Source organism: Vibrio intestinalis (assembly GCF_025195085.2).
Taxonomy (GTDB): Bacteria; Pseudomonadota; Gammaproteobacteria; order Enterobacterales; family Vibrionaceae; genus Vibrio; species Vibrio intestinalis.
Map to the genome: position 1 here is coordinate 57213 of NZ_JANAVY020000005.1, position 44019 is coordinate 101231.

Sequence of the window (44019 nt, forward strand, 5' to 3'; positions counted from 1 at the left end):
ACGTCATTAAAAAATCTAAATCTGAGAATTTGGCTTTACGTAACGAGATTTCCATACCTAGCTCCGACGATCAAATTTAGTCATAAATTGAGTGTAACAGTCAAAATCAGCCAAGAGTTTCCTTTCCTTAAGTTTCTTTATGAGTGTGACCAAGAGCACCACATCGACCTAACCAAGAGGTTCAACACTTAATTAAGCCGCCGTGATAGTGCAAGTCGTAAACCTTCTCCTGTTCCAGCTCAATCCATTCGTATCCAGTGAACGAATGAACATCCCCTTTATTGGTGTCGTGATATCGCCCCCAATTTGTATCAATCACCGAATCACCAAGAAACTCACCTGACTGATAGATTTCAGTTAATGCTGTTATTACCGCATTGCCAGACTTCTCTCCGTTATAAATATCAGGCCTTAAAATTTTCCCGTAATAGTTCATAGCCCAAACAGGTTCACCTTCAAAATACACCACTTCTTGTCCTAGAAAATCGGTGCCTCCGAAGTAACTGTCGAGGTATTGAAATGAGCCTCTTTGGTATTGAATATCACTAGCGCCTTTGCGTGAAGGCAAAGATTTAGGAGCGCGCCCGATATATGAATTAGCTTTCGCTTCAACAATAAAGCGGTAAAGTTCTTGTTTAGTATAGGATGACATATAACCTCCCGATTAAAGAAGTCATAATAACTGTATATAAACACAGTAACGTCGAGTCATTTCACTTAAATGGAAAAACGCTTATTTGATGAGTCGTAAGTCAAACTGGAAATCGAGACGAGTTGCTGATTGCACTATGGTATGAGCATCAGGGTGTTGAATGTTGAGTAGGTAGTTTCGTTCACGGGGGACAATAGTAGAAGGTACAGATAAAATAGGGCTTGCTAAGCTTTGAAGCCATTGATCGCCGAGTTCTGCCGTCTCAATTGGTGCGGGGTTCTCTTGCCAATTTAAAGGTAAATCTGCGTCATCGATGGCTAGACCACTCTGCTGACTAAAAGCGACTTGATACAATTCGTAACTCGCTAGCAATTCACTATTTTGTAAATGAACCAACATCTCTAACATGGCTAGCGATTCAGAGCCTGCAAGATAGACACAACCTTTGCCTTTACTGTTCCACCTGCCGCCATACAAACGAGCGCCTTCGCCATCAAATGCGTTGGCCGCCCATTTTTTACTGACAATCCGGTAGCCATAAAGCATTAAGAGAAGACCCCATGCTCTAGTCGGCCAATCAAATCAAGCACCGCTTCTGTTTCTGCCGAAGTCGATAACATAGCAATTGGCTTATTATTGCCCAACCCAACTACCGAAGTCGTTAACCATTGACGCGCTTTTGCGGCATCTAACTCGAACAAATCGAGACTCACACGATACACTTCCGCAAAACGATACAGCCTATCGCTTTCTTCTTTATTAAAGCGACCTGACTTAGCCCGACGTTGCAGCGTCGCTCTTGGAATTGCTGTTGCATTTGCCACGTCTTGCTTATCAAAACCTGAGATGCTTGCAAGTTTGCCAAACACCTCAAACGGCAGCCCTTCATGCAATGCTTGATGCAACTTAATGCCGCGAGCAGGCAAGCCTACTTGCTGCCAAAACGAAGCTTTAGCCGGCGTTGGTTTATAACTTTGGAATGTTTGCATCGCCACCTCCATCATTTGATATATTCATTATGTATCAAATGAGCAAAAGCACCAAGCAATATTGTTTGTTTTCTATACACAGACTAAAAACGGCCACATTGTAAATTTGGGCGTCACGCCAATAATCTCGATACCATCAGCACGAACAATCCTACCTAAGTCACTGACACAACGTTGTTATTCACGATAATCTAGTTTGTAACAATCAAAAGCCGCCTTGTACAACAAGGGAACAAACCATTGCCGCGCTAAAGTGCAAATTGTACCTGCGGCAATCTATGCTAAACACTGAGGTAAAGGATTTGGTACAGGGAGCGTATCTATGACACAACGACGCCTCACCTTAAATTGCGACATGGGTGAAAGTTTTGGTAGTTGGACTAAAGGGCAAGATGACAAAGTGATGCCACTCATCGACATGGCAAACATTGCCTGTGGGTTTCATGCATCGGATCCCGTCACGATGGCGAACACAGTTAAGCTCGCAGTTCGGCATCAAGTCAGTGTTGGCGCGCATCCTAGCTACCCTGATCTCGTTGGCTTTGGTCGGCGCAGTATGACCCTTTCCGCCGAGGAAATCACTTACTCTGTTATCTACCAGGTGGGCGCTCTTAAGGCGGTTTGCGAAAGCTTCAATCATAGCGTTGACTACATCAAACCCCATGGCGCGCTCTATAACGATATGATGCGCGATATTGCTGTTTTTGAATCGATTGTCGATGCAGCTGCAAGTTTTAACCTACCTATCATGATGCTCGCGCAACAAAACAACAGTGACTATTTCGATATTGCCGAGCGCTACGATGTCCCACTGTTATTCGAAGCCTTTGCCGATCGCGCTTATTTGGTTGATGGCAGCCTTGCCCCTAGAGAACAAGCAGGCTCAGTATTAACACGCCAAGAAGACATCATTGGCCAAGTGCTGCAAATCGTCAATTATGGCAAGGTACGCACCATAGACGGTTACACCTTAGATATTGAAGCAGACACTATTTGCGTGCATGGCGACAACCCCGCGGCGCTTCAAACGCTAATTGAGCTCAAACAACAATTAGGCAGAGGTTAATATGGACGACTTCCGCTATCGTATTGAACCTATCTCCGAAACCGCGTTGATGGTTCGATTTGTTCACCCTTCGAGCAAATCGCTATCAATGGCGATCGGCTACATTGCCAATGAAATCTATCGTCAGCATGCGCACTTTATAATGAATGCGACACCAGCTTACGACTCTATCTTGGTCGATTATTTACCTAATCGAATTAGCCCCAGCGCGCTTACCAAAGCCATTGAAGCAATCATTGACCACTACCAGCCTACGCAAATAGCGACCAAGCGCGAAGTGATACCACTACCAGTCTATTATGATAGTCAAGTGGGCCCTGATTTAGCCTTGTATAAAGATAGAGGCTTATCCCTTGATGACGTTATCGCCCTACACACTGAGCGCACCTATTTCGTGAGTGCCATTGGTTTTTCGGCAGGTTTCGCCTTTTTGAGTGATGTTCCACCCGAACTAGAACACCCACGCCAATCCACACCAAGGCTGAATGTACCAAAAGGCAGCGTGGCTATTGCTGGCAGTAAAACCGCCATCTATCCGAGTGCTTCACCAGGTGGTTGGAACATTATAGGTAATTGCCCAATTGATCTTTATGACCCTAACCAGACACCGGTAACACCGTTTTCTATAGGTGCGGAAGTGAAGTTCTATTCGATTGATAAAGCGACATTTATTGAATTTGGTGGCCAAATACATGAGGGTTGGAAATGAGTCGAGACTATATTGAGATCATCAAACCCGGCGCTTTAAGCCTACTGCAAGACCTCGGGCGTTTTGGGCAAAGCCAAATGGGCATCACTCAAGGTGGTGCCTTGGATGATTACGCATACAGTTGGGCAAATAAGTTACTTAGCAACCCCGCTGGCGCCGCCTGTATTGAAATTACTCTGGGCCAAAGCAGTTACCGAATTAATGCTGATTGCCAACTGGCGATCACTGGCGCTGAAATGAATGCCAAACTGGATGACCAACCCATTGCTAACTGGGCAAGCTTTAATGCGCGAAAAGGCCAAACCCTGAGTTTCGCTATCGCCCAATCAGGGTTACGCAGTTATCTAGCCGTCAAACATGGTTTTCAAGTAGAGCCTCAATTAGGCAGCACTTCTACGGTTGCACGAGACAAACTCGGTGGTCTAACCCAAGGCTTGGCGCTACAACCAGGTGATAAGTTACCCGTTATCGCAACTCAAGCAAGTAAGCAAAACCAGCTAAGTTTTCGCTTCACGCCAGATTATTCCTTACCTATAAAACTGAGAGTAATTGAAGGTTTCCAAACCCAACTGTTTAGCGATGAAGCGCTGAACCACTTTTATCAAACCTCGTTTACGGTAAGCCAAAACATCAATCGCATGGGGTATCGACTCACCGGAGCCAAAGTCGACGCACCCACTGACACCTTATTAAGTGAAGGTATTGCCCTTGGCGCGATTCAAGTTCCACCTGATGGCGAGCCAATCATTTTGCTCAATGATCGCCAAACCTTAGGCGGCTACCCAAAACTAGGCTGTGTGGCGCGTGTTGATTTGCCGCGCTTAGCACAAGCCAAACCGGGGCAAACTGTCTCATTCGTGAAAGGGGATTTAAGCGAACTACAATCGATTTGGTGTCGCTGGGCAGACTACTTCGGTTACTAAAACTGCTGCTGAGAGTATTAGGGCGATCAAACCCTAATATTCTCCATATATCTCTGCTAACTCAACAGGATAATTACGTTGAAAGGCAAGCGCTTTCGCACGCTCAACAACCATTTGCTCTGTCAAGGCCATGGTCACTGGATGCGCTTGTTCGATAGAATCTGTTGCGTTTTTCGCTAAGCCCCACTGCTGTGCAATTTTCATTGCCGCTTCAATCGCTGAAGAACCTTTGACGATTTCTAACCGCGCATAATTGTCACCATCAAAGCTAACATCTGCCGCACGTAACGTATCGTCATCACCCGGAATTTGCTGAGCGCCAAACAATGGCGTACCAAACTCTGTTGCTGACGCATAATCTGGTACGAAACGGCTCATGTGCTCAATGGCGCGCATGCTGCGCGAGACTTGCACTTGCTCAGGCCAACCGTGCTCAATTTTGTTCTCTAGCCTTACTGGTAACATCGGCTGTGAGGATTCGCCATTGCTGGTTACAAGGCCATCTTCAAACAGCGTTATATCTTTGGTCATACCATGCAATTGGAACACATTATTGGCGTATGGCGTTAACTGCGCCATGCCGTTTTTGCTGCCACGCGGCCCATGGAAGATCACTTCAGGCCATTTGTATTGGTTGTGCTGCCAGTGAGTCACGTAAGCGGCTTTAAACTCCACCAAGCGTGTGCGTTTCTTGGCAACCAAATCATCAATAGATCCGGTTTTAAAACCACAAGCATTAATCACATAATCGTAGTTTTGCGTATGCAACCCTTCGGCGGATTCAACCGTTACACTCCAGCCTTGCTCGTTTTCAGTCACATCGACGACTTTGCTAGCAACACTTAATTGGCAGTTGTCGAGCTGTTCAAGAACTAAAGAGGCCGTTGCCGCAATGCGGAAAACGCTCCAACCGTGTTCTTGCACCGCGACAATCGGGTATGTCATCCCATCGAGATCGGCCTGCTCTGCAAAAGGAATCAACCATTCATCAAAGCCCTGTGGATCTTTGGGTTGTGGCTGGCCTTTTAACGCCTCTAAGTCATCGCGATAATAGAGTTGGTAATAATCTTGTGGCTCGCCCAACACTTTGTTAGCAATGTCTTGCTCTACTAACTTTTGGTATACAGATTGAATCTGAGTTAAGCGAGGCAACAAAGCATTTGGGTCACCGCCATCGCTTTTAGGTACCACAATCAAAGTCGGACGACGATTAAGAGTATGAGGATAAAGACGAACAGAATTGATCGACTGGGTAAGCAGCTCAAGACATTGCTCAAGCGAGATCTCTCGGTATAAATTACCACCAGCATGCAAATGACAAATTGGCGGGCCACTGACCAAGCTTGGGCTCTTCTCAATCAAATGGACATTCACGCCCTGCTCTGCAAGATGCATTGCAGCCGTTGAGCCCGCGATGCCAGCTCCGATTATTGCGACTTTAGGTGCCGACTTTCGATCATTAGTTGAGTTCATTTCGATCAGTAATTCATTCTTTCTGATGGTATTTTAAAGACTTTAGCTTGCTATGAAAATCACATTTTTTAGATGGGTTTGAACACATATTTTCATTGTAAAAAAAACGAAAAAAAGCTTGACGTATTTTTTGTGAAAAGCCAATTCCCGCTCTGTGTGAATAACAAATTTGCGCTACACATCGTGGTCATTGGCTTTGTGAGCTAACACGTATTATTCGCCAGTTAAGTTATCCCGAACTTTATCCACAGCTTCTGTGGGTAACTAGCGATTATAACGTACAGAGTGTCAGCTAAAGTCTTTATTTATCGGGACTAACAGCTGCTTTATCAGACTGTTAACAACTAGTGCAAGTGTGCAAAAAGCAAGCACTGGCAAAGCGATCCAAAGTGGATAATGAAGGGAAAATGCCATATCAAATCCGATCTCTATGATCCCAGCAACCACCAACTCCGCACCTGCGACGGCCACAATACCAGCTACAAGCGCCATCAATCCATATTCAGCCCAAATAGTGCGAACCACTCGCTTTTTACTCGCGCCTAATGTTCGATAAAGTTGAATTTCACTTTGTCTTTGCCCCAAGCTCAATCGCAACAAGGTAAATATCAGCAATAGTCCCGCAATCACGCTCAGCGCCGCTAGCAGCGTCACAGCCCAAACAATTTGCTCGACCAATTGCTGGATTTTTGCACCCATGACGCGGATATCCATCAAACTGACGGTAGGATGCTCACGAGAGAGTGTATTGAGCAAAGTATCGTGCTGATCTTCCACTCGAAAGCTGACCAAATATGTAGCCGGAATCGACTTTAAAACATCAGGGCTAAAGATGAAGTAGAAATTGGGCTTCATATCGCGCCATTCTACCGCACGAATGCTATCAACCCGTGCGGCTATTGGTTGGCTGTTGATAACAAAGCCAAGCTCATCACCAATCTCCAAACCAAGATCGTTAGCCACATCAGATTCAACCGATACACTGCCCGCTTGCTGCCATTCACCGTCCACCAGTGTGTTATGACTTGGCATTTGATCGGCAAAGGTAAAGTTGATTTCTCTGCGAAGCGCGTCGCTGGCTTCTTCACCTTGCGCTCGTTGCTTAGCATCTTGATCATTTACCGTAGTCAAACGGCCGCGAATAATAGGATAAGCGTCAGAACGAATCAGCTCTGCACTGTCCAACTTGGCAACGTAATTTTCAATTTCATACGGAGCAATATTCAGCGCAAACGCGTTTGGTGCGTCATCCGGTAGCGTTCGCTGCCAATCTGCAAGAAGATCGGTTCGAACCAACCACATCACCGCTAGCAACATTAGCGAGAGCGCCAAAGCACCAAATTGAATACCAGTGGCAAGACTTGAGCGGTTAATTCGACTTAAGGCCAGTTTATAAGTTGGCGACAGTGGTAACTTTGCGAGTGTACGGGTTATGCCCACACTGAGTAGTGCTAACACAACAAACAACGCGACAATACCGCCTAGCACCATCCAAACTAATTGGTTGCTGTGATAAACCACCAGCATCGGCACTATTGGAACCAGTAGCAACCAGTATTCTTTGCCACGCTTACCCTGCTGAGCTTGAGGCTGCATCACATTGACCGCACTGATATTAATCAGTTTCATAAATGGAATGCCTAATGCTGGAATCGCAATTAATAAGCTAGTCGCAATCGCAATAATAGCTGGATTTGCGCCATAACCCGGTAATGGATTAGGCAAGAGATCGGCCAAAGGAATGCGCAATAAGTATTCCAATCCAATCCCAATCACTACGCCAAAGACAGAAGCACTAATCAACAAAATAACCAACTGAATCGATAGCCAACGCTTTAACCACGCTCGACTTGCGCCCAAGCTTTTGAGCATCGCCAAGGTTTTTAAACGCGTGGTAACGTAATGCTGACAAGTTAACACTAGTGTCGTAGCGGCCATGATCACCACAATTGCAACAGTCAGTGACAGATATTGCTCGGTGCGTTGGAACATCTCATTGGTGCGGCTAGCGCTATTTTGGTCGCGCCATTGATCACTCGGTGAAAGTTCGACCGTCTGTTTAATCGATTCTATTTGCTGCTCTGTACCATTGAGGTAAAGGTTATAGCGGACTCGACTGCCTAATTGAATCGCGCCGGTTTTTTCTAAATCATCACTATGAATATAGGCAGAAGGCATTTGCTGAAATGGGTTAAAACTTAAACCCGGCTCTTCAACTACCCGGCCTGTGATGGCAAATTCAGCATCGCCTATCGCGATAACTTGCCCTTCTTCAACATCAAGCTGACTAAACAAACGCTCATCAAGCCACAATTGTCCCGGCGTAACATGGCTTGCCTCTTTACCCGCTTGGCTAAGCCTTAAATCGCCCTGTAATGGATATGCAGAATCGACCGCTTTAACGGTGATCAGCTTCATTTCTTGATCGCTAAACGCCATCGTGCCAAAACGCACTTGGGTCGCTTTAGGCAAGTTTTGCGCGTCAGCCGCTGCAATCAGCGTATCAGGTAACGGATTGGCCGAGGTATACACGCTATCTGCGGTAAGTGCTTGTTTGCCTTGCTTGACGATTACTTGCTCCATTCGCTCTGCTAAAGCTGTCAAGGCAAAAATAGAAGCGATGATCAATGTAAGAGCAATAGTCACTGGCCATAGTTGGCCATGACGTATTTCGCTCATACTCCATCGAAACAAGCGTCGATTTAATCCATGTGCTTGGCTCATGGCTACGCCTCCTCGATTTGGCCGCCAGCGATCTTCACAATACGATCACACTGATTCGCAAGCTTCATATCGTGAGTAACCAACACCAAGGTTGTGCCGTGTTGACGATTTAGCTCAAACAACAACTCAACCACTTTGCTTGCTGTCTGTTGGTCCAAGTTTCCGGTTGGTTCGTCAGCAAACAGAATTTCAGGATTAATCATAAAGGCTCGCGCTAATGCCACTCGTTGCTGCTCGCCGCCAGACAATTGCGCAGGTGAATGGTGCATACGATGACCAAGCCCTACAGACTCAAGCAAGCTTTTTGCGCGCTGTTGATCTTCCTCTTCGCCTTTTAATAGGCACGGAAGAGTAACGTTATCGATAGCAGAAAGGCTTGGGATTAGAAGAAAGCTCTGAAACACAAAACCCACAGATTCACTGCGTATCGCGGCTCTTGCTTCATCATCAAGGGATGATAACGGTTTACCTAACAATGAAACCTCACCACTGGTTGGTACATCAAGGCCAGCCAGTAGGGTCATTAGGGTTGATTTACCCGCACCAGATGTACCAACAATCGCGACGGTTTCGCCCGATTTAATATCAAGGTTTATGCCATCAAGGATTGTTAATTGCTCTTGATTGGTGGAAACTGTTTTGGATAGAGATGTTGCTTTAATGACGGATGTTTGCATGCTACGACTATTATCCTTTCTACTCGCGTTACTTTTCATCAATCCAGTAAGCGCTAAAACGCTTCTGATATTAGGTGACAGCCTAAGTGCAGGCTACCAAATGCCAATCGAAAATGCTTGGCCTAGTTTATTGCCAAATGTAATGGCCGAACAAGGTAAAGCGGTCAAAGTGGTTAACGGCAGTATCTCTGGTGACACCACTGGTAACGGTTTAGCCCGTTTGCCTAACTTGCTGAGCCAGCATAAACCTCAATATGTACTCATCGAACTGGGTGCAAATGATGGTCTGCGCGGATTTCCACCAGCGCTTATTAAAGACAACCTCACCACCATGATTAGCATGATAAGAGAGAGCAACGCTACCCCACTTTTGATGCAAATTCATGTGCTACCCAATTACGGAAAACGTTACACCAACGCCTTTACCCAAGTGTATCCAAATGTGGCTGAGCAATCGGATGTACCGTTACTGCCCTTCTTCTTAGACCCTGTCATTCGTGATTACCCACAATGGATGATGAGTGATGGATTACACCCAAAACCCGATGCGCAACCATGGATTGCCGAATTTGTTTCTAAGCAGTTAATAAACCATCTCTAATTGCCATAGCTCAATAAACTTTACTTAGTTTTACGCTATGTTGAACCTTATAGGTACAACCCCTACATAAATAAACTTGGCGTAGGAGAGCAAAATGATAATAAAGCCAGAAATCCACGGCGTTGTTGCACGCAGCGCCCATCCCCTAGGTTGTGAGCAAGCCGTTCTCAAACAAATTGAGTACGTAAAATCTGCAGAACCCATTAAAAATGGTCCTAAACGCGTACTGATTATCGGTGCTTCCTCCGGATTTGGCTTAGCTGCACGTATTGCACTGGCATTTGGTGGCGCGAATGCCGACACCATTGGCGTCTCGTTTGAAAGAGGGCCATCAGAAAAGGGGGTTGGCAGCGCGGGCTTTTACAATAACCTCTACTTTAAAAAGCACGCAGAAATTGAAGGCCGTATCGCGGTGAACATTCAAGGCGATGCCTTTTCCAAACAAGTCAAAGAAGAAGTAATCGAGGCCATTGAAACCTATTTTGAAGGTGAAGTTGACCTAATCATCTACAGTGTCGCGAGCGGTGTAAGACCCAACTACCAAACGGGTGAAATGTGGCGCTCTGCTATTAAGCCTATTGGTGAAGCGGTATCCGGTGCATCTGTGATGCTCGACAGTGAGCAATGGATTGAATCATCGCTTGAAGCTGCAAGCGACGCTGAAATTGAAGGTACGCTCAAAGTAATGGGTGGCGAAGATTGGGAAGCGTGGATTGATACACTGATCAACGCGGAATCAGTCGCGCAAGGCTGCCAAACCGTCGCTTTCTCCTACATTGGCCCAGAGTTCACCCACCCTATCTACCTTGATGGCACATTAGGCCGAGCTAAAGTCGATTTACATCAAACTAGCCACTCTTTGAATTTAAAACTGGCTAACTTTGACGGTGGCGCATACGCCAGTGTGTGTAAAGCTTTAGTCACTAAAGCGAGTGTATTCATCCCAGGGCTTACCCCGTATTTATTGGCTCTGTACCAAGTGATGAAGCAAAAAGGCACTCATGAAGGATGCATCGAGCAGATGCAACGCCTATTCAATAGCAAACTTTACGGCCAAGCTAATGTCCCAGTAGACGGTGAACGTTTGATCCGTATTGATGACTTGGAATTAGATCCAGACACCCAGCAAAAAGTGACGGCATTACTGGCTCAAATGAACCAAAGTAACTTCGTTGAATTGGGCGATTATGCCGGGTTTAAGCAAGAGTTTATGCAGCTAAATGGCTTTGAATTTGACCAAGTTGACTATACGCAACCAGTTGATTTAGAAAAAATTATCAAACCTTATCTCGACTAAACTTCTCGTCTCAATAATGAGAAAGCCGAAATTCGACAAAACCCTGCATCCATTGCAGGGTTTTTCTTTGATACAGTTAACAATCGTGAGCACCGTTTGCTTTCAATGCCATTGTTAACCAAATAATTAAGTCTATTATTAGTAAGAGCACGGAATGCTCTCGTTTGCCATAGGCATGAAGGACTATTCAAATATGTCGAAAATCGTAACAGAGAATTTATCTATTCCCGATGAAATGTCGCAAAGTTGGCAAAATATCGTCAACTTGCTTGCTACTATTGTTTCCGTTCCTGCGGCATTAATCATGCGGATTCATCCAAAGACCATCGAAGTGGTGTCCAATAATGACAACACACCACATCCTTATCACAACGGTGACAGCGAATCGTTAGGCCAAGGCCTTTACTGCGAACATGTCATCAATACCCAACAAGCGCTTCATGTACCCAATGCACTTCACGATAAAGATTGGGACGCTAACCCTGACATTAAACTCGGCATGATCGCCTATTGTGGCCTGCCGATTAATTGGCCCAACGGGGACCCGTTTGGCACCATTTGTATTTTAGACTCTGACACCAATCAGTTTTCTAACACCTATAAATCATTGCTCGAAAGCTTTCGTGACACCGTACAAGCGCAGTTAGCCACCTTGTATCAAAACGAGAAGCTGCAACAGCTCAATCAAGAGCTCAAGTCTCGCGTCAGCACCCGCACCCAAGATTTGGTGGATCTAAACTACTCACTGAATAAAGAGATCAATAAGCGCCGCGCAGCCGAGCAAAAAATCATTTATCACCAAAGACACGATTTGGGCACAGGCTTTCTAAACCGCACTTCGCTAGAATTTGAAACCGAGCAAATGCTGCTGGAGTGCAGTAAACACGCTAACCATCAAGCGGCCGCCCTACATATTGGGTTTACTAACGGTAAGTTGATTCAAGCCAAATATGGTTACGATGTGTGGGAAGGTATATTGGTTCAGTTCCATCAACGTCTGAATCAAATTGCTAACGTGGATTTGCTCGTAGCTCGCCCAACTTCCACCGATTTAGTCCTACTGACTCACTCAGCCAATTTGGCGGAAACGCTTAATCATTTGTGCGCACAAGTGCTCGAAGCAAGCCATTCCGAGTTTGATGTAGAAGGCGATCGCCTGCATTTGCACTCCTACATTGGTGTCAGCACAACTAATGAATCGAAAACTAGCTTAGGGCTTTTAAAGCATGCCGCCGAAGCGATGCGCGCTTGTAAAGATTCTGGGCGAAAATATAGCTTCTATTCGCAAGATATTTCTGACGTTCAGACCAATATCAACCAACTAGAAAGCTATCTGTTGCAAGCCGTACGAAGCGATGACTTGCTGCTCTACTTCCAACCAAAGGTATCACCAACGTCGCACCAATGGACGGGCGCAGAAGCTCTACTTCGTTGGCGACACCCAATATTGGGCGACATCTCCAATGAAACACTGATTCACATGGCCGAGCAAAATGGGCTTATCTTCGAAGTCGGTACGTTTGTATTGCGCTCTGCGATTCAAAAAGCGGCCGAATGGGCCACGCAAGTAAGCAACTTTAAAATTGCGGTCAACATTTCTGCCGTGCAGCTTAAAAACCCTCACTTTGCCGAGCAGATACAAGACCTTCTCGAAGCTTACCAACTGCCTGTTGAGTATCTAGAACTGGAAGTGACCGAGAGTGGCCTCATCGCTGATGAGAGCACCGCAAGCAATACCTTAGCGGCGCTGCATAAATTAGGCGTTACCTTGTCACTTGATGATTTCGGAACTGGCTATTCATCATTCAACTATCTGAAAAAATTCCCGTTCGATGCCATCAAAGTGGACAAGAGTTTTATTCAACAACTCGACAACTGCGAAGAAGACAAAGAAATTGTCCGCTCTATCATCAGTGTGGCTAAAAAACTCAACCTGCAAGTCACGGTTGAAGGCATTGAAAACATCAGCCACGAAGAATTTATCATTAAGGAAGGCTGTGAATTTGGCCAAGGTTTCTTCTACGGAAAACCCATGCCATGCGAAGAATTCGAGGTCAATTTACTCAATCAGCAAACCGGTGACGAAATTAAGCCCTCTTTACAATAATTAAATGCGTTTATCTTCGTGTGTTTCTTTACTCTATGGCGAGCGGTTTCTATAATCCTCGCCTTTATTATTTGAAGTGAATTCATTATGGACCAGCTAATCGCGACCCTAAAGAAAATCGAAAAACAAAATTACCGCGCGTATCAACAAATCAAAGGTCAATATGACTTCACTGATTTCACTCTCCATGTTGATTACATTCAAGCTGATCCATACGCCTCTGCTTCACGCCTACGCGCAGTTCGCCCTTGGTCTGTAACTGGCCTTGATTGGTTAAAAGAGCAGTCTCACGCTTATCAAGTTGCCGCTCGTGACTTTATCGCCAGACAATTTGCTGCATTTGCAAAGCAAGAGTCGCACATCGATATCTCGCTGTCGGGTCAAACCGTGTTGGACTCAACAGCGGTTCTATTTACCGAGCAAGGCATTGAAATTCGTTTTCGCGCTAACCTTCCAGCGGAAGGCCGTTCGGTGCTAGGTAAAAAGGCGACCAATATTCTGACCTTCCATCTGCCTAAATTTATTCGCCGTGCGACGCTAGAGCGTGAAATAGACAAAAAAGCACTGATTGAGCACTGCCAAATTGTTGAAGACCAACATGCATTGCGCGCTCAACTTGATGAGCACAACCTTGTGGCTTTTGTCGCTAACGGCTCTGTACTACCCCGTATCGCTGGTAACTGTGATTTACCGATGAAAGACGCAGTGGCTTTCACTGCGCCAAGCTCACTAGAAGTAACGCTTAACACGCCAAACCAAGGCGAGATCACTGGCTTAGGTGTTCCAAAAGGCATTACTTTGATTGTTGGTGGTGGTTTCCATGGTAAATCAACACTACTGACTGCAATCGAACGTTCTATTTACGATCACATCCCAGGTGATGGCCGTGAGCGCATCGTTACCAATGCAGCAGCAATGAAGATCCGCGCCGAAGATGGCCGTTGTGTGCACAATTTAAACCTATCTAACTACATTAACCATTTGCCTATGGGCAAAGATACTGCTGATTTTTCTACGCAAGATGCGTCTGGCTCAACTTCTCAAGCGGCATGGTTGCAGGAGTCAATTGAAGCAGGTGCGACGAGCCTATTGATTGATGAAGATACCTCAGCTACTAACTTCATGATCCGTGATGAACGTATGCAAGCCTTGGTAGCGAAAGGTGATGAGCCGATTACTCCGCTGGTTGACCGTATTGGCCAATTGCGCGATGAACTTGAGATCTCAACGCTTGTGGTTATGGGTGGCTCTGGTGATTACCTTGATGTCGCTGACACCGTGATTCAAATGCACGACTACCAAGCAATCGATGTAACCGAAAAGGCTAAGCTGGTGATTGAGCAGCACCCTACTCAACGTCACAACGAGAGTGAAAATGCGCTAACCACCTTCCGCCCTCGAAGCCTAAACCGTGCTGCGCTGCAAACCATCTTGGCTGATGGCAAGTTCCGCGTATCGGCCAAAGGAACAGATTCACTTCGCTTTGGTAAAGAGTTTGCCGACCTGTCAGCGCTAGAACAGCTTGAATCAAGCTCTGAAATCAATGCCATTGGTTGGCTGTGGTTCCAGTTAGCGCAGTTGCCTGGTTGGTCAAACAACCCAGCAAAAGAAGTGGCGGAGATGTTGAACCATTCTTGGCATGCCATGATGCCAAATCAAGGTGATTTAGCGAAGCCGCGCGTACTAGATGTAATGGCCGCGCTAAACCGAATGAGAAAATCTCAGTTCAAACCATCTAAGTAAGTTTGATAGTAAAAAAGCGCCCAAAGGCGCTTTTTTACTTTTATAGCTTTGCTTATGCTCGCAGTACATTCCACGCTTCACACAGCACACGAAAACGCTCAGAGTTACCGTTTTCTCTATCTGGGTGCCACTTCAAGGCCAGTTTACGCCAGCGCTTACGAATCTCTCCATCACTCGCGTCACTATCAAGTTCGAACAAAGAGAGCGCTTTGTTTCTGTCGAGCTGATTAGCGGCACTGCCACCAACAAAGTCTCGGTAGCGCGTCCAGAACTCATTCAGTAAGCGTTTAATCTCACCCTCTTCGGCTTCATAGTTAGACCACTGAGTGTAGTATTCTCTTAGTGGGTCTTGCATATCAATCACATGAGCTACATGGCTACCACGACATCCATGCAAAGAAATCGACATAGCTTCAACCTGAACCCAACTGTCAGGGTAAAGTGTCTCTTGTAACTGATAAAGCGCATTCATAATTAAAAAGTTACGTTTGAACAAATCTTTTTCAGGCCGTTCGTCCAATACCGGCATCAGATGCAAATCAATCAGATGCGCAGCTAAGACGTGTACTTTCCACCCGCTAGGTTGTTTACGTAAGATCTCTAGAATTGGCCACAGTAGCGGATTCTCCATCTCACTGTATCTAGCCAAGTGACTCTGTTGTTCCATAACGCCTTAATTAGAATGATGTATTTTTATGAAGTGTAGCTTACCTTCCTAGTTGCTGCTGCTTCAATACTAAAGTACTAGTTTTAATTCACAGTTTGAAGCAGTCACGCATCTTGCTCAAAATACTATTGGGTCCATACAAAATGGCATAGCTCAAGAATTAACTTAATTTTACAATTGAACACTGTTTTATTATCTGTCATGATAACTGCAGCTTATAAATACGGACATCCGAAATGAACAACGCTAACTTAAAACTGCTTAAAATTCTTACCGCTCTTTACTCACTGGTGTTTATTTTCTCGGCCATTGAACCTGCATCTCGCGCAGTATGGATTGCAGAGATCATTCCAGTGGTTGCTGCCGTGGCGATCATTTGGTGGATGTCTCGCTCATTCGTATTTTCAAAAACAGCCTATGTATTGATGTTTGTTTGGATTATATTGCACACCATCGGCTCCAAATACACGTTTGCAGAAGTACCATTTGATTGGTTCAATAACTTGATTGGCTCAGACGACCGCAACCATTTTGACCGTGTCGCACATTTCTCAATCGGATTTTATGCCTACCCAATTGCCGAGTATCTGATTCGTAAAAACCTAATGAAGCCTACCTTGGCGTGTCTCTTTGCCCTATTCTCAATTATGTCGCTTGCAGCCGCTTATGAAGTGATTGAATGGTGGTATGCAGAATTAGCAGGTGGTGATGAAGGTATTGCCTTCCTTGGTTCGCAAGGTGACATTTGGGATGCCCAAAAAGACATTTTAATGGACACCATAGGCGCAATCAGTTCATTGCTATTAATGAAGTTTCAAGGTCGAGTATTTCAAGGTCGAGTGGTTGCTTCTAACCAACTTAGATAAGGGTTATAGCCGTCAACAAACGGAATTTGAACAACCTGCGGCACTTCATAACTGTGGTTGGCAACAATCACTTTCTCTAGCTCTGGATAATTCTTCTGAGTGGTTTTTATCACTAAAAGCCACTCATTATCGCAGCACAGCTCATCTTTCCAAACGTAATGGCTTTCAATTGGCATGGTTTGAATGCAAGCCGCCAACTGTTGATTAAGTATCTGTTCAATCAGAGCCTGTTTATTTTCTTCACTATTGGTTGTGGTCAGCGCAATACAATAGGCCATTATTCTTTCCCTCAAACGTAAAAAAGCCAGTGAACATCACTGGCTTTAGTTTACGTGTAAACCTTTTAGCGTACTAGGCTTGGGTTAATTCAGGCTCTGCTTCTACCGCTTTATCTCTAAAGAACAAGCTGTACAACACAGGCACAACACCGAGAGTTAATACCGTACCAACGGCCATACCAAAGATCATCACTATTGCCATCGAATACCAGAACTCACCACCAGAAATGGCCAGTGGGATAAGGCCTAATATCGTCGTCAATGTCGTCATTACAATTGGTCTAAATCGCTCTACGCACGCTTCGATGATTGACTGTTTAACCGTTAATCCGCTTTCGCGTTGCTGCTCTATACAGTCAATCAATACGATGCCGTTATTGATAATAATCCCCGCCAAACTAAAGATACCTAGCATCGCTGGGAACGTGAAGTAAGCATCCATCACCAGCAAACCAGACACCGCACCAATCAGTGATAATGGAATGGTCATCAGAATTATGGCTGGGCGACGTATGGAGTTAAACTGGAGCAATAGCAGCAATACCATCACAGCAAAACAGTGCGGCAGGTAACCAAATAATGCGCCATTGGCTTTGCTCGCACCTTTCAATTCGCCGCCCAGTAAGATTTCATAACCCGGCGGTAAATCTAGCTCGGCTAGCTTTGGCTGCACGATGGCATTCAACTCACTGGCTTGTAGCGAATCATGCTTCACGCTTACGGTAATCGTTCGTTCAAGGTTGAATCGACGAATCACCGATGGCTCATTCTTGGTTTCGATATGAGCAAATTGTACAAGTGGTAGCGAAGCACCTGAGCCTGTCGCAACAATTTGCGCAGATGTCAGCTTCTCAATTTGCTTATCTGAATCAGAGCCACTGAGCATCACAGGAATCACATCATCGTTGTCTCTAAAGCTGGTGATTTCTCGGCCACGCAAGTAACTGTCTAAACTGTTGGCAATGTCTTTGCTCGTTGCGCCCGCTCGAAGTGCTTGGCCTTGATCGATATTTACAATCAGCTTGGCTACATTGTTCTCCCAGTCGTTACGAATACCGACAGCACCCGGTACTTGCCGCAATGCGTTTTCAATTTGCTTAGCAAAGGTTTGTAGAGTGCGAATATCGCTACCCACCACTTGGTATTCGACTAAGCCAAGCTCTGTACCGCCAAGCCACATGCGTTTCGCTTGTCCACTTGCCTCTGGCAAATCGGTCGCAAAGAAGCGATTGGTTTTCTCAACCATCGCCAACGCACCTTCAACGTCTTTGGTATTAACCACTAAGAAGGCACGGTTAGTCGCGCGATCGATAGGTGATAAAGCCAAGAAGAAACGCGGGCCGCCATCACCGATGTACGCGACAGTATTTACCACATCTGGATTTTCTTCTTTGTCCAATAGCCAATCGTTCAAGCGCTTGGTAACTTTGGTCGTCTCTTCTACTTTTGTTCCCGCTGGTAGGTCAACAAATACGAGATATTGGTTACGCTCTGAGCCAGGCATGAACTGCACTGTAATGTAGTTGAATCCATACAATGACAGCGCAAAGATACCAATCACGCCAGCAAGAAATACCCAACGGAAGCGAATGATGTTGGTGATAGCACTGCGATAGCCTTGATGGAAACGGCTCTCTTTTTGCTGTTTGGCTTGTTTTGGTTTGCTACTCATAAACCAAACACACAGTACTGGAGTGGCAAATAAACACAAGAACCAAGATGACAACAACGCCAAAGAGATCACTTGCGATAATGAACGTAAATATTCACCGGTTACATCTTGCGCCAACAGCAGTGGCATAAAGGCTAAGATCGTGGTTAACGACGATGTAAGCAGTGGCACAGCCATAGTTTTAGAGGCTTCAATTGCCGCTTCGACTTTATCGACACCTTGGCCAATTTTGCTTTTAATGAATTCAGCAATCACGATGCCGTTATCCACAAGCAGGCCAAGGGCGATAATGATCGCCGCAATCGACATACGTTGCAGTTCAACGCCCCAGATGCTCATGCCAATAACGGTCATTAGAATCGTCAGTGGAACAATGCTACCGACAATCAAACCCATTCTCAGTCCAAGGAACAGCATCACAACCGCCAGTACTACCGCAACGGTTTGCATCAAGTTACTGGTGGCTGAGCTGACAGCAACTTCCACTTTTTCCGGTTGGAAGGTCGCGATTTCTAATGACATACCGACAGGAAGTTGAGTCGCATATTCAGCCAAAAAGGCTTGAATATCTGCGCCGAATTCATCACTTTGCGCGCCATCAACCATTGCCGCTGCTATCGTAATAGCGCGCTCACCGTTGAAGAATACTGGCGTGTTGAACGGCTCTTGATAACCTCGGTAAACATCCGCTAAATCACGTAAAAAGACTGAATGGCCTAGTTCACGGATATACAAATCAACGTTGAGAATATCATCAACCGTTTTAAAGCTGCCTGTCGGTTCAATTTCAATCTCTAGCGTGTCGGTTTCAATCAAGCCGCCCGGCAAAACAACGTTTCGCTCTTTTAATGCTTGGCCAACTTGCTTGAACTGGAACTTGTCGTTTTCTAGCGCATCCGCTTTAGCTTTAATCCATACTCGCTCTTGATTAACACCATAGAGTTCAACTTGCGACACGCTCGCAACACTGTTCAAACGGTCTTGCAGCCATTCAGCGGTTTTGTTTAGCTCACGCTGAGAAAAGTCCTCTCCAGTCAACGCGAGTGTCGCCGAATATACTTGGCCGAATTCATCGTTAACAAATGGCCCTTGCGTTCCTTCTGGCAATTCACTCACCATCGCATTCATGCGATTACGTAAATTGTCCCAAATAGGTTGAAGGTCAAAGTAGCGATCGTGCACCGCCACCGTGATCTGCGAAAATCCGGTCTGTGACATTGATTTAATGTCTGTCACTTCCGGAATTTGTTTGATTTCACGTTCGAGTGGTTTAGTAATGAATTTTTCTACACGCTCTGGCGACATCCCCGGGAATTGGGCGACGACTACCGCGTTACGAATCAGTATTTCTGGATCTTCTTTACTCGGCGCATTCAAAAATGTTTGGTAACCAATCACCAATAACATCAACAGAAATACTTGAGTAAATCGCTTATAGTCCAGCGCTAATTGAGTCAACTTATGCATGACGACTCCTTAGATACCTTTCCATAAAGAGACTTTTTGCCCTTCATACAAATACGGAACACCCGCCACGACGACCTTCTCACCTTCCACAAGGTTATTTACCACCACAACGCGCGTGTTTACGGTACGTAGAATATCCACATAACGTTTCTCTAGAGTCATTTCAGGAGTGATGACAAAAATAGGAGCTTGGGTTTTGGTGTGTTTGCCATCAGGGGCGCTTAAATCGAAGGCTTCAAGTGGTAGGCGAACGACATTTTGCTTTTTGTCACCAATACGAAAATCAATATTGGCTGACATGCCGTTTCTCAGTAACTTGGCATTTTCTGCCAACTTGGCGTCAGTCATAATCAAAGTAACACTGTAAGCGTTACCCTTTTCAACCACCGCACCAATTTCGCTCACTTCACCCACAAAAGGAAGGTTATGCAGTGCAGGAATCGTCACATTGAGTTTGTCGCCAAAGTTAACTTCACCAATCAAACTTTCTGGTACAAGGAAATCAACTTGGTAGGCATTGTAGCTAATAAGCTCGACAACCGTCGTACCTGAGTTGATTTTAGTGAATTCATCAAGGTACACCGCGCTGACTTGGCCAGCGAACGGCGCATACAGTTTGGTGCGTTTTAAGCTAAGCTGGGCGTTGTTCACATCCGTTTGTGCGACGTGCGTTTGCTGAGTTTTCGCATCTAAATCCGCTTTAATCGAAAGCAGCTCTGAATCGGATACGAAACCTTTATCTTGCAGCTTCACTGCGCGTTGATATTGATCTTCAACTTGGCGTTTTGCCGCAATCGCCGAGCCTAACGATGCTTTCGCTTTTTGCAGTGCGATAACAAACTCTTCTTGCTCTAGCTCTGCAATCAACTGGCCTTTAGTGACTACCTCACCCTTTTTAACCGCGATATTGGCCGTTGTACCATTCACTTTAAAGCTAAGTGGAGAGGTCGTCGCACTTTTTACTGCGCCGGCAAACTGTCGACTTTGCTCATAATCTTCAAAGGTAATTTCAGTATATTTAACTGAACGAACTTCAGTTTGCTGATCTTGAGTATCAGCCGTGTTGTCGCCGCAACCAGATAACAATGCGACAAGGGGAATGAACCAGTAGATTTTCACAACGATTTCTCATTTATGGTATTTCATACCATTATATATAAAACGTCGTATTTTTAGAAGAAACAACCGCGTTTTTATGAAACTCATCCCAGAGTCTGGTGCAATAAATTCGTAACAAACTTAATTTACGATTTGTTGACTAAAATTGAATTGCGTATAGACAAATTACCCATTAGTCTAGCGATCGATAATTAATAAAACTAACAAAAGGCAAATAGCACAATATATTGCCTTCATTATTTGCTTCGCTGTAGGAGAAACAATGAAAGATAAGAAAGCGCTCAGCCCAAGCGTTCAACAGTGCCCGTTATGCGGCAATGATGAATACCTAGTTTCAAATTCTGGTTCGATGCTATGTGCAGGATGTGGTTCGTTTTTTGAAAACGTTCATCAAATGGTTGCCACAGAGCCAATGCAGATCAAAGCAGCAACCCCTATCCATTTCAACGCCAGTACATTGATGAATTAATCGATTGATTTCATCAATTACAGATAAAGAAAAAGCCCACATATGGGCTTTTTCCTTTTATACGATTTCTACTAACTGACTGAGCTTATCTATGGTTTGATACGTGCCGGGGAATGTCCCATCACTGACGCCCGATAAACGAATCGATTTCATTCCCGCTCGAACGCCAGCCTCAATACCTTTCGGTGTGTCGTCGATATACATACATTGATCGACACTATATCCCATGTTCATCGCACTATAGAGAATCAAGTCAGGCTCAGGTTTCCAGCTGTTGGTCTCAAAGGCAGAAAATACCTTACCTTTAAAATGAGGCAACAAACCGGTGAGTTCAAGAGCGTGCTCAATTTTATCTCTTGGGCCGTTAGACGCTACGCAGTAGTCGATGTTTTTACTTTCTAGGTCTTTGAGTACATCAAACACCCCTTCCATCGGCTGGAGCTGACTATCAAACAGCCCTTTCAATGTCTCACGGTAAAGCGGCTCTAAGGTATCAATTGAAACAGAGACATTTAAGCGCCTGCGGGTTTCTTCCAAAATATCAGCAAGCTTGCCACCTTCAAAATGGCTCATGGCTTGTTCGGTTGTTAAATGGGCACCAAATTGACTAAAGACGATCGACAAGGCTTGGCAGCATAGTGTTTCACTGTCTACCAGAGTACCTTCACAATCAAAAATTACACATTGGGTTTTGTTCACGGTTGGCCACCTTTACTTTTTCTTTTTATTAGTCTGATAGTAAAAGGGATTGAGCAAACTGCAGCAACCGAGTTAACAGTTTCGAATCACGCCATAAGGTGATGTATCAAAACATAGACTCGATCACTTTCCCGCAGTTTGCTGCTAGAGTGTTTTATCGGTTGGCTTATCTGGATAGGTGTTACGAATCACCACAAACGCGTCAAGATTGTCTAATAATAACTGTGTTAAATGCGGATCAAACTGCTCGCCTTTTTCGCGTTCAAACAAGGCGATGACCTCGTCTAACGGCCATGCTTTCTTATAGCAACGAACGCTAAGTAGCGCATCGAACACATCGGCGATTGCGGTGATACGAGCAAAGATATGAATCTCTTCACCAGCAAGGCCATGAGGGTAACCCTTGCCGTTCCAATGCTCATGGTGCTCATTGGCAATTGTTGCCGCTAAGCTGAACACATCGCCTTTACTGGCACTTAATAAGTTGTAGCCGTGGGTCGTGTGGGTTTTCATGATCTCCCACTCTTGCGGATCTAACTTACCCGGCTTATCGAGAATAGACTCTGGAATCGCTATTTTCCCGACATCATGCATAGGGCTAACAATTTCAAGCAACTCAATTTCTCGGTGAGTTGAGCCATATAGCTTGGCCAAGGCCGATGAGAGTTTAGCTACGCGTTTTACGTGGTTGCCTGTTTCACCAGAGCGGGTTTCAATCGCCTCACCCAATACAACAATGACGTCTTTCTGAGTCTGTAAGGTTCGCCCCTGCAACTGAACAATGCGCTTGTTCTTGAGGTTAAGCTCGCGCTTGTGCCTAATCACAATCGCCTGTGTGACAATCACCAAACTTAAACAGACGATGATGATTAACGCGACAGAGATAACTTGCCAATTCTGCTTAATAAAGTTACTTGGCTCATTGAGCACTAACGTCTCGGGTGGCAATAGTGCATCCGACATACCAAAACGCACCATCACATTATGATCAACCACAGGTCGAGCGGCGTTACCTACCGTAATTTCAGAAGTAAGATCGAGCGGTAAGAAGTTATCCAACGCCAATACCATCTGACGTCCAATTTGTTCAGAGCGGTTTACGTGTCCACCTAAAACGCCTTCTCTAATGTAGAACTCCCAGAAGACAAAGACAGGTGCGGCACTGCTGCTCGCCACTTGCTCAGCCATATGTTGGTAACTATGGTAAACCCCTTCATCGAGGTCGGTATTAAAGTGCGTCAATAGCACCGCGTCATTTGGATCTACATTGCCAAGTACCTGTTCAAGCTCATCAAGAGGCGTGTCTCTTACCTCAACAATTTCCAAATCAGGTTGTTGAGAAAAAAATACCTGAGCTTTTTCACGAATCAATTCCGAAGTGACGCTGCGATCAGCAAGGTAATAAAGCTTTTTAAGTTTGGGTCTTAGGTTTTTGATCAAACGAATGGTTTTTTCGATTTCATCTTGTTCATAGATGATATGTGTTCGGTCAGAAACATCAGATAACGTGGCTTGATGGTTGTTAATGCCCGCGGCAATAATAGGCAAATCACGCAGTGGGTTATTTGGCCACTGCTTAAGTAAGTTGAGTGCGTTGTCATCGGTGACTAACACGGCATCAAATTCGTAACCTCGATACTTAGCATCAAAGTATTGAACAAACTCATCAAAATACTGCTCATGGAAGATACGTTTGGTATCTAAATACTCGATAGAGAGTTTGAACTGATAGTTGGATTTTTTAATCGCTTGATCAATGCCCTTTTGAAAATCAGCGGTCCATTGATAAGAAGGAGAATAGGAATGCAACACGAGCACATTTCTTGTTTGCCAATCTTTGGCTTGAACAAAAAATGAACTCGATAGTATTAAAGCTATAAGCAGTATGGTTGAACGCACAAGAACCAATCGAGAGTGAAATCGTGGTTTAAAAATAACATACTGATTAAAATATGAGTAAGTTATGCATTAGATTTCGAGATAAACGTCACTATTATCAATTTTATCACCATCAACCAGAGCAAGAAGGCTAGCAACAAACGGCTCTTTAACACTCTCTTCCACAAAGAAATCCGACAGCAAAAGTTGGCCTTCCAAATGAGTGACAATTGACGCAGCAACCGGATTGCCATCAACAAAGCCTAAATACAATTCACAAGGCTCTGAATAAATAATCTGTGTAAGAAACTCAACGATCAGATCTTGCTCTGCCTGCTGCGGCCAATGTTTCGCCTGCATTAACGCAAACATAACCGTAAGACGGTGAAAATCCACCTTATGAATCTCTAATGACGGATGCGTCTCTGAAGATTGCCAATTCAACTCGGCCAGTGTTTTGTAGGACATGTTCGCGATGCGCTGCTTATATAGCTTACGCCCTTCTAAGCACTCTTTGGTTGGGTACTTAACGTCAATATGTTGGTAAAGCCACTGGTTTTTCGCGCTAGCGATTGCTGGAACTGGGGTTGTCATAACGGCGGAACACTCGTAATCAATGAGCTATCAGCTTAACAGTACCTAGATACAATACAAGTGATTGATAAAGCATATGACTATTTTCGCGTTTGAGATGCGCTACTTAGCCAAAAACCTGATAAGCTGACAAGATAGAAACCACACAGCAAGGAATTGATAATGTTTAAGAAGTGGATTGCAGCAACAATAATGGCCGCTTCACTCACCGCCTGTGACAGCAGCGAAGTGGGCGACGTCAGCTTAGGCCTTTTTACTCTTAAAGATATTAAAATCTCATCGATTGATGACCCGCTTGTTGCGGGTGTAACGTGTCATATCGCTTCAGTAGAGGCTGACCTTAGCCTTGCAGACCCAAGTGACAGTTCGATTTCATGCCGTCAGACTGGTGATATTACTCCAGAGATGATCGCCAAAATTGATAAAAGCGATTCAGGTGAAGTGGTATTCAAGAAGTCGAAAAGCATCTTCTTCAAAACAATGAAAGTTCGCCGTATCTACGACGCCGAAAACCAGACACTACTTTACTTGTCATACACCACCAAAGAGACCAGCGGCAGCTTCAAACATAGCTTGTCGACCGTGCCATTGTGGGGAACCAAAGCCTACATGACGACACCACCATCAGCGGAATAAACTCAACAAAGCGCGGTCAATAAACACCGCGCTTTTTTATCTCTCTATTAATTGCACAAAAACAGACCAAACTCGTTTAACCAAACAGTTTTGATGTAATAAAGATGAAACGAAACTGGACGTCGTGTGATATGATGCGGGAAAATTCTCAATCCCGATGAAAAGATGAAGTTTCCTGGCCAGCGCAAATCTAAGCACTATTTTCCAACTCATGCTCGCGATCCATTGATCAATCAAGCGACACAGTCACCTAAGCTGTACCGACCAATTGTTGTCGGTGTTGGTCAAACCATCGTTGATATTGAAGCAAGAGTGGACGATGAGTTCTTAGAAAAGTATGAGCTTAGTAAAGGCCACTCTTTGGTTCTTGAAGAAAGCAAAGCCGATGCCCTTTATGACGAGTTGGTTGAACGCGGCCTAATCACCCATCAATACCCTGGTGATACCATTGGTAACACGCTGCACAACTACTCTGTACTGGCAGACAGCAAATCTGTCCTGCTGGGCGTTATGTCACGCAACATTGAAGTAGGCTCGTTTGCGTATCGCTACCTATGCCGAACTTCATCTCGAATGAATCTAAACCACCTTCAAACTGTTGAAGGGCCAATTGGCCGTTGTTACACACTGATCTCTAACGATGGTGAGCGCACATTTGCGATCAACGAAGGCCACATGAACAAGCTGCGCCCTGATAGCATTCCTGAAAGTGTGTTCGACAAAGCTTCTGCCCTTGTTGTGTCCTCTTACCTAATGCGTGGTAAGCCTGAAGACCCAATGCCTCAAGCGGTTGCGCGTGCGATTGATATTGCTAAGCAGAAAAATGTTCCTGTCGTTCTGACTCTAGGCACTAAATGGGTTATCGAAGGTAACGCAGAATGGTGGCAAGAGTATCTACGTGAAAACGTATCAGTGGTAGCAATGAACGAAGAAGAAGGTGAAGCACTGACTGGCTTTAGCGACCCACTACAAGCAGCTGACCGCGCGTTAGAATGGGTGGATCTTGTTCTTTGTACTGCCGGACCTAATGGCCTTTACATGGCTGGTTACACCGATGAAAACGTCAAACGTGAAACTGAACTACCAATTCAGCATGGCACCATTACTGAATTCAACCAATATGAGTTCAGCCGTGCAATGCGCAAAGCTGACTGTGACCAAGCAGAGAAGGTGTACTCCCACATTGGCCCTTACCTTGGCGGCCCAGTAGAGATCAAGAACACCAATGGTGCTGGCGATGCGGCGCTCTCTGCGTTACTGCACGATATGGCGGCAAACAGCTTCCATGAAGTGACAGTGCCAAATTCGACTAAGCACGATAAGCCATACTTAACTTACTCGTCACTATCGCAAATCTGTAAGTACGCCAACCGTGTAAGCTACGAAGTGTTGACCCAACACTCTCCTCGCCTATCACGTGCACTTCCTGAACGCGAAGACAGCTTGGAAGAAGCATACTGGGATAGATAACATCCCTGTTGTGAGATATAGAAAAAGCCGCTAATCGTAGCGGCTTTTTTGTTCTCAGCGAATATCTCGACCTTAGCGTTATTCTGGCATTGGTCCAAATTGTACTGATTGTTCGAATTCGACTTTCGGCTCACGACGTTGTATTAACTTCACGCTCGCAATGTTGCCCCAAGCTTTAACATAAGGCACAGAGTAGTCCGCTTTGTCACCCGGAGTTACCCACTGAATAACTTCGCCTTTATCGTTGTAAGCCTGCAGTTCTTTCATCACTTGTTGCCATGTGAAATGACTGTATTTACCAGTAAGTTCAATCATCCAAGGATTAGGTTGGCGGTAATCCGTCTCTTTTTCTAATACAGATAACGTCGCTTCACTACACATTAGCTTGGCGTCAACATGAGCATCGTAAAAATGCCATACAGACTGATTAAACGCCGATAAAAAGTACTGATATGGCTTATCTAAATAACGACTTGGTTGTTCTCGCCATTGATATGCAGAGCCGCGATAGTCCCCTTTAGGTTGATTGTCCATTTCACATAGTGCAACCATGTAACGAGGCATACTTGCCACCAATTGATGCTTCAAAATCTCTACAACAGGTTTCTCATATTGTTCAGTTACCGCTCGATTATTAAAGAAGTCATGCGTTGGCGCCTGTGCTTTTAGATTCTCGACTGCATACCAAAGTGGGATTCTAGTGCTTTGCTGCTTAGGCTGTTCATACCATGCAAATGCGATATGACCGCTCGGCACCTCGTCGTAGCTTACTTGTATCTGATAGGTGTTTTTGTCTGCTAGCGCGATACTCCAACCTTTTGGGTAACGATGCGCTTCGGGTTCATCAAACATCTCATCTAAGTTATACACGTGTGCGTCGTTATCCTTATCGAACAACGAATAAAAACCAATGTCCGCGCCTTTTTGCTCAGTCAAAGTAAACTCCCAACCTCGCTTGCGCGCCATTTGGCTTCCTTCAAGCGTAAATTGAGGATGAGAAAACGACACTTTACCCTCTTTTATTGGTAACGACTCAAGGTGTTTGGTGTAATTTTCCGGCACGTAATCTACCTCTATAAAAGCAGGTCTTGGCGCGTCAGGCGAAATTAAACCACTGTACTGATGCTCGGTACTGTCTTCCGGATACTTGTCACCAAAGATGCCGGAATCTGAATAGTGATACACCATAAACTGCTTATCCATTGGCTTACCATTGAGGTCAAGCAACGCATAGTTTTTCAACATAGGCGCCACTGCGCCTTGCTGGATAGCAGATATTTCTAACGCATCTGGACGCTCATTTTCTTTAGATAAAAACACAGTAGGTTTACTAGAAAGCCGTGCTTGAGTTGAAAGTTGTTCAACCATCAAGCGGTGCTGCTTATCTGTTTGGCCACGGCCATACGAGTATGCATTAATATCTTCGATTGGCTGGCTCAGCGGATTGTCGGACACCAATACCATCGCCTTAACGCTGCTCTCTTTACCAATAGGCAGACTCACAGCGGCTTTAAGTTGAATCAGTTCACCGGTATCTGGGTGATAATCTGCCCACCCTTGAATCGATTCTTTCACCTCAATCTCATCAAGATAACGCTCTTCCTCTGTCATCTCTTGCGTAGATTGCGGCTTTGGCACACTGCCGTTCATTTGAACACGCACTCGGTGCTCGCTGACTAAGGTGACTGAGTAGTGAGTGACAAAACCGTTCGCATAAGTCTTGGACGTTTCAGCCCCCACTTGCTTAAGCAGTTGAGGAGGAAATACCGCGAGAGAATGGATAGCAGCAGAATCTTGCAGCGAAGCCAAAGCCGCAAAATCGGCAAACAGCTCTTTGTTATTAGCTAACGCTTTTTGCTCTGCACTGAATCCAAACGAAAAGTCTGCTGTCTCGGCTTTACTCAGCTCTACGCCACCTTCAACTAACTCATGGATGGCGTCATACTGGCGAAAATCTAACGTGGTAAAATCTATCTCATGAGCTTTTACAGATAGAGTGGTTCCCAACTCATTGTTGCTTTTTATGCGAATAGAAATGGGTGTATGAAAACTTATTTCGCCCATTGGCAGCTCTTCTTGATAAGAAGAAAACGTATCAAACTCAACTTCAAACTGAGCATAATAGTTTACGGTTTTGCCAACCTGAGTTTGAAGCGCTAATGGTTCAGGCTCAGAACAGCCAAACAGAAACGCCAGACTGGCTAATGATCCCACTTTAAACCAACTCATCGTTACGACGGTTTTATTGTAAGTGCCAGTTTTCATTTGTATTCCACCGTGAAGTAATTTTCGATATTGATGTAACAGTCGCTTGGGATATCCACTTGGTTTTCTCGATTCCAACGGTTGCCGATGCTATCTTCATGGCTAGTTTCGATTGCAATTTCGCCCGCAGACAAAGTGCGCTCCCATGTTGCTTCACCTTTGTGGTTGAAGTGTTTCCACTCACCTTCTGGTTGCCCTTGCTGATAGTTCATACTGCACAGCAGCCGCTCGTCAGAAGAAAAGGTTTTCCACTCACCAACAGCCAATCCATTTTCAAATTCGCCTTGGATGAGTACTCTTCCTTGCTCATCACGCGCTCGCCACTCACCCACTCGCAAGCCATGCTGATATTTCCCTTTCATGGTCACGCTATAGCGGAAATCTGTATCAACCCAATCACCATGGGGCTTACCGTTTTCATAGTGGTTTTGCATTAACACATCACCGTTAGCGCTGCGCTTAATTAACCAATCACCTACAGGTTTACCTTGTTGCAACAAGCCATCAATCAGCACTCCACCTTTGTGATCTGTAAAACGATACTTGCCATGTAACTGACCATCGCGGTATTCGCGTATCAATCGACTCGCTTGGCCATTTTCGTCTATCGGGTAATGGATTCTAGAACGAAATGTCTCTGGTACCGGTAAATTGTCAAAACCGATCTGCTGCCATACCCCGCTCTTATTACCTTCAACATATTGGCCTGCGGCGATGAACTCACCATCAAAACTGCGTTTTTTGTAGGGCCCATGCGGCTTGTTATTCTTATAGTGAGTAAACTCTTTGTAGTTTTCTGAAGGGCTAGAGGTAATTTGTTCACCATTTTTATCGAACTTGATGCGTTCTTCTCTCGCAATCAGTACCCCTTCGCGATTAAAACGATTACGAATAGCGATACGCTCTGTTCGTAAGTCTAAAGATTCTTGTTCAATCGTGCCGTTATCGTAATAGCGATAGCTTTTTACCCATTGTGCTCTGTCAGCAGGTTCAATTGATTCGCTCGTTAATATACCGTCGGTGTTCCAGCTCCTATCGTGCTTGTCCCTATTCTTAGAGATCGTATACTCACGCTTAACCACACCATTACGGTGATATTCTTTTGAATGTCGTTGCTCGGTAGATTCAACTGAACGATATCTCTCATACAGATAACCACCTTTACCGAAGACAAGTTTTTCACTCCAGTCGGTGTCTGATTTAGGTTTAAATCGCACCAAGGTAACTTCGCCGTTAACCCCAAAACGAGTCGTAGTTTGGTTCAAGTTCTCATCACTACGCATGGTTTCACGCAGCGTTCCATCTTGATCATAACTATCATGAGAGATCGGCTTGCCCTGCTCTCCATAAAGGTATTTTTTCTTAACGCCACCGTCAGGGTAATAGATAATGGTTTCGCCAAACTGTACGTCATGACGATAGTTGCTCTCAGCGATAACCGTTCCATCTTCTTGGTAGCTTTTGCTGATACCATGTCGCTCACCATGCTGGTAGTTTTCGGTTACCAGCAGTTCTCCTTCAACGAACACCTTTTGTAAACCATGCATCTTACCCGCTAGGTAGTGAAGCTCTTGCCTACGTTTAGTGCGCTCGTCATACGACTCTTGCAATCCTTCTTGTAGACCATTCACAAAGCGGTTTACACATGTGGTTTCTTCGCCTAGATAGCACCGCCAAACATAGTTTTTACTGTTGTTTGGGTCATATTCGTAGGTTTCACGTCGTGCAAGCTCACCCTTGTAGTACTCTTGCTTCTCAACAATAAGTCCATCGACGTAGGTAGTGTGGTATTCAACCCCTTGGTAATTGCCCGACTTAATGATTAAGCCATCGCGCTGGTTGTTTTTGAATTGGCCTTTCTCTAATAACGTACCGTCAGGGGCAAAATACTCAAAGCTGCCGTTGTAAACCAAAGCTCCGCTCTCATCTTGGTAGCCTTGTGTTGCAAGGTAAACTTGATCACTGCCTTTGTAATAGATATTTACTGCGGTCACACCCTGATCATTCAGATGAAAAGGGCTGTGTTGATACAAAGCCTCGGCCTTAGCGACGGGCTTGAGGTTGCTATCTAAATACGCGATAGAGCCCTGTCCGGCACTTAGCGGCAGAGCAACCGAAAGTGCAAGAGCCGATAGCGTGAATTTGTTGATCATATTGTTACCTGTAAGGGCTGACGTGGTATCAGCGGCTTGAACCAAATACCGTCTTTGACGCAGATTGAAAGTGGGGAATTATGCAACCGAGCGGACAACTATGAAACTGTTATTTTACGATAACAATATGAATCTATTCATATATGTGATCATGTTTCAGATCTAAAGAAATATGCAAACCCGTTACTAGCTTTGATTCGACTTTTTGGGTGTAGATTCTACTCTAACGACAAGCTAAGCCGTGCTCACTGACACCAATATATTCAATCAGAATGCAAAGCTAACCGATTAACTGCTATAAGCCGATCATTTTGATTCGCCATCTAGGGACTAAGCCTTTAACATAAGACGAAAATAACACGAATGAAGTAATACGCTATGTCATTTCCTCCTTGTCCAAATTGTCACTCTGAATATGTTTACCAAGATCAGGCCCATCTTGTATGCCCTGAATGTGCTCATGAATGGAACCCAAGTGAGCCAGATGAAGAAGCAATCACAGTAAAAGACGCCAACGGCACGCTACTTTCTGAAGGTGATAAAGTCACTCTAGCGAAAGATCTCAAAGTAAAAGGCAGCTCTTTGGTGTTGAAGATTGGCACTAAAGCCGTTGTCAGACGAATTGTGGATGGGAAAGACCACCAGCTCGATTGTAAAGTCGACGGTGCAGGAGAAATGATGGTGACGGCTCAGTTTGTTAAGAAAGCCTAATTAACCATCGTTGTGTATTTGAGAGCGCCCAGTTAGGCGCTCTTTTCGTTGTTGTGATGATGGCCTATATGGAGTTTGTGCTTAACAAATACGACCATCGCCACAACCAATGCGACAACCGACACAAACAGCAAAGCTCGCATGTTCAAAGCCCATGAAAATATCGCTGCTAAGAAGGCAATAAAGGTAATCATTCGACTTTGTGTCATCACTTGACCAAGTTTTCTATCCATAACTCCCCCTTAATAGAAAAGTACGAACACACATGGCAGTGGACGATGCGAATAACAGACTAATTTTCATCTCTGCCACGTACTTATTTTGCGCCTTAGCGGTCAATAAAGCAGCTAAAACAAAGTCAAATATTATAAATCTGTGAGCATAACACCTTGTGTTACATTGGTGACACTTTAACCAGATAGCAAGCTAAACTGCGTAGACGTCGACGAAAAAGTAACAAGTCATACAAAGGCTTGAAAGAGCAACAAAACGTTTAACCGTGCGCTGCGATAAACTGCGAGATACGGTCGCGGCCAAGTAACCTCCCGTTATCGTTCCAAGCAGTACCACACTACCCGCTTGCCAGTTGATTGCACCTTGCCATAAAAACAAGGCAATCGCGCTCAGCGATACACAAGTTGAGATGAGAAGCTTTAAGCCGTTCATTTGATGAATATCGCTAAAACCTGCGATAACAAGATAGCTCAGCACTATAACGCCCAAGCCAGCGTTAAAAAATCCGCCATAAGCGCTGACAAGCACCAAACAGAGCGTAAGAGCCACAGTCGCTACGCTTTTTGAGCTCACCGATGATGAAGCAATAATGTTAGCAATAGCGCGTACCTTTTCACCCAGTAGAAAGAGTAAGGTCGCAAACAAAAGTAGCCATGGTATCGCCTCAACAAACAAAGACTCTGATACATTAAGTAGTAGCCACGCCCCTAACGCGCCGCCAAGCAAACTGAAAATCGCAATAGAGATAACTTTGCTAGGTTGGCTGGTAATATCACGTCTAAACCCCCACGCTCCACTGATGTAGCCAGCGCAAGCGGCAAAAGTGTTGGTCGCATTGGCGGTGATGGGCGGTAAGCCAAACCATAACAAGGCAGGAAAAGTGATAAAGCTGCCGCCTCCGGCTACGCTATTAAGCACTCCACCAAATAACCCCGCACAAAATAGAACTACCCAATCCATGAACACCTCTATTTATAAACTTAAGCCTATGGTTATTATTACCAGTCATCCGCGCCGATGATATACAACTTTAGGTGCACACAATAAAATTAGGGCTTTTCTACGTCTTGGGCGATGTCTATCCAGTCTTGCAACTCATTGCGCCAGTAGTTTATTTGCTTTTCCGACATGCTTTGCCCAATTAAGACCATGTATTTTCGCCCTACTTGTTTGTTATGCTCGACGGCTGTAGCCAATGGCTCACCATAATACTGCTCTGGATTATACAGTAAGGCATGTAGTCCTTGCGCTAGCTTTTGTGGCTCAGCGCGATTGGCGAGTAGGGTTTTAAGCTCAATTCTTAGGTTGGTTTGGTAGTTTAACCACAGCGGCGTGGTCACTTCGAGTTCGGCGACCCACTGTTCAATTAACTGCTCTTGTTCGCTATCGAGCCGCCCTACCCAGTCTGAGACATTTTCTTCCACTCGCTGCTGATAAATCTCTCGTATTTTTTGGTCATTTAAATTGGCGTATTTCTTCTTTGCTTTAACGTGCTTTACGCGAATGGCGTTCATCAATTGCTCGGTTTGAGCATCACTCAACTGAGCCACGAACTGTATGATTGATGGATAAAATCTATCGAGCAAACGTGTCGAATGCCCGCGCAATAGTTGCTCTTGTTCGATAAGAAAATCGGCCGTGATGGATTTAGGATCAGTTCGTTGGATTGTTTTGAGCTGCTCTATATACAGCGGGACTTCTTGGCCTCGATGCCACACTATCGAATCATTAAGGCTAGCGCTGACAAAGTCCTCTTGTTGATCGTTTAACTCAACGAATTCATCCATATATTGCAAGGCAAACCAATCGATGTTGTCGTAAACAAGACGCGAGCCGCATCCGTACAGGGCCAAACTCACCAATAGTATTAGTAACCCTCTTACCATGCTCTCTCCTTCAAGCTCTTTACCTACTCTTTAGAGCGTTATCAATAAAGATAGTTCTTCTGATTACTACTAATCCTTTCGCATTATACTAATCTGGATAAGTCAGCGATCAAATCTGACACTGACGAAACACTTAGCTCATATTAACGTACTAGAATAAAAGAGATTATCTATTGGGTAGCAAATATCCGAACATAACAATACGACTCTTTGAATGAGTCACTCTTTGGAAGGAAAACATCATGAAGATGATGATCATCGCGATATCAATGGCATTGGCTGTGGCAGGTTGCGCTCAATCAGACATGCCGAAACAAAGCACCTCCCCGATTTGCCAATCTAAAGCCATGCCCGGCGGCTGGCAAACTGTCGAGGTCACTCCTGAAGTACGCCAAGCAGTAGAAACTCTCATGTTACGAATCGAAGCCGATTCAGAGCTTAAGCAAATTAACCAAGTCCGCAGCCAAGTGGTTAATGGCACAAACTACGCCATTGAAATCGAGCTGATAAATGGCGAAGTTTGGCATGGTATTGTTCATCGTAATCTACGTAACGACTACATGATCGATAGCGTGGCGAAGCAAGGCCCTCTTTGTCACTAAAGTAAGCAGACGTTAGCCTTTAGTAGAGAACTTACGCTCAACCTTATCGCAAATATACTCTCCGATTGGGATGGCTGACGTCGCAGCTGGACTTGGTGCATTACATACATTAAGGCTTCTCACGCTCTCACTAAATAAGAAGTCATGCACCAGTTCACCATCTCTAGTCACAGCCTGTGCGCGGATGCCAGCAGGGTAAGGCTCTAAATCTGTAAGGGCAATCGAAGGGCAATATTGATTAACGCGGCGAAGATAGCCCGGCTTCCACCAAGAGTTTAGCCACTCTTTAAATCCGGTTTGTAAGTGCGCTGCGGTCACTTGCCAAAAACCACTAAAACGCAGCATTTGCCATGTATCTTTGGCGCTAAAATTGAGCTTACCATAGCCCTCTCTCTTCCAGCCTTGTACTGCGTTCGGCCCAACCGTCACACTGCCATCTATCATGCGCGTTAAATGCACGCCTAAAAACGGTAAGTTAGGTTCTGGAACTGGGTAAATAAGGTGATTCACAATCTGATTATGGCGGCGGTCGAGACGGAAATATTCACCGCGGTAAGGAATGATCTGAAAGTCTGTATCAATACCCAACATGCGGCTTACTCTGTCCGCCATTAAGCCTGAACAGGTAATCAAATGTTGGCAATTCAACTGAAGGGTTTGACCGTCCGACATACAGGTGAGTTGGACTTCTTCTGGCAGCTCGTTAATAGCAAAGACTTCAGTGCGAAGGCTTATCTCACCTCCTAACGCTTTGTACTCTTCAACCATCGCATTAGTTACTTGTTGATAATCAACGATGGCAGTTTGCTTAACGAAAATGGCCCCGACACCTGAAATATTCGGTTCGGCGAGCTTGAGCTGCAAATGATCAAGCAGTTCTACTTCTATTTCATTTTCAATGCAGCGCTCATAGAGAGCAAGCATGCGCTGTTGCTCAGATTCATCTGTGGCGACAATCAACTTTCCACAATGCTCGACTGGGATATGATGCTCTAAGCAAAAGTCTTTGGTCGCCTTCGCCCCGCGTTTGCAAAAATCCGCTTTCAGCGAACCCGGCGCATAGTAAACGCCCGCATGAATAACGCCGCTGTTATGACCTGTTTGATGCTGTGCAAACTGCGCTTCTTTTTCAACCAACAATATACGTTTTTCAGGCTGTCTCTGTTTTAACTGCCATGCAGTCGAGACACCCACAATGCCACCGCCCACTATTATATAGTCGTACATACTATCCCTATTCACGCGTTGCAATGATGGCATTTTAACCGTGATGCAAAAGCAATTCCGGCAGCAAACGCACGAAGAGCGATAAAAGTGATTGACTCAATCATTGTGCTCTAGGACTTATGAAGCTTGATTAATCCCTGCTTGACTAAACGTTGTTGTATCTGCTCTTTCTCTAGCTCAACTTTCACATCTCGGACAAAAGACATTGGATTTCTTCCCTGCTTACCTAATAGTGTCACTTTATCGTTGATGACCAAAGCGGGGCGGATCTCTACATCCTTTAGATCAACACCTTGCGCATGAAGTAATCTCTCAACCTCGTACAAATCCATTCAAAGAACCCTGTTGCATAGAAACCGGGGCACTGTACTGCAATTTGATTCAAGAATAAAGCGTCATTGGTCGCACCTCATCCCACTCTTGTAATTATGTTACGTAATCAAAATACAGAAAAAGATTACCCTAATATTCCTCACATATGCCCACCACTACAATAAAAACATAAGTCATTGTTAAAATTTAATTTTTATTGCTTTTACTAAATTATGAATGACAAAGGGTGTAACCAGAAACTGATTTATTGCAAAAGGGCCTCAACGTAATTTTGTAATATAACTCCAAATAAAATTTGTTGTTTCACTATTCGTTGCACTATGAGGCGATCTTCCTTCACTCCCCAAAAACTAAATGCAAAAAAGCCGATCAAACCTCAGTTTGATCGGCTTTTTACTCAGACGGACTGTCTAATTAAACGACTGTTCGTTTCAATTAGTGTACAGGAATTAATGTACAGGGCGATCGTTCTTAGCGTAGAACTTACCAAAGTACTGCTCCAATACTTCTGGAGTCAGTTTGCCCTCTGCTTCAAGCTTTTTAAGTTCAGCTGCGATGCTTTTTTGCTCTTCAATTGAAGGCAGTTTCACTTCTGGCTCATCGCCCATCTCTTGAGTCATCGCCTCAAGCTCTTTTGCAAAATCACTCATGATTTTTCTTACCTATTAAAAACAATTAGGGCTAAGTTTACCTACTTAGCCCTTGTTATTCTAGGTTTCAGACAAGCTGAACACCAAAATGATTGGAGATATTATCAGCCAACTACAGCTTAAAGCTGCCAACCATGCGATCAAGACGAAGCGACAGTTCTTTCAGATCATTACTTGCTGCAGCAAGCTCTTCAGCTGTGCTTGTAGTCATTTCGTTGATGGCATTAATCTCTTCGATATTCTGGTTGATGGTATGAACCACAGTCGATTGCTCTTCCGTCGCTGTTGCAACTTGCGTATTACGATCAGAAATATCATGAATACGCTCAGAAATACTTACCAATACCTCTACGGCTTCATCCGATGCTGTTACACCTTCTTGAGTCACTGACTGGCCAGCAGTCATCGCCGTAACGGCATCACGCGCATCACTTTGCAGCTGATTAATCATCTTCTGAATTTCTTCCGTTGAAACAGCTGTACGGCTAGCAAGATTACGCACTTCATCAGCAACAACTGCGAAACCACGTCCCTGCTCACCAGCGCGAGCAGCTTCAATAGCCGCGTTCAATGCTAACAAGTTGGTTTGCTCAGAAATATCGCGGATAACGTCAAGAATTGAGCCAATCTCTTGAGTAGTCGAGGCAAGCTGACTAACCACCTGCCCCGTACTTTCAATATCAGAAGCTAGGCGACTGATAGCATCTTTCGCTTGTCCAACAACGTGTTGGCCTTCTTGCGTGTTACCTGAAGCTTGGTTCGCTGTTTCAGCTGCCGTCGCTGCGTTTGAAGCGATCTCACTGATGGTTGCGCCCATCTGGTTAATAGCCGTCACCACTTGGATAGTCTGATCACGTTGCAATTGGCTGTTATCGTGCGTTTGATTCGCTTTGCCCGATACTCCATCCGCTGCTGACTGAAGTGCGCTTGAGGTTTCAGCAACTTCACGCATTGATTGGTGAATCTTCTCAATAAAGCCATTGAAGCCAGAAGAAAGCTGAGCAATCTCATCATTGCCTCGCACTTCAATACGCTGTGATAAATCGCCGTCGCCTTTACCAAGGTCAGTAAAGCGCTTAGCAATGGCTTTGATCGGTTGAGTAATGCTGTTTGCTAACAAGATACCCATGAAGATGAATACACCGGCAACGATTAGCGTAGTGAACAGCATCTTACGTGCAACGTTATTTAGATCAGCGAACACTTCATCCACTGGCACAACACCAATCGCAAACCAATCCATAGATTCAACATAAGTCGAACCAATGAAGACTTGTTGGCCTTGGTAATCTGTTTGGATCAAGTTAAAGCTGTTCTTATTTAGCAGCTCGCGAGATTTAGGACCATACAATTGGCTTAGGCTCGATTTCGCTTTATCTGCTTGGCGGTGAATCTGCACATCACCTTCTGAGTTAGCTAAGAATACGAAACCAGTCTTCTCAATCTTAAAGCCATTTAGCAAGCTCACCATGTCGTCCATCGATTTGGACAAACCTGACATACCTTGACCATTTAACTCTTGGTAGTTAGCGAACATTTTCACATCGCCGTTTGCTTCTTGGAAAATGCTAACAGACGTTGGCGCACCTGACTGAGTGAAGCCAAAGAACCAACCGTCTTGCTGCTGATTAAGCTGGCGTAGGAAGCCATCTTGGTTCCAGTAGTTGGCATTGTTACGGTTCGCAACGGACGCATCGTTCAATTTGTACTGGTTACGAACGTTATTAAGCTGCTTAACCACCAACGCGTCATCCGCTGTAGAGACAATATCGCTGCGAATCGCTGATTTCACAAACTCGTTGGTCGCTAGCTGCTGCGCAGCTTCGAGAAGCTGGCGAACTTCGTTGTCAATCTCAGTAGAGATTTGGTTTAGCATAGAAGGCAGCTCGATATCGACTAATCGATGCTCAAGAACTTCTCTAGCCTGGCGTTGAGCCATGACGCCCACGATGATGGTCGAAGCAAGTACCGCAAGCGTAATTCCGGCAACCACTTTCTGTTTAATGCTGATGTTATTAAAATTTATCATTTAGACTTTCTTTAAAACTTTGATTTTTATTACATATTATATTAGGGCAGATTAACCTTTACGGCTAAAGACAGCTCAGGTTGCAGCGGTTTAACTGCGCATTGTTACCCAAGTATCGATGTCACCATCACCTATATCGTCACATACCGCACAAACTTTACAGAAATCTAAGTTTTCGTTGCATAAATATAGATGAGTGATATCTAATTAACCTTGTTTCTTATGCCTATGATCCCCATATATTTTTCATACGCCGAGCAGCATAAAAAAACAGCCAATCGAGTTCCAAAAGGAAAACTTTTCACTTAATTCGCTGACTAAGTGAAAAACGAGGAGAATATACACTAATGACATCACAAGCGCTTGCCCAATTGAGAGAATACCTAAACAGCCAAGTAATTGGGCAACAAGAACTCGTCAAACAGCTATTGGTCGCTCTATTGGCAGACGGACACATTTTGGTTGAAGGGCCTCCGGGGCTTGCGAAAACCCGCGCAGTAAAATCTCTGGCCGATTGCATTGAAGGTAACTTCCACCGTATTCAATTTACGCCGGATCTACTTCCTGCTGACTTAACCGGCACTGATATTTTCCGCCCTGAAACGGGGGAATTTACTTTTCAAGCTGGCCCTATATTTAACTCACTCGTTCTCGCTGACGAAATCAACCGTGCACCTGCAAAAGTTCAGGCAGCAATGCTAGAAGCAATGGCAGAAAAGCAGATCACAGCGGGTCGCAATACCTACCCTTTACCTGAACTGTTTTTGGTCATGGCGACCCAAAACCCAATTGAACAAGAAGGCACCTACCCGCTGCCAGAAGCTCAGCTAGACCGTTTCTTAATTCATTTGACCGTTGACTACCCTAATGCGGAAAGTGAACTAGAAATATTGCGCTTGAACCGCGGGGAAGCCAAAGGTGATAACAAGATTTCACCACCGATGCTGAGCCAATCGGATATCTTCAAAGCCCGTAGTGAAGTATTGGAAACTCACATGGCAGAAGGTGTAGAGCAATACATTATTCGCTTAATCATGGCGACGCGTAACCCCGTCGATTACGACGCTCAACTAGCAGATTGGATTGAGATGGGCGTGAGTCCACGTGCGACTATTGCGCTTGATCGTTGCGCCAGAGCTCATGCTTGGTTAGCAGGCCGTGAATTCGTATCTCCTGAAGACGTTCAAGCTATGGCCTACCCTGTATTGCGCCACCGCATTTTGCTTAGCTATCAAGCACAAGCTGAAGGGGTGTCGCCAAATCAGGTGATCGACAAATTGCTTAGCTTAGTGGGTAGCGCGTAATCGTGAGTTCGATGGCTTCTTTACCTCCTTACAGTGATGGCGTTTCGCTTAACTTAGATGAGCTGCTTTATTACCAGCAACATGCGGTTAAATGGCTTCCACCAGCCAAAAGCCTATGGTCGCAATTGCTTGGGCAACACCAAAGCCGCCAACTTGGACGTGGTATGGACTTCGCTGAGGTGCGCCAGTACCAACCGGGCGATGATATCCGCGCGATTGATTGGCGCGTGACTGCCCGTACAGGTAAACCTCATACCAAGCTGTTTACTGAAGAGCGCGAACGCCCCGTGGTGTTATATCTCGACCTTTCAGCAAGCATGCTGTTTGGTTCCACTTTGACGCTGAAATCAGTATTGATGGCGCACTTGGCAAGTTTAATCAGTTGGCTGGCAGTCGCCCAACAAGACCGTATTGGTGCGGTGATTGATACAGGTACTGAGCTAATCGAAGTTAAACCCACCGCACGACGTCGTGGGCCTTTAACCATCATTCAAAAGTTAATTGAAGTTCATCAGCGACAGTTAGCCATGCCGCAGCCAGCGACCGCGCAGTCAATGGCTCACGCAATGCATACTTTAAATCGTCTCTGCCCTAAAGGCAGCGAAATTGTCTTTATCAGCGATTTTGTCCGTTTTTCAGATGAGCACAATGTGCAGTTATCTCGACTTAAGCAACACAACCGCATTCGCTTTGTTCATGTCTCAGACCCTTTAGAAACTGGGCAAACGCACTTTAGAGGAGTAGAACAGGTCTCTAACCATAAACAAACCCAATGGCTTGATTTCTCATCACGTAAAACACGAACCGAAATCGAAAACGCGTTTCAACACAAACTGCAAGGATTGCAAAACATGGCCCTGAAATTGGGCATCAGCTACAGCGCCTTGACCTCTTCCCAACAATTATTAAAACAAATATCTGGATAAGTGTATGACCAGTTCGACGAACACCTCTTTATTACCGCTTGAGGCAATGCAATTGCCTGATGTACCTTCTTGGCTTCCGCTTGCTTGGGGCTGGTGGGCGAGCGCAGCCAGTGTGGTATGTATTGCCCTTAGCTTGCTTCTCTATCTTCGCTGGAAAAAGAAACGTTTAGCACCGAAAAAAGCCGCATTAGCACTGATTCAGAAAGAGCACCCCGCTGCCGCAATTGAATTATTGCGCCAAGCAGCACTTTGCTATTTTCCACGTGAACAAATCGCCCACCTAACCGGCCAAGAATGGTATGCGTTTCTTGATCAACAAATGGGTTCACAGCTTTTTGAAACGAATAGCACAGCCTGGCAACAAGTGCTCTATAGCAAGCAAGGTGTAGAAAACGCCGACGAGTTAGTTCAGCATTGCTATCAATGGGTTGAACAATCACTACCGCCTAAAAAAAGGAGAAAATAGTTGGGCAATATCGAACTGGTTTGGTGGTGGATGTTACTACTTTTGCCGCTGCCAATCTTAGTGTATTGGTTAATACCATCGGCAAAACAACAATCGCCGATTTATCTCCCTTACCTGCCTGAGAGCGCACCGCAAACAGCACCGAAAAATGGCCTCGCTAAAATTCTAGCCACCATCATTTGGGTCGCAGTGGTTATCGCAGCTGCACGCCCAGTATGGTATGGCGAGCCTGTTACCTCGCACCCGAAACATCGCGATATGATGTTGGTTGTCGATTTATCAGGCTCAATGGCACAAGAAGATATGCTCTACCAAGGGGATTATATCGACCGCCTCTCCACCGTAAAACGTGTGGTAGGTGATTTTATCGATCAGCGTGAAGGTGACCGCGTTGGTCTGGTATTGTTTGCTGATCATGCTTATTTGCAGACCCCTGTGACGCTCGATCGTAAAACGGTAAAAAACCAGCTAAACCAGACGGTTTTGGAGTTGGTTGGCTCTAAAACGGCAATTGGCGAAGGCATTGGCTTAGCCACCAAAATCTTTGTCGATAGCGATGCGCCCCAGCGTGTAATGATCTTGCTTAGCGATGGCACAAATAACGCCGGTGTATTGGACCCAGTAACGGCCGCCAAAATCGCTAAGAAATACAACACTACGATTTACACCGTCGGGGTTGGCGCCGGAGAGATGGAGGTGAGCAAATTTTTCATCACTCGCACCGTCAACACTGCCAAAGATCTCGATGAGAAAACGCTAACCGAAATCGCTAACCTTACTGGCGGGCAATATTTCAGAGCAAGAAACAGCCAAGATTTAGCCGACATCTATCAAACCATCAATAAGTTAGAGCCAATTAGCCAAGCTACCAAAACATGGCGACCGCAACAAGAGTGGTTCCATTACCCGCTTGGCGTCGCTTTGATTGTGGCCTTCTTACTCATCGCATTAAGGAGAAACCATGTCTGAGTTCATGCTCCTCTACCCTAATTGGCTTTGGGCTCTACTGCCTTGGTTAGGGCTATTTGTTTGGCTGACTAAACGCCAACGTAGCCAAAACCTAATTGCCCCTCATATTGCAAAAGCAATGGGGCTGAGTTTCGACAAACATTCTGGAGGTTTACGCACTACCCTACTTATCATGGGTATTGTGGCGATTTTGGCCTTATCAGGCCCAAGTTTTTCCAAGGTTGAACGACCAAGCTTTACCCATTCTACCTCTCGAGTATTGGTAATGGATATGTCGTTATCCATGTATGCTACTGATATCAAGCCAAACCGTCTTTCTCAATCACGTTATAAGGCGATCGATTTACTCAATTTATGGCAAGAAGGGCAAACCGGTTTAGTCGCTTACGCAGCGGATGGCTACATTATTAGTCCGCTAACCACTGACAGCCAAACGCTCATTTCACTGGTTCCCAACCTATCGCCTGACATCATGCCAATTCCAGGCGCAAACGCGGCGATGGGCATTCAAGTGGCGATCGAAATGCTGACGAATGCAGGCATGGCCGAAGGTGATATTGTGCTATTTAGTGATGATATCGATGATCAAGAATTAAGCGACATAAACAGCTTGTTAAGTGGCACACCGTGGCGTCTAAGTGTGCTAGGCATCGGCACACAAGCTGGCGCGCCAATTCAACTTACCGATGGCAAACTGCTCCGTAATTCGCTTGGCAAAACCGTGGTTGCTCAAGCCAACTTTAGCAACATGCGCGAACTAGCAAGCAGCAATAATGGCCTATTCAGTGCTATCCAATTTGATAACCAAGATGTCGCTGTATTGGCAAGCCTTACCAATCAAGTAAACCAAGCACAACAGAACCAAAGCGAAGAAACCATTAGCAACCATGCGAACAGTGGCTATTGGTTGGTACTACTGCTGATAGTGCCATGTTTGTTGATGTTCAGAAAAGGTGTGCTGTTTAGCGTAATCATTGCAATGCCGTTCATTGGTGTAAAACCAGCAGAGGCGAATCCATTTCTCAATCAAAACCAACAGGCACTTGGACACTTTAAAAAGCAAGAGTTTGCTCAAGCGGCCGAGCAGTTTACGGATGCTGAATGGAAAGGAATTGCCCAATACGAAGCTGGTAATTATCAAGGAGCGATAGAATCGCTCAGCCAAGTAGATTCAGATAGCGTTCGCTACAACTTGGCTAATGCGTATGCGCAAAACAAGCAATACGACGCAGCTATTGAGCTTTACGAGCAAGTATTGCAACAAGAGCCTAATAATCAGCGCGCTGCAAAAAACCTTGAGATAGTTAAAGCGGCTAAAGCGCTTGAAAATAAACAGCAACAGCAACAGCAACAGCAACAGCAACAGCAACAGCAACAGCAACAGCAACAGCAACAGCAACAGCAACAGCAACAGCAACAGCAACAGCAACAAAAATCTGCCGAACAAACCTCGCAGAGCCAAGAACAAAATAGCCAAAGTGAGAGCCA

General features: G+C 45.0%; 41 protein-coding genes (1 of these 41 cut by a window edge). 18 read left to right on the forward strand and 23 right to left on the reverse strand.

From position 1 onward, the window contains the following. From MU515_RS09745 to MU515_RS09760, 4 genes are all read right to left on the reverse strand, one after another. Positions 1-55, reverse strand: the beginning of a protein-coding gene (locus tag MU515_RS09745; protein ID WP_260260232.1) for a GNAT family N-acetyltransferase. The gene continues 386 nt to the left of window position 1, outside the view; the window shows 55 of its 441 coding nt (coding positions 1-55); it begins with the start codon at positions 53-55; its stop codon lies off the left edge, out of view. A 126-nt stretch (positions 56-181) separates the two neighbouring features. Beyond that, a complete protein-coding gene (locus tag MU515_RS09750) occupies positions 182-652 on the reverse strand; it encodes a DUF5680 domain-containing protein (RefSeq protein ID WP_260260233.1) in 471 nt (156 codons plus the stop codon). Positions 653-733: 81 nt separating this feature from the next. Continuing rightward, positions 734-1198, reverse strand: a complete 465-nt coding sequence (locus MU515_RS09755; RefSeq protein ID WP_260260234.1) for an RES family NAD+ phosphorylase — start codon at positions 1196-1198, stop codon at positions 734-736. Further along, positions 1198-1641: an Xre family toxin-antitoxin system antitoxin gene (locus MU515_RS09760; RefSeq protein WP_260260235.1), complete on the reverse strand. Its 444-nt coding sequence runs from the start codon at positions 1639-1641 to the stop codon at positions 1198-1200. Before MU515_RS09760 ends, MU515_RS09755 begins: the two co-directional genes overlap by 1 nt. Before the next feature lie 322 nt (positions 1642-1963). On the opposite strand from MU515_RS09760, the gene MU515_RS09765 reads away from it, so the two are divergent. Genes MU515_RS09765 through MU515_RS09775 form a run of 3 tightly spaced genes read left to right on the forward strand, consistent with a single transcriptional unit; the run spans position 1964 to position 4339 of the window. Then, positions 1964-2707 (forward strand): 5-oxoprolinase subunit PxpA, encoded by a 744-nt coding sequence (locus tag MU515_RS09765; protein WP_260260236.1) that lies wholly within the window; start codon positions 1964-1966, stop codon positions 2705-2707. A gap of 1 nt (position 2708) precedes the next feature. Further along, entirely contained in the window at positions 2709-3416 is a 708-nt protein-coding gene (locus MU515_RS09770; protein ID WP_260260237.1) for a 5-oxoprolinase subunit B family protein, read from the forward strand. Then, positions 3413-4339, forward strand: a complete 927-nt coding sequence (locus tag MU515_RS09775; RefSeq protein WP_260260238.1) for a 5-oxoprolinase subunit C family protein — start codon at positions 3413-3415, stop codon at positions 4337-4339. The genes MU515_RS09770 and MU515_RS09775 overlap by 4 nt, the downstream gene beginning before the upstream one ends. 33 nt (positions 4340-4372) lie before the next feature. Here MU515_RS09775 and MU515_RS09780 read toward each other — a convergent pair whose 3' ends face one another. From MU515_RS09780 to MU515_RS09790, 3 genes are all read right to left on the reverse strand, one after another. Next, the gene (locus MU515_RS09780) at positions 4373-5812 is read right to left on the reverse strand and encodes an FAD-dependent oxidoreductase (protein WP_260260239.1); all 1440 of its coding nucleotides are present in this window, start codon (positions 5810-5812) and stop codon (positions 4373-4375) included. Between the two features lie 288 nt (positions 5813-6100). Continuing rightward, positions 6101-8536 (reverse strand): ABC transporter permease, encoded by a 2436-nt coding sequence (locus tag MU515_RS09785; protein WP_260260240.1) that lies wholly within the window; start codon positions 8534-8536, stop codon positions 6101-6103. Between the two features lie 2 nt (positions 8537-8538). Beyond that, the gene (locus tag MU515_RS09790) at positions 8539-9213 is read right to left on the reverse strand and encodes an ABC transporter ATP-binding protein (protein ID WP_260260241.1); all 675 of its coding nucleotides are present in this window, start codon (positions 9211-9213) and stop codon (positions 8539-8541) included. Here MU515_RS09790 and MU515_RS09795 point away from each other — a divergent pair. The 4 genes from MU515_RS09795 (at position 9212) to MU515_RS09810 (ending at position 14961) form a co-directional block, all read left to right on the forward strand. Further along, a complete protein-coding gene (locus tag MU515_RS09795; RefSeq protein ID WP_260260242.1) occupies positions 9212-9814 on the forward strand; it encodes an arylesterase in 603 nt (200 codons plus the stop codon). The two genes, MU515_RS09790 and MU515_RS09795, sit on opposite strands and share 2 nt — an antisense overlap. A 94-nt stretch (positions 9815-9908) precedes the next feature. Continuing rightward, positions 9909-11111 carry an enoyl-ACP reductase FabV gene (gene fabV / locus MU515_RS09800; RefSeq protein ID WP_260260243.1) on the forward strand — a complete coding sequence of 401 codons (1203 nt, stop codon included), beginning with the start codon at positions 9909-9911 and terminating at the stop codon, positions 11109-11111. Positions 11112-11304: 193 nt separating this feature from the next. Then, complete coding sequence (locus MU515_RS09805) at positions 11305-13218, forward strand: bifunctional diguanylate cyclase/phosphodiesterase (RefSeq protein WP_260260244.1); 1914 nt, start codon at positions 11305-11307, stop codon at positions 13216-13218. A gap of 87 nt (positions 13219-13305) precedes the next feature. Then, entirely contained in the window at positions 13306-14961 is a 1656-nt protein-coding gene (locus MU515_RS09810; RefSeq protein WP_260260245.1) for an ABC-ATPase domain-containing protein, read from the forward strand. A gap of 52 nt (positions 14962-15013) precedes the next feature. On the opposite strand, the gene MU515_RS09815 is transcribed toward MU515_RS09810, so the two are convergent. Next, on the reverse strand, positions 15014-15628 hold the full coding sequence (locus MU515_RS09815; protein ID WP_260260246.1) for a DNA-J related domain-containing protein: 615 nt from the start codon (positions 15626-15628) through the stop codon (positions 15014-15016). Positions 15629-15864: 236 nt separating this feature from the next. On the opposite strand from MU515_RS09815, the gene MU515_RS09820 reads away from it, so the two are divergent. Continuing rightward, complete coding sequence (locus MU515_RS09820) at positions 15865-16494, forward strand: DUF2238 domain-containing protein (protein WP_260260247.1); 630 nt, start codon at positions 15865-15867, stop codon at positions 16492-16494. On the opposite strand, the gene cutA is transcribed toward MU515_RS09820, so the two are convergent. The 3 genes from cutA to MU515_RS09835 form a co-directional block, all read right to left on the reverse strand. Then, positions 16458-16772, reverse strand: coding sequence for a divalent-cation tolerance protein CutA (cutA, locus tag MU515_RS09825; RefSeq protein ID WP_260260248.1), 315 nt, complete (start codon positions 16770-16772; stop codon positions 16458-16460). The genes MU515_RS09820 and cutA overlap by 37 nt on opposite strands. 73 nt (positions 16773-16845) lie before the next feature. After that, complete coding sequence (locus MU515_RS09830) at positions 16846-19911, reverse strand: efflux RND transporter permease subunit (RefSeq protein WP_260260249.1); 3066 nt, start codon at positions 19909-19911, stop codon at positions 16846-16848. A gap of 9 nt (positions 19912-19920) precedes the next feature. Then, the gene (locus MU515_RS09835; protein ID WP_260260250.1) at positions 19921-21030 is read right to left on the reverse strand and encodes an efflux RND transporter periplasmic adaptor subunit; all 1110 of its coding nucleotides are present in this window, start codon (positions 21028-21030) and stop codon (positions 19921-19923) included. A gap of 262 nt (positions 21031-21292) precedes the next feature. On the opposite strand from MU515_RS09835, the gene MU515_RS09840 reads away from it, so the two are divergent. After that, positions 21293-21499 (forward strand): hypothetical protein, encoded by a 207-nt coding sequence (locus MU515_RS09840; protein ID WP_260260251.1) that lies wholly within the window; start codon positions 21293-21295, stop codon positions 21497-21499. 57 nt (positions 21500-21556) lie between these two features. Here MU515_RS09840 and MU515_RS09845 read toward each other — a convergent pair whose 3' ends face one another. The 3 genes from MU515_RS09845 to MU515_RS09855 all read right to left on the reverse strand — a co-directional run bounded on the left by MU515_RS09845 (position 21557) and on the right by MU515_RS09855 (position 24670). Further along, positions 21557-22198 carry an HAD-IA family hydrolase gene (locus MU515_RS09845; RefSeq protein WP_260260252.1) on the reverse strand — a complete coding sequence of 214 codons (642 nt, stop codon included), beginning with the start codon at positions 22196-22198 and terminating at the stop codon, positions 21557-21559. 144 nt (positions 22199-22342) lie between these two features. Next, positions 22343-24010 carry an HD domain-containing phosphohydrolase gene (locus MU515_RS09850; protein WP_260260253.1) on the reverse strand — a complete coding sequence of 556 codons (1668 nt, stop codon included), beginning with the start codon at positions 24008-24010 and terminating at the stop codon, positions 22343-22345. Positions 24011-24166: 156 nt separating this feature from the next. Next, positions 24167-24670 (reverse strand): flavodoxin, encoded by a 504-nt coding sequence (locus tag MU515_RS09855; RefSeq protein WP_260260254.1) that lies wholly within the window; start codon positions 24668-24670, stop codon positions 24167-24169. A 162-nt stretch (positions 24671-24832) separates the two neighbouring features. Between MU515_RS09855 and MU515_RS09860 the strand changes: the two genes are divergently transcribed. Both MU515_RS09860 and MU515_RS09865 read left to right on the forward strand, forming a co-directional pair. After that, on the forward strand, positions 24833-25306 hold the full coding sequence (locus tag MU515_RS09860) for a CreA family protein (RefSeq protein ID WP_260260255.1): 474 nt from the start codon (positions 24833-24835) through the stop codon (positions 25304-25306). A 165-nt stretch (positions 25307-25471) separates the two neighbouring features. Then, positions 25472-26776 carry an inosine/guanosine kinase gene (locus tag MU515_RS09865; protein ID WP_260260256.1) on the forward strand — a complete coding sequence of 435 codons (1305 nt, stop codon included), beginning with the start codon at positions 25472-25474 and terminating at the stop codon, positions 26774-26776. A 78-nt stretch (positions 26777-26854) separates the two neighbouring features. Here MU515_RS09865 and MU515_RS09870 read toward each other — a convergent pair whose 3' ends face one another. Both MU515_RS09870 and MU515_RS09875 read right to left on the reverse strand, forming a co-directional pair. Next, entirely contained in the window at positions 26855-29041 is a 2187-nt protein-coding gene (locus MU515_RS09870; protein ID WP_260260257.1) for a hypothetical protein, read from the reverse strand. Beyond that, positions 29038-31194 carry a toxin-antitoxin system YwqK family antitoxin gene (locus MU515_RS09875; protein WP_260260258.1) on the reverse strand — a complete coding sequence of 719 codons (2157 nt, stop codon included), beginning with the start codon at positions 31192-31194 and terminating at the stop codon, positions 29038-29040. Before MU515_RS09875 ends, MU515_RS09870 begins: the two co-directional genes overlap by 4 nt. 378 nt (positions 31195-31572) lie before the next feature. Here MU515_RS09875 and MU515_RS09880 point away from each other — a divergent pair, with 378 nt between their 5' ends. After that, positions 31573-31905: a zinc ribbon domain-containing protein YjdM gene (locus tag MU515_RS09880; RefSeq protein ID WP_260260259.1), complete on the forward strand. Its 333-nt coding sequence runs from the start codon at positions 31573-31575 to the stop codon at positions 31903-31905. 32 nt (positions 31906-31937) lie between these two features. Here the strand turns inward: MU515_RS09880 and MU515_RS09885 are convergent, their stop codons facing one another. The 3 genes from MU515_RS09885 to MU515_RS09895 all read right to left on the reverse strand — a co-directional run bounded on the left by MU515_RS09885 (position 31938) and on the right by MU515_RS09895 (position 34025). Further along, positions 31938-32138 (reverse strand): hypothetical protein, encoded by a 201-nt coding sequence (locus tag MU515_RS09885; protein WP_260260260.1) that lies wholly within the window; start codon positions 32136-32138, stop codon positions 31938-31940. Positions 32139-32331: 193 nt separating this feature from the next. Further along, positions 32332-33099: a sulfite exporter TauE/SafE family protein gene (locus tag MU515_RS09890; protein WP_285892414.1), complete on the reverse strand. Its 768-nt coding sequence runs from the start codon at positions 33097-33099 to the stop codon at positions 32332-32334. Positions 33100-33188: 89 nt separating this feature from the next. Next, positions 33189-34025: a DUF6279 family lipoprotein gene (locus MU515_RS09895; protein ID WP_260260262.1), complete on the reverse strand. Its 837-nt coding sequence runs from the start codon at positions 34023-34025 to the stop codon at positions 33189-33191. A 242-nt stretch (positions 34026-34267) separates the two neighbouring features. Here MU515_RS09895 and MU515_RS09900 point away from each other — a divergent pair, with 242 nt between their 5' ends. Continuing rightward, positions 34268-34627 carry a cystatin family protein gene (locus tag MU515_RS09900; RefSeq protein ID WP_260260263.1) on the forward strand — a complete coding sequence of 120 codons (360 nt, stop codon included), beginning with the start codon at positions 34268-34270 and terminating at the stop codon, positions 34625-34627. Positions 34628-34639: 12 nt separating this feature from the next. Here the strand turns inward: MU515_RS09900 and lhgO are convergent, their stop codons facing one another. From lhgO to MU515_RS09920, 4 genes are all read right to left on the reverse strand, one after another. Then, positions 34640-35854, reverse strand: a complete 1215-nt coding sequence (gene lhgO, locus MU515_RS09905; protein WP_260260264.1) for an L-2-hydroxyglutarate oxidase — start codon at positions 35852-35854, stop codon at positions 34640-34642. Between the two features lie 110 nt (positions 35855-35964). Then, positions 35965-36186 (reverse strand): hypothetical protein, encoded by a 222-nt coding sequence (locus tag MU515_RS09910; RefSeq protein ID WP_260260265.1) that lies wholly within the window; start codon positions 36184-36186, stop codon positions 35965-35967. A 450-nt stretch (positions 36187-36636) separates the two neighbouring features. Continuing rightward, on the reverse strand, positions 36637-36837 hold the full coding sequence (locus MU515_RS09915; protein WP_260260266.1) for a restriction endonuclease subunit S: 201 nt from the start codon (positions 36835-36837) through the stop codon (positions 36637-36639). A 112-nt stretch (positions 36838-36949) separates the two neighbouring features. After that, entirely contained in the window at positions 36950-38866 is a 1917-nt protein-coding gene (locus MU515_RS09920) for a methyl-accepting chemotaxis protein (RefSeq protein WP_260260267.1), read from the reverse strand. A 347-nt stretch (positions 38867-39213) separates the two neighbouring features. Here MU515_RS09920 and MU515_RS09925 point away from each other — a divergent pair, with 347 nt between their 5' ends. The 5 genes from MU515_RS09925 to MU515_RS09945 form a co-directional block, all read left to right on the forward strand. Next, on the forward strand, positions 39214-40170 hold the full coding sequence (locus tag MU515_RS09925) for an AAA family ATPase (protein WP_260260268.1): 957 nt from the start codon (positions 39214-39216) through the stop codon (positions 40168-40170). An 11-nt stretch (positions 40171-40181) separates the two neighbouring features. Further along, positions 40182-41096, forward strand: coding sequence for a DUF58 domain-containing protein (locus tag MU515_RS09930; protein ID WP_260260269.1), 915 nt, complete (start codon positions 40182-40184; stop codon positions 41094-41096). A 4-nt stretch (positions 41097-41100) separates the two neighbouring features. After that, a complete protein-coding gene (locus MU515_RS09935) occupies positions 41101-41562 on the forward strand; it encodes a DUF4381 domain-containing protein (protein ID WP_260260270.1) in 462 nt (153 codons plus the stop codon). Continuing rightward, a complete protein-coding gene (locus MU515_RS09940) occupies positions 41563-42531 on the forward strand; it encodes a vWA domain-containing protein (RefSeq protein ID WP_260260271.1) in 969 nt (322 codons plus the stop codon). Then, the coding region (locus MU515_RS09945) for a vWA domain-containing protein (RefSeq protein ID WP_260260272.1) at positions 42524-44019 on the forward strand (1496 nt) is incomplete at its 3' end. The genes MU515_RS09940 and MU515_RS09945, both read left to right, overlap by 8 nt.

Excerpts from the sequence above, each read along its gene's own strand:
- MU515_RS09815 (WP_260260246.1), bottom strand. The coding sequence starts at position 15,628 with ATGGAACAACAGAGTCACTTGGCTAGATACAGTGAGATGGAGAATCCG.
- MU515_RS09860 (WP_260260255.1), top strand. The coding sequence starts at position 24,833 with ATGTTTAAGAAGTGGATTGCAGCAACAATAATGGCCGCTTCACTCACC.
- MU515_RS09795 (WP_260260242.1), top strand. The coding sequence starts at position 9,212 with ATGCTACGACTATTATCCTTTCTACTCGCGTTACTTTTCATCAATCCA.
- MU515_RS09890 (WP_285892414.1), bottom strand. The coding sequence starts at position 33,099 with ATGGATTGGGTAGTTCTATTTTGTGCGGGGTTATTTGGTGGAGTGCTT.
- MU515_RS09830 (WP_260260249.1), bottom strand. The coding sequence starts at position 19,911 with ATGCATAAGTTGACTCAATTAGCGCTGGACTATAAGCGATTTACTCAA.
- MU515_RS09855 (WP_260260254.1), bottom strand. The coding sequence starts at position 24,670 with ATGACAACCCCAGTTCCAGCAATCGCTAGCGCGAAAAACCAGTGGCTT.
- MU515_RS09780 (WP_260260239.1), bottom strand. The coding sequence starts at position 5,812 with ATGAACTCAACTAATGATCGAAAGTCGGCACCTAAAGTCGCAATAATC.
- MU515_RS09750 (WP_260260233.1), bottom strand. The coding sequence starts at position 652 with ATGTCATCCTATACTAAACAAGAACTTTACCGCTTTATTGTTGAAGCG.
- lhgO (WP_260260264.1), bottom strand. The coding sequence starts at position 35,854 with ATGTACGACTATATAATAGTGGGCGGTGGCATTGTGGGTGTCTCGACT.
- MU515_RS09920 (WP_260260267.1), bottom strand. The coding sequence starts at position 38,866 with ATGATAAATTTTAATAACATCAGCATTAAACAGAAAGTGGTTGCCGGA.
- fabV (WP_260260243.1), top strand. The coding sequence starts at position 9,909 with ATGATAATAAAGCCAGAAATCCACGGCGTTGTTGCACGCAGCGCCCAT.
- MU515_RS09910 (WP_260260265.1), bottom strand. The coding sequence starts at position 36,186 with ATGGATTTGTACGAGGTTGAGAGATTACTTCATGCGCAAGGTGTTGAT.
- MU515_RS09805 (WP_260260244.1), top strand. The coding sequence starts at position 11,305 with ATGTCGAAAATCGTAACAGAGAATTTATCTATTCCCGATGAAATGTCG.
- MU515_RS09820 (WP_260260247.1), top strand. The coding sequence starts at position 15,865 with ATGAACAACGCTAACTTAAAACTGCTTAAAATTCTTACCGCTCTTTAC.
- MU515_RS09785 (WP_260260240.1), bottom strand. The coding sequence starts at position 8,536 with ATGAGCCAAGCACATGGATTAAATCGACGCTTGTTTCGATGGAGTATG.
- MU515_RS09770 (WP_260260237.1), top strand. The coding sequence starts at position 2,709 with ATGGACGACTTCCGCTATCGTATTGAACCTATCTCCGAAACCGCGTTG.
- cutA (WP_260260248.1), bottom strand. The coding sequence starts at position 16,772 with ATGGCCTATTGTATTGCGCTGACCACAACCAATAGTGAAGAAAATAAA.
- MU515_RS09765 (WP_260260236.1), top strand. The coding sequence starts at position 1,964 with ATGACACAACGACGCCTCACCTTAAATTGCGACATGGGTGAAAGTTTT.
- MU515_RS09925 (WP_260260268.1), top strand. The coding sequence starts at position 39,214 with ATGACATCACAAGCGCTTGCCCAATTGAGAGAATACCTAAACAGCCAA.
- MU515_RS09885 (WP_260260260.1), bottom strand. The coding sequence starts at position 32,138 with ATGGATAGAAAACTTGGTCAAGTGATGACACAAAGTCGAATGATTACC.
- MU515_RS09875 (WP_260260258.1), bottom strand. The coding sequence starts at position 31,194 with ATGATCAACAAATTCACGCTATCGGCTCTTGCACTTTCGGTTGCTCTG.
- MU515_RS09790 (WP_260260241.1), bottom strand. The coding sequence starts at position 9,213 with ATGCAAACATCCGTCATTAAAGCAACATCTCTATCCAAAACAGTTTCC.
- MU515_RS09930 (WP_260260269.1), top strand. The coding sequence starts at position 40,182 with ATGGCTTCTTTACCTCCTTACAGTGATGGCGTTTCGCTTAACTTAGAT.
- MU515_RS09810 (WP_260260245.1), top strand. The coding sequence starts at position 13,306 with ATGGACCAGCTAATCGCGACCCTAAAGAAAATCGAAAAACAAAATTAC.
- MU515_RS09915 (WP_260260266.1), bottom strand. The coding sequence starts at position 36,837 with ATGAGTGATTTTGCAAAAGAGCTTGAGGCGATGACTCAAGAGATGGGC.
- MU515_RS09880 (WP_260260259.1), top strand. The coding sequence starts at position 31,573 with ATGTCATTTCCTCCTTGTCCAAATTGTCACTCTGAATATGTTTACCAA.
- MU515_RS09865 (WP_260260256.1), top strand. The coding sequence starts at position 25,472 with ATGAAGTTTCCTGGCCAGCGCAAATCTAAGCACTATTTTCCAACTCAT.
- MU515_RS09755 (WP_260260234.1), bottom strand. The coding sequence starts at position 1,198 with ATGCTTTATGGCTACCGGATTGTCAGTAAAAAATGGGCGGCCAACGCA.
- MU515_RS09900 (WP_260260263.1), top strand. The coding sequence starts at position 34,268 with ATGAAGATGATGATCATCGCGATATCAATGGCATTGGCTGTGGCAGGT.
- MU515_RS09935 (WP_260260270.1), top strand. The coding sequence starts at position 41,101 with ATGACCAGTTCGACGAACACCTCTTTATTACCGCTTGAGGCAATGCAA.
- MU515_RS09870 (WP_260260257.1), bottom strand. The coding sequence starts at position 29,041 with ATGAAAACTGGCACTTACAATAAAACCGTCGTAACGATGAGTTGGTTT.
- MU515_RS09895 (WP_260260262.1), bottom strand. The coding sequence starts at position 34,025 with ATGGTAAGAGGGTTACTAATACTATTGGTGAGTTTGGCCCTGTACGGA.
- MU515_RS09775 (WP_260260238.1), top strand. The coding sequence starts at position 3,413 with ATGAGTCGAGACTATATTGAGATCATCAAACCCGGCGCTTTAAGCCTA.
- MU515_RS09840 (WP_260260251.1), top strand. The coding sequence starts at position 21,293 with ATGAAAGATAAGAAAGCGCTCAGCCCAAGCGTTCAACAGTGCCCGTTA.
- MU515_RS09760 (WP_260260235.1), bottom strand. The coding sequence starts at position 1,641 with ATGCAAACATTCCAAAGTTATAAACCAACGCCGGCTAAAGCTTCGTTT.